Origin of the sequence: Candidatus Nitrososphaera evergladensis SR1 (assembly GCF_000730285.1) — an archaeon.
Taxonomy (GTDB): Archaea; Thermoproteota; Nitrososphaeria; order Nitrososphaerales; family Nitrososphaeraceae; genus Nitrososphaera; species Nitrososphaera evergladensis.
In genome coordinates, this window is sequence record NZ_CP007174.1 from 1,688,620 (window position 1) to 1,744,273 (window position 55,654).

67 protein-coding genes and 2 tRNA genes (2 of these 69 running past the window's edge) are annotated in these 55,654 nt (G+C 48.2%); 31 read left to right on the top strand and 38 right to left on the bottom strand.

What is annotated here, in order from left to right:
• The 3 genes in view from NTE_RS09160 to NTE_RS09170 are tightly spaced (at most 59 nt apart) and all read right to left on the bottom strand, a layout consistent with a single transcriptional unit that may run on beyond the window.
• A protein-coding gene (locus tag NTE_RS09160; protein WP_148700742.1) for a hypothetical protein crosses the window boundary here: on the bottom strand, positions 1-70 show its 5' end (the start). 377 nt of this gene lie to the left of the window's left edge; the window shows 70 of its 447 coding nt (coding positions 1-70); it begins with the start codon at positions 68-70; its stop codon lies off the left edge, out of view.
• A gap of 59 nt (positions 71-129) precedes the next feature.
• Positions 130-1,191, bottom strand: a complete 1,062-nt coding sequence (locus NTE_RS09165) for a galactose-1-phosphate uridylyltransferase (RefSeq protein ID WP_148700743.1) — start codon at positions 1,189-1,191, stop codon at positions 130-132.
• A 47-nt stretch (positions 1,192-1,238) separates the two neighbouring features.
• Entirely contained in the window at positions 1,239-1,379 is a 141-nt protein-coding gene (locus NTE_RS09170; protein WP_158385333.1) for a zinc finger domain-containing protein, read from the bottom strand.
• A 70-nt stretch (positions 1,380-1,449) separates the two neighbouring features.
• On the opposite strand from NTE_RS09170, the gene NTE_RS09175 reads away from it, so the two are divergent.
• The 3 genes from NTE_RS09175 to NTE_RS09185 are packed head-to-tail and all read left to right on the top strand — an operon-like array spanning position 1,450 to position 3,315.
• A complete protein-coding gene (locus tag NTE_RS09175) occupies positions 1,450-1,767 on the top strand; it encodes a hypothetical protein (RefSeq protein ID WP_148700745.1) in 318 nt (105 codons plus the stop codon).
• A gap of 25 nt (positions 1,768-1,792) precedes the next feature.
• The gene (locus NTE_RS09180) at positions 1,793-3,085 is read left to right on the top strand and encodes a BPG-independent phosphoglycerate mutase family protein (protein WP_148702113.1); all 1,293 of its coding nucleotides are present in this window, start codon (positions 1,793-1,795) and stop codon (positions 3,083-3,085) included.
• A gap of 50 nt (positions 3,086-3,135) precedes the next feature.
• Positions 3,136-3,315, top strand: a complete 180-nt coding sequence (locus tag NTE_RS09185) for an LPXTG cell wall anchor domain-containing protein (protein WP_226987266.1) — start codon at positions 3,136-3,138, stop codon at positions 3,313-3,315.
• A gap of 361 nt (positions 3,316-3,676) precedes the next feature.
• On the opposite strand, the gene NTE_RS09190 is transcribed toward NTE_RS09185, so the two are convergent.
• From NTE_RS09190 to NTE_RS09200, 3 genes are all read right to left on the bottom strand, one after another.
• Positions 3,677-4,702, bottom strand: coding sequence for a transcription initiation factor IIB (locus NTE_RS09190; RefSeq protein WP_148700747.1), 1,026 nt, complete (start codon positions 4,700-4,702; stop codon positions 3,677-3,679).
• On the bottom strand, positions 4,699-4,998 hold the full coding sequence (locus NTE_RS09195) for an H/ACA ribonucleoprotein complex subunit GAR1 (protein ID WP_158385334.1): 300 nt from the start codon (positions 4,996-4,998) through the stop codon (positions 4,699-4,701). The genes NTE_RS09190 and NTE_RS09195 overlap by 4 nt, the downstream gene beginning before the upstream one ends.
• Positions 4,999-5,118: 120 nt before the next feature.
• A complete protein-coding gene (locus NTE_RS09200; protein ID WP_148700749.1) occupies positions 5,119-5,439 on the bottom strand; it encodes a signal recognition particle subunit SRP19/SEC65 family protein in 321 nt (106 codons plus the stop codon).
• A 194-nt stretch (positions 5,440-5,633) separates the two neighbouring features.
• Here NTE_RS09200 and NTE_RS09205 point away from each other — a divergent pair, with 194 nt between their 5' ends.
• The gene (locus tag NTE_RS09205) at positions 5,634-7,364 is read left to right on the top strand and encodes an Ig-like domain-containing protein (protein WP_148700750.1); all 1,731 of its coding nucleotides are present in this window, start codon (positions 5,634-5,636) and stop codon (positions 7,362-7,364) included.
• Between the two features lie 82 nt (positions 7,365-7,446).
• Here the strand turns inward: NTE_RS09205 and NTE_RS09210 are convergent, their stop codons facing one another.
• From NTE_RS09210 to NTE_RS09220, 3 genes are all read right to left on the bottom strand, one after another.
• Positions 7,447-7,839 (bottom strand): 30S ribosomal protein S8e, encoded by a 393-nt coding sequence (locus tag NTE_RS09210; RefSeq protein ID WP_148700751.1) that lies wholly within the window; start codon positions 7,837-7,839, stop codon positions 7,447-7,449.
• A 1,415-nt stretch (positions 7,840-9,254) separates the two neighbouring features.
• Positions 9,255-9,842 (bottom strand): SMC-Scp complex subunit ScpB, encoded by a 588-nt coding sequence (gene scpB, locus NTE_RS09215; RefSeq protein ID WP_148700752.1) that lies wholly within the window; start codon positions 9,840-9,842, stop codon positions 9,255-9,257.
• Between the two features lie 30 nt (positions 9,843-9,872).
• Complete coding sequence (locus NTE_RS09220; protein ID WP_148700753.1) at positions 9,873-10,604, bottom strand: chromosome segregation protein ScpA; 732 nt, start codon at positions 10,602-10,604, stop codon at positions 9,873-9,875.
• Positions 10,605-10,885: 281 nt separating this feature from the next.
• Here NTE_RS09220 and NTE_RS09225 point away from each other — a divergent pair, with 281 nt between their 5' ends.
• Together NTE_RS09225 and NTE_RS09230 are read left to right on the top strand one after the other, a co-directional pair.
• Positions 10,886-11,365, top strand: a complete 480-nt coding sequence (locus NTE_RS09225) for a hypothetical protein (RefSeq protein ID WP_148700754.1) — start codon at positions 10,886-10,888, stop codon at positions 11,363-11,365.
• A 42-nt stretch (positions 11,366-11,407) separates the two neighbouring features.
• Positions 11,408-11,482 (top strand) — tRNA-Arg (locus NTE_RS09230).
• A 315-nt stretch (positions 11,483-11,797) separates the two neighbouring features.
• Here NTE_RS09230 and NTE_RS09235 read toward each other — a convergent pair.
• From NTE_RS09235 to NTE_RS09265, 7 genes are all read right to left on the bottom strand, one after another.
• Positions 11,798-13,342, bottom strand: a complete 1,545-nt coding sequence (locus NTE_RS09235; RefSeq protein ID WP_148700755.1) for a patatin-like phospholipase family protein — start codon at positions 13,340-13,342, stop codon at positions 11,798-11,800.
• 32 nt (positions 13,343-13,374) lie between these two features.
• Positions 13,375-13,902 (bottom strand): patatin-like phospholipase family protein, encoded by a 528-nt coding sequence (locus tag NTE_RS09240; protein WP_226986937.1) that lies wholly within the window; start codon positions 13,900-13,902, stop codon positions 13,375-13,377.
• Between the two features lie 736 nt (positions 13,903-14,638).
• Positions 14,639-15,118, bottom strand: coding sequence for a cupredoxin domain-containing protein (locus tag NTE_RS09245; protein WP_148700756.1), 480 nt, complete (start codon positions 15,116-15,118; stop codon positions 14,639-14,641).
• A gap of 636 nt (positions 15,119-15,754) precedes the next feature.
• Positions 15,755-16,075, bottom strand: a complete 321-nt coding sequence (locus NTE_RS09250) for an Sso10a family chromatin protein (protein WP_148700757.1) — start codon at positions 16,073-16,075, stop codon at positions 15,755-15,757.
• A gap of 1,700 nt (positions 16,076-17,775) precedes the next feature.
• Entirely contained in the window at positions 17,776-18,078 is a 303-nt protein-coding gene (locus NTE_RS09255) for an Sso10a family chromatin protein (RefSeq protein WP_158385340.1), read from the bottom strand.
• 350 nt (positions 18,079-18,428) lie between these two features.
• Complete coding sequence (locus NTE_RS09260; protein WP_158385343.1) at positions 18,429-19,031, bottom strand: MEDS domain-containing protein; 603 nt, start codon at positions 19,029-19,031, stop codon at positions 18,429-18,431.
• Complete coding sequence (locus tag NTE_RS09265; RefSeq protein ID WP_158385347.1) at positions 19,021-19,332, bottom strand: winged helix-turn-helix domain-containing protein; 312 nt, start codon at positions 19,330-19,332, stop codon at positions 19,021-19,023. The genes NTE_RS09260 and NTE_RS09265 overlap by 11 nt, the downstream gene beginning before the upstream one ends.
• Positions 19,333-19,414: 82 nt before the next feature.
• On the opposite strand from NTE_RS09265, the gene NTE_RS09270 reads away from it, so the two are divergent.
• The 4 genes from NTE_RS09270 (at position 19,415) to NTE_RS09280 (ending at position 21,317) form a co-directional block, all read left to right on the top strand.
• The gene (locus NTE_RS09270; RefSeq protein WP_148700761.1) at positions 19,415-19,834 is read left to right on the top strand and encodes a DUF1428 family protein; all 420 of its coding nucleotides are present in this window, start codon (positions 19,415-19,417) and stop codon (positions 19,832-19,834) included.
• 134 nt (positions 19,835-19,968) lie between these two features.
• Positions 19,969-20,130, top strand: coding sequence for an SRPBCC family protein (locus tag NTE_RS17610; RefSeq protein WP_420835294.1), 162 nt, complete (start codon positions 19,969-19,971; stop codon positions 20,128-20,130).
• A gap of 29 nt (positions 20,131-20,159) precedes the next feature.
• Positions 20,160-20,399: an SRPBCC family protein gene (locus tag NTE_RS09275; RefSeq protein WP_420835306.1), complete on the top strand. Its 240-nt coding sequence runs from the start codon at positions 20,160-20,162 to the stop codon at positions 20,397-20,399.
• A gap of 129 nt (positions 20,400-20,528) precedes the next feature.
• A complete protein-coding gene (locus NTE_RS09280; protein ID WP_148700762.1) occupies positions 20,529-21,317 on the top strand; it encodes an FkbM family methyltransferase in 789 nt (262 codons plus the stop codon).
• 71 nt (positions 21,318-21,388) lie between these two features.
• Here NTE_RS09280 and NTE_RS09285 read toward each other — a convergent pair whose 3' ends face one another.
• From NTE_RS09285 to NTE_RS09305, 5 genes are all read right to left on the bottom strand, one after another.
• On the bottom strand, positions 21,389-22,162 hold the full coding sequence (locus NTE_RS09285; protein ID WP_148700763.1) for an oxygen-binding di-iron domain-containing protein: 774 nt from the start codon (positions 22,160-22,162) through the stop codon (positions 21,389-21,391).
• Positions 22,163-22,317: 155 nt separating this feature from the next.
• Positions 22,318-23,007: an Lrp/AsnC family transcriptional regulator gene (locus tag NTE_RS09290; RefSeq protein WP_148700764.1), complete on the bottom strand. Its 690-nt coding sequence runs from the start codon at positions 23,005-23,007 to the stop codon at positions 22,318-22,320.
• 83 nt (positions 23,008-23,090) lie between these two features.
• Positions 23,091-23,309: a hypothetical protein gene (locus tag NTE_RS09295; RefSeq protein ID WP_148700765.1), complete on the bottom strand. Its 219-nt coding sequence runs from the start codon at positions 23,307-23,309 to the stop codon at positions 23,091-23,093.
• On the bottom strand, positions 23,306-23,563 hold the full coding sequence (locus NTE_RS09300; RefSeq protein WP_148700766.1) for a hypothetical protein: 258 nt from the start codon (positions 23,561-23,563) through the stop codon (positions 23,306-23,308). The genes NTE_RS09295 and NTE_RS09300 overlap by 4 nt, the downstream gene beginning before the upstream one ends.
• 5 nt (positions 23,564-23,568) lie before the next feature.
• Positions 23,569-23,775 (bottom strand): hypothetical protein, encoded by a 207-nt coding sequence (locus tag NTE_RS09305; protein ID WP_148700767.1) that lies wholly within the window; start codon positions 23,773-23,775, stop codon positions 23,569-23,571.
• A gap of 332 nt (positions 23,776-24,107) precedes the next feature.
• Between NTE_RS09305 and NTE_RS09310 the strand changes: the two genes are divergently transcribed.
• Entirely contained in the window at positions 24,108-24,638 is a 531-nt protein-coding gene (locus NTE_RS09310) for a hypothetical protein (RefSeq protein WP_148700768.1), read from the top strand.
• 43 nt (positions 24,639-24,681) lie between these two features.
• Here NTE_RS09310 and NTE_RS09315 read toward each other — a convergent pair whose 3' ends face one another.
• The 3 genes from NTE_RS09315 to NTE_RS16620 all read right to left on the bottom strand — a co-directional run bounded on the left by NTE_RS09315 (position 24,682) and on the right by NTE_RS16620 (position 27,156).
• Positions 24,682-25,509: a substrate-binding periplasmic protein gene (locus tag NTE_RS09315; protein WP_148700769.1), complete on the bottom strand. Its 828-nt coding sequence runs from the start codon at positions 25,507-25,509 to the stop codon at positions 24,682-24,684.
• A gap of 309 nt (positions 25,510-25,818) precedes the next feature.
• The gene (locus NTE_RS09320) at positions 25,819-26,454 is read right to left on the bottom strand and encodes a hypothetical protein (protein ID WP_148700770.1); all 636 of its coding nucleotides are present in this window, start codon (positions 26,452-26,454) and stop codon (positions 25,819-25,821) included.
• A 267-nt stretch (positions 26,455-26,721) separates the two neighbouring features.
• Positions 26,722-27,156 carry a hypothetical protein gene (locus NTE_RS16620; protein WP_158385356.1) on the bottom strand — a complete coding sequence of 145 codons (435 nt, stop codon included), beginning with the start codon at positions 27,154-27,156 and terminating at the stop codon, positions 26,722-26,724.
• 254 nt (positions 27,157-27,410) lie between these two features.
• Here NTE_RS16620 and NTE_RS09330 point away from each other — a divergent pair, with 254 nt between their 5' ends.
• From NTE_RS09330 to NTE_RS09345, 4 genes are all read left to right on the top strand, one after another.
• Positions 27,411-27,803: a hypothetical protein gene (locus NTE_RS09330; RefSeq protein WP_148700771.1), complete on the top strand. Its 393-nt coding sequence runs from the start codon at positions 27,411-27,413 to the stop codon at positions 27,801-27,803.
• A gap of 12 nt (positions 27,804-27,815) precedes the next feature.
• A complete protein-coding gene (locus NTE_RS09335) occupies positions 27,816-28,037 on the top strand; it encodes a hypothetical protein (protein ID WP_148700772.1) in 222 nt (73 codons plus the stop codon).
• 75 nt (positions 28,038-28,112) lie between these two features.
• Positions 28,113-28,436 (top strand): hypothetical protein, encoded by a 324-nt coding sequence (locus NTE_RS09340; RefSeq protein WP_193354067.1) that lies wholly within the window; start codon positions 28,113-28,115, stop codon positions 28,434-28,436.
• Between the two features lie 122 nt (positions 28,437-28,558).
• Positions 28,559-29,578: a hypothetical protein gene (locus tag NTE_RS09345; protein WP_148700773.1), complete on the top strand. Its 1,020-nt coding sequence runs from the start codon at positions 28,559-28,561 to the stop codon at positions 29,576-29,578.
• Positions 29,579-29,639: 61 nt separating this feature from the next.
• On the opposite strand, the gene NTE_RS09350 is transcribed toward NTE_RS09345, so the two are convergent.
• The 3 genes from NTE_RS09350 to NTE_RS16625 all read right to left on the bottom strand — a co-directional run bounded on the left by NTE_RS09350 (position 29,640) and on the right by NTE_RS16625 (position 31,924).
• Entirely contained in the window at positions 29,640-31,235 is a 1,596-nt protein-coding gene (locus NTE_RS09350; protein WP_148700774.1) for a hypothetical protein, read from the bottom strand.
• Positions 31,236-31,393: 158 nt separating this feature from the next.
• Positions 31,394-31,657: a hypothetical protein gene (locus NTE_RS09355; protein ID WP_148700775.1), complete on the bottom strand. Its 264-nt coding sequence runs from the start codon at positions 31,655-31,657 to the stop codon at positions 31,394-31,396.
• 120 nt (positions 31,658-31,777) lie between these two features.
• Positions 31,778-31,924 (bottom strand): hypothetical protein, encoded by a 147-nt coding sequence (locus NTE_RS16625; RefSeq protein ID WP_158385359.1) that lies wholly within the window; start codon positions 31,922-31,924, stop codon positions 31,778-31,780.
• A gap of 408 nt (positions 31,925-32,332) precedes the next feature.
• Here NTE_RS16625 and NTE_RS09360 point away from each other — a divergent pair, with 408 nt between their 5' ends.
• The 3 genes from NTE_RS09360 (at position 32,333) to NTE_RS09370 (ending at position 34,052) form a co-directional block, all read left to right on the top strand.
• On the top strand, positions 32,333-33,616 hold the full coding sequence (locus NTE_RS09360) for a hypothetical protein (protein ID WP_148700776.1): 1,284 nt from the start codon (positions 32,333-32,335) through the stop codon (positions 33,614-33,616).
• A gap of 74 nt (positions 33,617-33,690) precedes the next feature.
• Entirely contained in the window at positions 33,691-33,888 is a 198-nt protein-coding gene (locus NTE_RS09365; protein ID WP_148700777.1) for a hypothetical protein, read from the top strand.
• A gap of 87 nt (positions 33,889-33,975) precedes the next feature.
• Positions 33,976-34,052, top strand: a tRNA-Pro gene (locus NTE_RS09370).
• Between the two features lie 235 nt (positions 34,053-34,287).
• On the opposite strand, the gene NTE_RS09375 is transcribed toward NTE_RS09370, so the two are convergent.
• Positions 34,288-34,542: a hypothetical protein gene (locus NTE_RS09375; protein WP_148700778.1), complete on the bottom strand. Its 255-nt coding sequence runs from the start codon at positions 34,540-34,542 to the stop codon at positions 34,288-34,290.
• A gap of 103 nt (positions 34,543-34,645) precedes the next feature.
• Here NTE_RS09375 and NTE_RS09380 point away from each other — a divergent pair, with 103 nt between their 5' ends.
• Positions 34,646-35,587, top strand: coding sequence for a hypothetical protein (locus NTE_RS09380; protein ID WP_148700779.1), 942 nt, complete (start codon positions 34,646-34,648; stop codon positions 35,585-35,587).
• Positions 35,588-35,591: 4 nt separating this feature from the next.
• On the opposite strand, the gene NTE_RS09385 is transcribed toward NTE_RS09380, so the two are convergent.
• The 3 genes from NTE_RS09385 to NTE_RS09395 all read right to left on the bottom strand — a co-directional run bounded on the left by NTE_RS09385 (position 35,592) and on the right by NTE_RS09395 (position 38,387).
• Positions 35,592-36,500, bottom strand: coding sequence for a hypothetical protein (locus NTE_RS09385; RefSeq protein WP_148700780.1), 909 nt, complete (start codon positions 36,498-36,500; stop codon positions 35,592-35,594).
• A gap of 517 nt (positions 36,501-37,017) precedes the next feature.
• Complete coding sequence (locus NTE_RS09390; protein ID WP_148700781.1) at positions 37,018-37,719, bottom strand: hypothetical protein; 702 nt, start codon at positions 37,717-37,719, stop codon at positions 37,018-37,020.
• Between the two features lie 254 nt (positions 37,720-37,973).
• Positions 37,974-38,387 (bottom strand): hypothetical protein, encoded by a 414-nt coding sequence (locus tag NTE_RS09395; RefSeq protein WP_148700782.1) that lies wholly within the window; start codon positions 38,385-38,387, stop codon positions 37,974-37,976.
• 164 nt (positions 38,388-38,551) lie between these two features.
• On the opposite strand from NTE_RS09395, the gene NTE_RS09400 reads away from it, so the two are divergent.
• Positions 38,552-39,241: a hypothetical protein gene (locus NTE_RS09400; RefSeq protein ID WP_148700783.1), complete on the top strand. Its 690-nt coding sequence runs from the start codon at positions 38,552-38,554 to the stop codon at positions 39,239-39,241.
• 482 nt (positions 39,242-39,723) lie between these two features.
• Here the strand turns inward: NTE_RS09400 and NTE_RS09405 are convergent, their stop codons facing one another.
• Complete coding sequence (locus NTE_RS09405; RefSeq protein WP_148700784.1) at positions 39,724-40,077, bottom strand: hypothetical protein; 354 nt, start codon at positions 40,075-40,077, stop codon at positions 39,724-39,726.
• 210 nt (positions 40,078-40,287) lie between these two features.
• Positions 40,288-41,085, bottom strand: coding sequence for a hypothetical protein (locus NTE_RS09410; RefSeq protein ID WP_148700785.1), 798 nt, complete (start codon positions 41,083-41,085; stop codon positions 40,288-40,290).
• 182 nt (positions 41,086-41,267) lie between these two features.
• On the opposite strand from NTE_RS09410, the gene NTE_RS09415 reads away from it, so the two are divergent.
• The 7 genes from NTE_RS09415 (at position 41,268) to NTE_RS09440 (ending at position 46,958) form a co-directional block, all read left to right on the top strand.
• A complete protein-coding gene (locus tag NTE_RS09415; protein ID WP_148700786.1) occupies positions 41,268-41,948 on the top strand; it encodes a hypothetical protein in 681 nt (226 codons plus the stop codon).
• 704 nt (positions 41,949-42,652) lie between these two features.
• The gene (locus tag NTE_RS16630) at positions 42,653-42,811 is read left to right on the top strand and encodes a hypothetical protein (RefSeq protein ID WP_158385362.1); all 159 of its coding nucleotides are present in this window, start codon (positions 42,653-42,655) and stop codon (positions 42,809-42,811) included.
• Between the two features lie 281 nt (positions 42,812-43,092).
• Complete coding sequence (locus NTE_RS09420; RefSeq protein WP_148700787.1) at positions 43,093-43,410, top strand: hypothetical protein; 318 nt, start codon at positions 43,093-43,095, stop codon at positions 43,408-43,410.
• Complete coding sequence (locus NTE_RS09425; protein ID WP_148700788.1) at positions 43,407-43,604, top strand: hypothetical protein; 198 nt, start codon at positions 43,407-43,409, stop codon at positions 43,602-43,604. The genes NTE_RS09420 and NTE_RS09425 overlap by 4 nt, the downstream gene beginning before the upstream one ends.
• A 72-nt stretch (positions 43,605-43,676) precedes the next feature.
• The gene (locus tag NTE_RS09430; protein WP_148700789.1) at positions 43,677-44,117 is read left to right on the top strand and encodes a hypothetical protein; all 441 of its coding nucleotides are present in this window, start codon (positions 43,677-43,679) and stop codon (positions 44,115-44,117) included.
• A 208-nt stretch (positions 44,118-44,325) separates the two neighbouring features.
• Positions 44,326-46,536 (top strand): hypothetical protein, encoded by a 2,211-nt coding sequence (locus tag NTE_RS09435; protein ID WP_148700790.1) that lies wholly within the window; start codon positions 44,326-44,328, stop codon positions 46,534-46,536.
• Positions 46,537-46,625: 89 nt separating this feature from the next.
• Positions 46,626-46,958 carry a hypothetical protein gene (locus tag NTE_RS09440; protein WP_148700791.1) on the top strand — a complete coding sequence of 111 codons (333 nt, stop codon included), beginning with the start codon at positions 46,626-46,628 and terminating at the stop codon, positions 46,956-46,958.
• 641 nt (positions 46,959-47,599) lie between these two features.
• Here the strand turns inward: NTE_RS09440 and NTE_RS09445 are convergent.
• The 4 genes from NTE_RS09445 to NTE_RS09460 form a co-directional block, all read right to left on the bottom strand.
• Positions 47,600-47,926, bottom strand: a complete 327-nt coding sequence (locus NTE_RS09445; protein WP_148700792.1) for a hypothetical protein — start codon at positions 47,924-47,926, stop codon at positions 47,600-47,602.
• A 145-nt stretch (positions 47,927-48,071) separates the two neighbouring features.
• Complete coding sequence (locus NTE_RS09450; RefSeq protein WP_148700793.1) at positions 48,072-48,659, bottom strand: DUF5615 family PIN-like protein; 588 nt, start codon at positions 48,657-48,659, stop codon at positions 48,072-48,074.
• Positions 48,656-48,925 carry a ubiquitin family protein gene (locus tag NTE_RS09455; RefSeq protein ID WP_148700794.1) on the bottom strand — a complete coding sequence of 90 codons (270 nt, stop codon included), beginning with the start codon at positions 48,923-48,925 and terminating at the stop codon, positions 48,656-48,658. The genes NTE_RS09450 and NTE_RS09455 overlap by 4 nt, the downstream gene beginning before the upstream one ends.
• On the bottom strand, positions 48,925-49,632 hold the full coding sequence (locus NTE_RS09460) for an integrase (protein WP_158385366.1): 708 nt from the start codon (positions 49,630-49,632) through the stop codon (positions 48,925-48,927). Before NTE_RS09460 ends, NTE_RS09455 begins: the two co-directional genes overlap by 1 nt.
• A 330-nt stretch (positions 49,633-49,962) precedes the next feature.
• Here NTE_RS09460 and NTE_RS09465 point away from each other — a divergent pair, with 330 nt between their 5' ends.
• The gene (locus tag NTE_RS09465) at positions 49,963-50,325 is read left to right on the top strand and encodes a nitroreductase/quinone reductase family protein (protein ID WP_148700796.1); all 363 of its coding nucleotides are present in this window, start codon (positions 49,963-49,965) and stop codon (positions 50,323-50,325) included.
• A 149-nt stretch (positions 50,326-50,474) separates the two neighbouring features.
• On the opposite strand, the gene NTE_RS09470 is transcribed toward NTE_RS09465, so the two are convergent.
• The gene (locus tag NTE_RS09470; RefSeq protein WP_148700797.1) at positions 50,475-50,957 is read right to left on the bottom strand and encodes a hypothetical protein; all 483 of its coding nucleotides are present in this window, start codon (positions 50,955-50,957) and stop codon (positions 50,475-50,477) included.
• Positions 50,958-51,146: 189 nt separating this feature from the next.
• Between NTE_RS09470 and NTE_RS09475 the strand changes: the two genes are divergently transcribed.
• The 3 genes from NTE_RS09475 to NTE_RS09485 form a co-directional block, all read left to right on the top strand.
• Positions 51,147-52,175, top strand: a complete 1,029-nt coding sequence (locus NTE_RS09475) for a hypothetical protein (protein WP_148700798.1) — start codon at positions 51,147-51,149, stop codon at positions 52,173-52,175.
• 1,289 nt (positions 52,176-53,464) lie between these two features.
• The gene (locus tag NTE_RS09480) at positions 53,465-54,532 is read left to right on the top strand and encodes a BMP family lipoprotein (RefSeq protein ID WP_148700799.1); all 1,068 of its coding nucleotides are present in this window, start codon (positions 53,465-53,467) and stop codon (positions 54,530-54,532) included.
• A gap of 300 nt (positions 54,533-54,832) precedes the next feature.
• Positions 54,833-55,654, top strand: the 5' end (the start) of a protein-coding gene (locus NTE_RS09485) for a sensor histidine kinase (protein ID WP_158385369.1). 981 nt of this gene lie beyond the right edge of the window; the window shows 822 of its 1,803 coding nt (coding positions 1-822); it begins with the start codon at positions 54,833-54,835; its stop codon lies beyond the right edge, outside the window.

A 55,654-nucleotide genomic window follows, 5' to 3' on the forward strand; every position in this document is an offset into this window, starting at 1 on the left:
AGAGGATAAGCGCCACAAACATTGCTGACAGCGCGATGGAGCCGACGGAAATCCAAGTCTCCAGCTTCATATACGGCGGTTTATTTTCAGAGGTTGGTAATTAAATGATTGGTTTTTTATTTCGCCAAACTAGGTGATGCCGACGAGGCCGGCAAGCTCTTTTCGGCACGCAGAGCCGAGGATCTCGGCTGCTTTTTCCGGCTTGACGTTGTTGACATAGACGCCAAAGCCCCGCTCAAGACCCGACCACGTCGTTAGCTGCGGGTAGACTTCAATGTGCCAGTGGATCTGGCGGCTGTTCTTTTTCTCTGGCGACAGGTGGAAGACCATGTTAAACGGCGCGTCCTTTAGCGCCTTTGACATGCCGCCGAGGGTTGCGCGCATCATCAGCGCAAGGTCGTTTATCTCCTTCTGCGTTATCTTTGAAAATGACGTGATGTGCCTCTTTGGGTATATCCAGAACTCGTACGGGTACGTCGGCGCCCAGGGGCAGAAGGCAAGAAAGCTGTCCGTGGCAAGCACCTGGCGGGGCCCGCTGGACTCGACGGATATCATGTTGCACGCAGGGCAGCTGCCATTTTCGTTCATGAACCTGTGCGAGCCTTCGGCTTCAAGCTCTATTGCAGGTGGAATAGAGGAAAAGGTGACGATGTTCAGGTGGGGGTGAGGCGACTGCGCGCCAGCGCCGGCCCCGCTGTTGACGTATATCGAGACGTACGTCACGCTTTTTTGCGTGTACAGCCACCTGACGCGGTCCTGGATGACGACAAGGACGTTGCCCCACTGCTCGACTGACATCTGGGGCAGGCTCTGCTTGTGGTCAGGCGTCGCGACTACGACCTGGTGGTAGCCGTAGGCCGGCTCGCTGTACAGGGGCTTGTCGCTATAGCTGGCGGCCGCTGTCGTCGTGACGACAGGGTTCTTGCTTTCAAACACCCTGACCGACCAGTCGTCGATTATGCTGTCCTCGCTGTCTGACAGGCGCTGCAGCATGCCATCCTTTACGACAAGCGCAAGGAGCGCCGGCGAGGTCATTGACTCGTTGCCGGGGCAATAGGGGCACTTGTCGTCGTCATCAACACCATCACGCTTTTCATCTCCTCCCCGTTCTGCGGCAGAAGTAGAAGAAGAAGTGTTATTAGGAACAAGGACAAACCTGTCCAGAACATAGTCTTTGCGCAGCTCCCTCATATGCCCGGAAAATGCTCCCCACACTTTTAATTAAAGGTTCTGCACCGCTAATCTCCCAGCGCGAATTCAAGCGCCTTGGCGCAGCGTGCGCAGATGTACGTTCCGCGCTGTACTAGCCCGAAATCCTCTGTCCTGTTGCCCGCTTCGTCCACGACTATTTTGCCGCAGAACCGGCATGAAAGCTCCAACAAGGGATGTGTGCGCAAAACTTGCTAATAACAGCAACGCTTTTTTTCTGCAGTCGCCCGGCAAAAGGCCATGCCACTTGACGCCGACATCAAGAGCATGGTACAGGCAGTCATAAAAAGCGACCTGCAGGCGCCCAAGGTCCCAAAGGGCAGGGTGCCAAAACTGAAAAAGGTGTGGAAGTGCGTCAGCGCTTACGATTTTCTCTACGGCCAGAGGGTGGGCTATTACACCGGCCTTGCCGAGGGCATCATGCTTGAAAGGCACAGGCGCCAGCTGACGCAAGAAGAGCAGGACGAGATATTTGCGGCAATCGAGCCGTACACGAAGGATCTGCGCAAGTACTTTGCCTACTACAGACCCGCAAAAAGAGAGAAGAAGAAAAAATAAATTGACGCGCCATACACCTGACATCATGAGAAAAGACGGTGTTAAAATTGTCTACGTTCTCCTTGATGGCATCGGCGACCTGCCGCACCCGGCGTTAAACGACCTCACGCCGCTTGAAGCCGCCTACACGCCAAACCTTGACGCCCTTGCAAGGAACGGCGCGATGGGCCGCGTGATAACCGTCGGAAAGGGCATCGCGCCGCAGTCCGACATTGCCGTCTTTAACATGCTCGGCTACAGTTTCCGCGACGGAGGCTACGTCGGCCGCGGAGTTATCGAGTCGATAGGCTGCAACATTGACTTTCAAGACGGCGACCTTGCCCTGCGAGGCAACTTTGCAACCGTCGACGACAAGAACAACAAGATAACCGACAGGCGCGCTGGCAGGGTAATTTCCAAAGAAGAGGCAACGGCCGTCTGCAAGACCCTTGAAAACAGCATCAAGTTCAGCGACAAGGACGCCTCAATCGCGCTTGTCCCGACCGTCGCCCACCGCGTGGTGATCAGGATACACCACAGCAAGATGAAACTATCAGACAAGATAACAAACACGGACCCGGCCTACGACAAGGTCGAGGGCATGGGAGTCGCCAAGGCAACATCCGACGACATTTACGTCCAAGAGGCCAAGGCGCAGGACGACAGCAAGGAGGCCAGGATGGCTGCGATGCTTGTAAACGAGTTTACAGAGCAGACAATCAAGATACTGCGCGACCACCCTGTCAACGTTGCAAGAAAGGCGGCAGGCAGAAACCCGATGAACTGCATACTTGCCCGCGATTCGGGCAACAGGTTCCCACAAGTCCAGCCCATCAACAAGAAATACGGCATATCGATTGGCTGCATCGTAGAGATGCCGGTTGAAGTCGGCATCTCCAAGGTACTTGGCATGAAGATGTACGAGGCCGGTTCACTTGACGATTACGAGTTAAAGGCAAGAGTAGCAGCAAAGAGCCTGAAGACGGTTGACGCCGTATACGTCCATTTGAAGGGCCCCGACGAGTTTGGCCACGACGGCGACGCCAAGGGCAAAAAACGCAACCTCGAAGAAATCGACAAGCGCTTCTTTGGCGTCCTTGCCAAGGAGCTGGCAGGCGTGAAAAACCCTGTAATAGTGGTGTCCGGCGACCACTCTACTCCCTGCATCAAAAAAGCGCACAGCGATGACCCGGTCCCGCTGCTCGTGTCTGGAAACGGCGTCAGGCAGGATGGTAGCGCCCGCTTTACAGAAGGCTATGGCAGAAAGGGAAGCCTCGGCCTCCTGATGGGCGCAGATGTCGTCTCGACAGCGCTAAAACTGGCTACTGACAGACAATAAAATACGCAAATGAATAAAAGGCCAAGGCGGCCAGTCATTTATTGTCACACATGTTTGGAGAAGGAGGGCTTGCAGCTGCTGCAGCGCTTGCAGTACTACCTGCAGGAAGCGTCAAAGACGAGACCACGTTTTTCATACTCATCGGCCTGCTTGCAGCCCTCATTGGAGTCGCACTGTACATGCGCCACAAGAGAAACAGCGAGCCCGATTACGATCCTGCTACAGAGTAAGGGCAACGCTCATGCCCGATACCATGGTAAGTATCGCACCCACAACGGAGGCGGCCCTCGTAGAGGGAGGGGCTTCGCTTTCCACGGGATGAGATGTGTGTATTGACTTGTCATTTTCTCGATCGCAGGATGAGCACTTCCACAGCACTGCCTCGTTGCATTCGGGGCAGAACTCGGCTGCATTCATCTCGCTACCGCAAGCTCGACATAACATGTTTGCCCTTTTATGGAACTCCTTTCTAATAAAGGATGTTCCAATAGGTTTATCTCATGACCGCATCAGTGCGAATTTTAACTGGCAGGTATTGGTGGTAAAACCCTTATTTTTCCAAAAGCTTGAACAACAAAGGCAAAAAAAGGGTCAGGCCAGGCCAGGCCTTGTCTGCGGCTTGACTGTGATTGTCAGCTTGAACCCTGTCAGCATGTCCTTGCAGCGGTTGCGTATCGTCACCTCTGTCACGCCAGAAAGGCTAGACACGTCGCGCTGGAGTATGTTTATGCCAAGCAGTATCGACGAGACATATATGTATGCCGCCGCAAGCCCGTTTGGAGCCTTGCCGTCTGCAAGCATGTGGTCATCGGTCTTGTGCGCAATGTCTATTGCGAGGCGTTCCACCTTGGTGTCTATCTTGGCCATGTTGGAGAGTTTTGAGATATAGTGGTCGATGGCCATGGTGACTGGCACCTGTTGCTGCTGTTGTGGCATTTCCGGCGTCGCCTGTGGTGATGATGATGCCTCCTCTGCAAACGCGCTCATCTCCATCACCATCATGCGATAGTATTTTGACGCAAGTTTCACGCTTGACCGGTCCTGCTCTGTAACGCCCGTTGCCGCCACTATCTCGTCAAGTGAGCGCACCACGCGGCATTTCTTGCACGCAAGGTATATTGTTGCAGCCGCCATGCACGCGATTGATTTCCCTTTTGCCTCCTGCATACTCTCATAGTTGCGGTACAGCATTGCCGCAGTTTCAACCAGCAGTTTTGGCAATGACATTGCCGCGCACGTCTCGTTAATCTTTGTCAGGACGTTTGACAGCCGGCGCTCCTGCGGAGACACTATCCTGCTGCGTATGTGCCACTTGCGGATGTTGTTCATCTGCTCGGCCATCTGGTAGTCGATGGACTTGCCTGCATAGTCCTTTGAGCCCGAGGCAATCTCTGTCCTCAGGCCGTAATCGTGGAGAGCAAAACTCGTCGAGCCTGAAGCCCGGGTGTTCTTGGATTTTTCCTCAAAGTCAGTCGCGTTTGACTCGCGGCCAAAGTCATAGACGCTGTCCATCGCGACGTACCCGCAGCGCTCGCAAATGAACTCGCCCTTGGAATAGTCTTGTATGAGGTTTGCGCTGCATTCTGGGCACTGAGTGCAATATTCACTCGTGGTCAATTCCGGCGACCCCTCCTCCTTTCCTTGTCGTGCTGCTTATGTCCATGCGACGACGGTCTAGTCTTCGTCTGCTGTTGCGGCCGTCCGCCGGCAAACACCTTTGCGCCAGTCAGCCTCGCTGTTCTGTCAGTCATGGGAATGACGGAAGCGTACGGCGCGTTCACCGGCCCTATCAGTTCAGATATCCTTCCTACTCGCCTTCCGGCAGAGTCGATGAGCACCTCACCCGGTCTGATGCCTGTCGCTCCGGCTGCGTTCAGTTTTACGATTAACCTTCCGCTCTTTGCTAGATGCATAACTTCCCCGATCTCCCCCATTTGCACAATCAGCTTTTCCTTGCTATCATAAGCTTCGGTCAAAATTGTTATGTTTGTTGATGAACAATATTATTGCGGCCGCTGTTAAATTTTAGCCTGCTACTTTTTTCCGGATTTTTGCCTCGCGTGCTTTTGCAACAGCTTTTCCGCGACGCTTGCAATGACCTTTGATTTTTTCACACCTTCTTTTTTGGCAAGCATGACATAGCCGGACTTGACAAACGATCTTCTTGGAAACCTTGCGGCGTCGTTTACCGCGTCGTCTTCAACCTGGTAGCCGGCCGTCTTGGCCGCCTCGACAAGTTCCTGCACTGTTGGGTCAAAGACGGCGTGGTCGCGCTTGACCTTCCTTCCCTGGCGGCGCTTTAGGTTCTTGTTAAAGTAGTCCAGCCAGAGTATGACGTGGTCATAGTCCTTCAAGGCTCTATCTCGCATTTAACGGAGGGCGCTTTTTAAAACTATTGCGTAGGATGGGAAGACTCGAACATTTGCGCATTTCGTCATTTGTCTTTTATAGGTAAAAAATATGCAAACTCTTCTACTATGGACGAATTTTATTATAGTATCTCTTTTAGGAATTTTTTTATAGACTCATCTTCTACGGGCAAGGTGCCATGAGAGCATCTCAACAACTCTTGGCCGTAGCCGTAATAGGCGTACTAGTTTTTGCAGCCACGGGCGCAGTACGACCAGCAGCGGCAGCATCGGACAACCAGGTACTGGTGAGCAAGACGGCGTCTCCCGCGGACATATTCGTCCAAGGTGCAGGATCGCCTGATTCCACCCAGGTAACATTGACAGTGCAAGGGTTTGGAGGCACCCTTACAGAGACGGTGCCGATTGACGTGGTGTTTGCCATCGACAGTTCTGGCAGCATGACCATCAACGATCCGTCCAACCTCCGCATCGCGGCAGCAAAATCATTTGTCGACAAGCTCAATTCCACGAGGGACCAGGGAGGAGTGGTCAGCTGGGATGACAATGTCGACTTTGCATTTGGCCTCACGCAGGACTTTGGCGCGCTCAAGACCAACATAAACAGCGTCGACGCGTCAGGCGGCACGAACCTCAACGCGGGCCTCAACGGGGCGATATCCATGCTTGACGGCAACACAAGGTCGGGCAGTTCCACAGAGGTCATCATATTCCTGACAGACGGCGTCGGGACGTACACGCCGGCAGGCTCTGGCGGGCCGGCGGCCAATGCGGCAGGCAAGGGCTACAAGATCTACTCTATTGCACTCGGCGGCGCATCGACGGGCCCGCTGACAGACATGGCGTCTGCCACAGGCGGCCAGTTCTTCAACGCGCCCTCTGCTGCAAACCTCGACGCGATATTCAACGCAATCCTCCAACAAATAGTCATCAACACTGCGCCGTTTAACGTCAACCTTGTCGAAACCACGCAGGACTATATTGTTGACGAAAGCAGCTTCAGCATCGCGCCGGACAGCATAGTCACGCTGCCAGGCGGCCAGACCCAGATCACGTGGAACAACGTTGCACAGCACGTCGGCGACGGCGACAACAAGCTGCTGGCCACAGAGACGTTTGCAGTCACATTCGACGCAAGCTCGACGCTTGCAGGCAACAACCTGCCAGTAGACGACCTCGCAGAGTCGCACGTACAGTACACAAACCCAGACGGAACGCCAGGTACTGCAGACATACCACAGGCATTCATAAACGTCCAGGGGCCGCCGGTGGCAGTTGACGACTCGGCAAATACCCTTGAGGACACGCCTGTCACGATAGGCGTCCTTGCAAACGACTCTGACCCTAACGGCGATGCGCTGACGGTCATTTCGGTCTCGCCACCTGCGCAGGGCACAGCAGTCATCAACGGCGACGGCACCATAACCTATACCCCAGACCCATCTATCTTTGGCGCAAGCGACACCTTTACCTACACCATTGATGACGGCCACGGCCTGACAGACACCGCGACTGTCACGGTGAACGTCCAGGGCCTGACAAGCACTCCGGGCAAGGTCACAGGAGGGCAGGCAAACCTCGACAACAACACCAACGCAGGCTTTAACGTACAGTCAGGCGACGGCACCACTTTCAAGGGCCAGCTCCAGTTCAACGACAAGCTTGAGGATATCAAGCTCCACAGCCAGTCGATGACGGCCCTTGCAATAGACCCTACCGGCACGACGGCGACGTTCAAGGGCACAGCAGAAGTCAACGGCGTCTCGGGCTACACCTTCAAGGCAATAGTCAAGGACAACGGCGAGCCGGGAACAAACGATTCGTTCCTGATTGTCATCAAGGACCTGTCCAACACGACCATCTACATGAGAGGCGGAACCCTTAGTGGCGGAAACATACAGATCCACTGAGCGAGGGAGTGAAAATGGCAGGCAAGTCTGTCTGCCCCTCTTTTTTATTTTAAAATTTTAAAAAATTTCTTGAATGAAAAAATTACTGCTTGGCCTTTATCAGTACGGCGTTTACCACGCCATTCTGGCCCGGCCTTGAGGTAACAAGCGCAGAGCCTGCCTCTGTCTCGATGACTGCGCCCTTGCTCACCACGCCTCTTCTTTCATAGTCGCGGTTTGCGGGGTTCTTTGTCACAGTCAATATCTTGGACTTGGTCGCTTTCTTGGATTCAGGGTCCATGACGTTTGCAAACTCGGCGGTCTTGAAGGCTGCCTTGACGTTTGCGCCCCTTACCCTTCTCGTGACAATGTCGGTCGTGCCGACGGTAGCTTCATTTGGATACCTGTCGATCTCGGATTTCCTCCGGATCCTGTTGGCGAGCTTGCGTCCGCCAGTCAGCTTGCGGCCCGCAAGGTTCTCTATCGACTTGCGCATATTGTGTTTTCTAGTGTATTAAATACTCTAATAAAAAGCGTACGATGCCAAGTACATAGACGACGCAATCGAGCTTTCTAATGAGCTATGCAAGCCTGCTGAGAGCATCGATATCATTGAGCTTGGGGCTGGCAGTATAATAACACAGATCAAAAGAATCCGATCTATCTCATCCTTCAGTCTTCTGACGAGCAAGCAAAACCAAAGCCGATGAAGTAAAGAACGACGAAGGTAGTTAGTAACTATCCCAAGTTGCGGAAAATGATTACCCAGTTGATTATGTTAGTAATCCTAGTTAGTACTCAACCTCTTAACGTCGCTGGCGCAGCTTCAGGAGCACCAGCCTGCGATCAATCGCTGTGGAACCATGTGTATCGCCCGGAAAGACTGAAGGTGGTTAACCCCTGCGTCTCTGTCACGGGTGTGATAAAGGGCATAGCGTCTGAACTAGACGGAGACCTCCATATCCTTGTGAAACTTGATCCCCGATATTCCAATCTGACTAAAAATAACATAGCAAATACGATCTTTCAACAGGGAAATCTGGTAGTCGAGGCTATATGTCGGCATGAAACATTTCTAAGCGGCCCTAAAGCCGCATGCGCTAACTTCCACCAAGATCTTGCCATTCCTCCTGTCAGCACGCATGTGGAGGTCGTAGGTTCGTATGTTTTGGATCAAGGCCATTTCAATTGGGCAGAAATCCACCCAGTCACATCAGTAACCGCTACGAACTGACTGTACCGCCTTATGGCGCACTGTCATTTTTTTCAGAGAAGATTTTTGTACGAGCATCATCTTTAGACCGCGCAGAAAAATGAGGGAATCTCCGGAAAGTCTCATAATACCGTTAGAGACGGAAGAGCTCTACCCGACCATCATCCTAGAACTTTGCGACAATTGCAAGTGGTCTTGTTCCTGTCTCAGTACAACAGACACTATCGAATCATGTCCAGTGTGCAAGGCAGCTATCAGGTCATACGTTCCAATGACATCAGAAGAGGTCAGCCGTATCGAGATTGACGACGAGCGTGGGATGATTCTTCAGTTCAGCAGGCGAATGCTAGTACAATGATTTTCTGGTCTCCCTCGCCGGATCCAACATAAATTCCCATATCTTTCCGGATGTACGGTTTTATCTTTTCCTTTGGCGACATAGACTATTAGGATCGGCTCATCACCTGGTCCTATCCATCCAAATTCTGGAATTATCTCTGGATGACGGTGTGACTATTCATTTTGCCTCTGACAGATTTGTTGGCAGCAGCTTCCCCTGCGCCTCTGTCCCAAAATCCTCTTGGCGGTCGTTGATTTTACTTGAGTTTATGCGAACTAAAGCTGCAGTCATTTATTTATTTCATCACAGATAATTTCAAATTCAATCACATCAAGACAAGACATAATATGTGACAGAACTAACTAGGAAGGTCAGCTTTCGAACTCGCAGTAGTAGTAGTCGCTGGCGGCTGTTGCCTGGGGTTTTCCTTGTTGGTCTCTGCCACCAGCTTGCTCTTCATCGAGTTAAGGTCGGTTATGCCGAAATACTCTTGGAACTTTTTCGTCGTCCGGTACACCTTGAGTCTGCCCAAACTCTCGTGCTCGACAAACTCCATCTGCTCTAGCTCCTTTATGTGTTGGTACACCTGGCTCCCGCGTATCTGCACCAGGCGCTTTGAGGTGACAGGCTGCTCGTACGCGATATAGGTGAGGGTCTTGAGCGCGGCCGCCGGGACGAGTGGATGCTGGGCAAACCGGCGAATCAGGGGAGTGTAGGCAGGCTTTAGCTGAAACACATACGAGCCGTCTTCAAGCTGGACCACCTCAATTGCCTTGAACACAGTCTTGGTCTTTTTGACAAGGTCGTTTACGACGCGCATGGTCTTTTCCTTCGAGTTTGTCCCGGACGCGCGTACCAGCTCGTCGACCGTGAGGGGCCTGCCTGCGGAATAAAGGGCCGCCTCTATCCTTGCAGCAACTTCGTCTTCTGGAAGCGACTCGCGCATCTTGTCTTTTGGAAGAACCGTGGAATTACTTTACTGTTGCTGTTGCGCCTGCGCTGGCTCTGGCTGCCTCAGGGTTATCCTGACATCGTCAGAATCGTCTGGCTGCTCAAGGTCCACCTTGCCCTTCATTGCAAGGTACAGCATGGCGATGAAACAGCGCGCCGTCTCGACCGGCTCCATCTTGGCCACAAGCGTCTTGAACATGGTCGGCCCGTCGGCGCTTACGATGTCAAATATCATGTCCTCGTAGCCCTGGATTATCTGCTCAAATTTCACGAGGTACTGGTCAAAGTTGAACGTCTGGACCGGCTCAAGCTCGACCTGTTTTTTGCGCGGCCGGGGATTTGCCAGTTCCATTATCATGTTCTCAAGCACCTTGAGCAAGTCTTCTACAGACACCGGGTACGTGGACTCGACCCTGAAGGGAAGGTCAAGCGTGTTCAGTTGCGGGATTGGAAGCTGCTGTTGCGGGTCGTCAACGCCTTTTTTCTGCATCGCAATTTTCTCGAGCAGAAAAATGCTTTCCACCTTGAGCCGGTATATCATCGACGACGACACAGCTGCGATGCCGCATATGCGCAGGTCTTTGTTGCCAGTCGCGTTTATCAGCTGCAAAAACAGCTCCAGAAGGCGCACAATGTCGACGTTCCACACGTCCTTGCGTATAACGGCAGAAGGGTTGAACAGTATGTTGAGCGGCGGCTGCGCTATGGTCTTTTTAGTGTCCGGGACCTCTGACGGCGCTTCTCCCGCTTCGGACAATTCTCTCTTCCCCCTCCCTCAAGGTTGAGGGCAAAAAGTTCCTATAATACGTATGGGTGAAGAAACATTTCATCCCGCGTCATCATAGTTATGCGTCGTCACTCAAGCCCAGGGTCTGCCCTGGCTTTTTCCAGATCGTCTTCACACACCCATATAGCCTGTAAGGAGGCTGGAAGAAATCGCAAGACCATCCTGATTGGCCGCTCGACTGCCGGCGCAAGACAGCCGGCGACGCTTAGTTTATCTTCTACTTTGCAGTCTATGCTCTTGCACACACAGGAATGGTCAAGAAAAAGCAGGCGTCGAGGGCTGTCGTGATTGCAGGCTTTGCGGCAATCGCAGTCCTTATCGGCGTCATGGTCATGCTGCAGGTATCAAGCGCCCAGAACGACGAGTTCAAGCAAAAGTGGGATGGTATTGCGGTCGACACTATTGCCCTTACAAGAGAGTACCAGGCAGAGGAGGGCAAGTGGAAGGCAGGCCAGTACGACAACGCCACGATGGCAGCAATCATCGACAAGTACATGCCAAGGTACCAGTCGCTCATCGACAGGGCAAACGCGCTTGAAACACCCGAGCGCTACACCGACGCCCGCAGCCTGCTGGTAAAGGCAATACAGGCAGAAAAGGACAGCAACGAGCATTTCAAGGCGTATCTGCTGACAGGCAACAGGGCCGAGTACGAGAAGACGCTGGACCTGTTCTCGCTTTCGCTAAAGTACAGCGCAGAGGCCGATGCAGCCATGAAGGCGGCCGGCTAATGCCTACGTTTTAATTAAGGTGATCAAGACTTTTCTTACGCTGGGCCCATAGTTCAGCTTGGACAGAATGGCTGCCTGCGGAGCAGTTGGTCGAGGGTTCGAGTCCCTCTGGGCCCGCTCATTTCACATGTTCAGGGGCCCCTCCCAATTTTATAGCGGAGGAATTCCCTGATGCCCGAAAGGCTGTAGACAGTCATTGCAAAGATAATAGATAAACTGCCAAACCCCGTCAACGTCGCGCTAGTAAAGGAATTTCACGACTTCATGAAGAGAAACTAGACAGCTAGGCGCCATCCAAAGAACTCGTTTAGGGCAGCGCGATTGCTTTTGGCCGCCACTTTATTGGCCCACCCACAACTTTGGTCGACCAAATGGAGCTGATCCTTGATTTTCTGGCAACAATAACAATAATAGCAACTATATCGTCTTTTGCTATAGCCCTCCAAACAGATCCAGGTAAACCGTATGGTACCCGGAGGCAACTACAGAGACCATGGGAGCAATAACTTCCGTAATCTTTTGCTTGGTTTCAGGATCAAACTCTGTTTGTGTTTTGGTTGCGAACTTGTATTCAATAAGCTTGCCAGTTGTGCCGATTAATTTGCCATCACTTAATACGTTTGCCACCACCGCGGACCCGTTATATGATGCAGTTACAGTAAACTTGACCGGCTTGTTGACCGCTACTTTTTGCGGGTTAACAGACACGTTCATTGTTTTTAGTGGTACAAAGGGGTTCTGGGCATCCCAAAGTGCGACTATAGGTTTCCACGGATGCTGCTCCCAGCCAAGCCACCACTGTTCGTAACCTTCAGGCACCTTGCCCCCCGACGCGATTCTCTGATCAACAAGTTCCTTTAATTCTCGTTTCCAATGGCGTACGCTTGCCAGGGCTTCTGATCTCTTTTTTCCGCTGTCGGGTCCTGTGAGAGGAGACGGCGTTTCAGGATGTTTTCCTTGGTCCGAGCTGTAAGTGAACCCATTTGCAGCATATTCTAGTTGCCAGATCTTGCGCCTCAGGCGAACTATTAGTGTAGTATTTCTCTCGCTGGAATTCTTTGTGGTTTGTTCTCCATAGGTGGCCGGATCTTTATCCCAGGCGGTTATCACATCATCTGCACGCATGAACCCATGGGCTACACGTATGCGAATTAGTCCCGGATCAATCGTCATTCCATCGTGGATATCGTGTTCTGGACGGATCACCACTACCGGCTTGCCCCAGCTGTTAGGCGGAAATAGAGATGATTCTGATATTTCCGAGGGCATAATATCTGCAGATGCACGCATACCAATGTCAAGTATGTTTGCGGGCGGATCGTAGGAATGAAGTGGCCCTCCACCGCCCAGAATAGGCTTTTGCGGATCAATCTCTGTAGACGAGGCAACTACTGCATAGATAAAATCGGCGCCTGCATCAATGGCCGATTCTATTGGTGTGGTTGCCCTTACGCCCCCATCGATATACCAGTACGAGCCGACCTTGACTGGAGGGAAAACAAATGGTATGGATGATGAAGCAAGAGCACCGCTTACAAGGCTGGTCATAACTGGGAACTGCTTCTTCGGACAATTCTCAAGCTGTTTTCGAAGCTGGGCTTGTTTATTGCGCAGCGCTGCGACACCAGCGAGGGCCCCTTTTTGCGGATCTTTATCATCGAAGGCGGAATCTTGCGCATCCTTTATTTGCGATTCGAGCTCGGCTATCTTTTTGAGGATTGGCCCGGAGCAAGCAGGATCATATTGCGTAACCAATGTCGGCGACCCATCGCGCTCAATTACTGCGCCAGTTTCAGTAACGTAGCGCAGTTTCCCATCTTCAAGGGCCACCATGGCAAGCCGCAACTTGATACCGGATTTCGCAACCAGTTCGGGATGAAAGCTTGCTCTCTTGAGCATGGTGTCATGGATTGGGTCAAGATTGTACAGCGAGCGCGTTGCTAACAAAGACTGGATATCCTTTTTGACCTTGTCCAAGGCGCTGTCTCCTCCCGAGAACAGCCAAGCTATCAATCCAATAGGACCCAAAAGTACAGAGGAGCTGCAGTGGCGGTTACATCCTCCAGCAATTCTTTTGCATCTTTTTCAAATTTGGACGTATCTATTGCGTCTTTGTACATATTGCCATTCTTCTTAAGAAGCAGCCAGATCTCTTCCAGTCCTGCGAGTCCCTGCAAGTGTCCATCGCTATCGCGGTTTGCCATTTTTTCTTTGGGCTCGCCTTCTGCCAGTTTGAGCGCGTTAATCGCACCTACGGACGTACCGCAAATAATCTTGGGAGCTATTTTGCGTAGCCGATAAAGGTAATTGACCACACCAACTTCAAAATCACCGTGAGCTCCACCTCCACTAAGTACAAGTGCAACCTGAGGGACCATCCTTCCCGGATCTATCCTGACGTTTGTAGCTGTTGCTGCCGCTGTTGTCCCTAACGTAGATGCAGAAATGGTACTGCTACGCGGATCTAACCTTAGCTGCCGAACTTCCACGCTTGTCTCGTCTTCTACCGGTAAAGCCTTACTGGTTGCTTGGCTCATGACTACCGTGGATTTGGATATAAGAGAACTATATATCCTTTTTATACCAAAATAGTTTTGTTATCGCCTAAATTGGACCTCCACAAGCATCTTCGCGCCCGCCCAAGCACGCTGTCTCCTGCATCATTCAGCCTTCAATGATTACCATAGACAAAAGCTGCAGTTATCGAAATTCTCTCTTGTATCTGAACCCTGTTTTCGTAATGTTCGAGTCCCTCTGGGCTCGTACTTTTTCGGTTGGAAATCTTTGTCCATTATCCTTATTATTGGATGAAATATGTCGCTGATTGTCTAATATGAGTATGCATGGCCTTTTTCTAAAGTCTTCCATAACTAGTGGCAGCCAATTCTAGATGCTTTAGAATCAGAACAAATCTCACCAAAACTGAAACCGTGCCCAAGAAATTACATCACAACATCAATGGTGGGCACAATCGAGAATATGCGACCTACTGGACGCCGGAGGGCACCATGTGTTTTTTGTGCTCGATAATAATAATATGACTTTCTAAATATGTCTTGTTTGCAAAACGCAAATGACATACCTCGCATTCAAAACCTTCAAGCTTTTCTTTCCTTGATTTTTCCATTACCGAGTACGTCATATCCCTTTCCGAGCCTTGAGTTTAACTTAACTATGTTAGCCCGTTCTGCAACGAACGTGTGCTGTATAGGCATCGTGCTTTAATGTGGTACCTACTACATACGAGGGCAAAGAATACATCACAAGATGCCGCTAATCATGCTCGGCTAAAACCGTAACCGTGCCTTTCATCCAAGGATGCGGTATGCAGTGATAATGATAGACTCCAGCCTCTGTAAAAGTAAAATTGTATGTTTGTCCAGACGGCATCAGTCCGATGGTGGCTGTAGAATCGAATTTTCCGCTTATCTTGTCTACATAGTCATTGTCACTGGTTACGCTGTGATACGTGTTGTCGTTGTTTTTCCATATGACTTTGTTGTTAGCGCCTAGACTAACACGAACATCGCTTGGAAAGAAGTTTTGCGCTTGAGACTCTAGCGAAGAACCCGGCAAAATCCCAACATTAGTAATGCTTGGAGGATTCAAAATGTCTTGAGGGACTCGAGGCTTCCTGTTTATCGTGGGTACGTAGTAGAATTGATAGTACACCAAGCTGATGGCTACTGCTACCAAAAATGTCATGACGGATATGCCTGCCGCCGTCTTTTGGTTTTTCTTCAACAGGACCATAGGCAATCACCAGAATCGGCAATAATGCAGGTTAGCCAGTTTCCTTCACAATTTCTCGCAGATGGTCGTAGTAATTGTTGTGGATTTGGTTGAAACGAAAGACATTCTTTTTTCTGTCCTTCACCTTTCCAATATGATGATGATAAGGATGAGAAGTGGTAGAAGAAGGGCATCGATACCATATTCTTCTTACTGAAAGAATGCTAGGCTTCTAAGTGAAAGTGTCGAAGAGAAGAAGCCATCAATTTGATATCAGCTCGTCATGTACTATAAAGATCGATTTCATTGCAAATAAGACTTGCTTAACAAGAGATCGGTGCATTACTTTATCTTAAGATGAAAAAGAAAGTCAATTACCGTCTTTGAGAGGTACATAAAATTTCCTGTAATGTGTCTTTAGAACTTTCTCCAGCAAGACACAGGAACCAGTTTAAGGCTATCTGGCCTGTAACAAGAACCATGCACCCACTAATGCCCTATCCAACCCGTGACGGTTTCTGCCTTTTTGTAGAAAAGGTGCCAGGATCCACTGAGGGACCTGAAACTTCTGGGCCCGTCTTCTCTCGTACGACAATATAACTCGCCGTGCGGAGACTCCAAAGACTCGTTTTCGAGCGCTAATCACTGTTACATCCTCTACGCCATTGCCTGCAATTTAGTAGTTAGTCTGGTCGCAAAAATCGAGTCAGTCGCTTCGATTGTGCTGGCCAATGCTTGCAACACCTTGCGGCCTTTCTCTGTGGTATTTGCGTACTGTTTGTGCCGCAAGTCAGATACGCCCTCGCGCCTGCCATTTTCCAGCAGCCCGTTTTCAATCAAGACAGCCAGGTAGTAATTTGTCTGTTCGTAACTCAGGTTTGCCCTGCTCATGATATGGGTCTTTTTCTGCGGCACCAAACACAAATCCAGAATATCGCGTATGATTTCGAATCGGGTGCGGTTATTCGTTCTCTTCATCGTACCCTGCCTCTCTTTATTGCCAGAGCGAACAATAATTCGATCATGTCGCTCTTAATAACGTCATACTAATAATCAAGAGTCGCGGCCTTTTCTCATCTGCTGCCAAACACGACCCCGACCTGAATGTGCACTTTGCTGTCATGGCGCGCCAACCGTCTGACGACGTTACTGAATGACACAAGAAAAGCAATATCTACAGAAATGAGCAAGGGCGGCCTCTACTATTCGTCGACCGTTATTCGTTAAATCACCCCTACCAGTCAGACACAGCACTGCCCTGATAGGGGTCTCGGTGCATATTGGGTTATGCTAGGTTGTTTCTTGCTCAGGCGCACGCTATATGCCGATAAACGGGCCTGACAGCATATTATGTTTTCACGATCTTACAGTTATGACTTGCTGATCTTTGTTTGAAATGTCGTTATACGGTTTGGTGCGAGCAAAACCTTCTTGCACAATTCTCCAGGCGGCTTTTTGAGCGAGCCCACAAATGCATGTTTTGATGACGAATATTGTTGGCTCTGATGGTTGTGTTACATGACTTGCCCGGGCACGGCGCCGGCTCGCATTATTTTTAATGCAAAATTTTTAATGCAAAATCAGGTCGTATGGATTATGTTAGTCAGCCCCTACCCTCGAGATTAGACGGCGCGGGCAGGGGCATGGCTTTTCAGTAGTTTTTTGGGTACTGTCTTAGACTTGCTCAGGCACGAATGAGAGAACATGCCTGATAGTAGACAATCAACGTAGCGATGTGTTTAAGGCTTGCTTACCAACCAAAAAGTAATCTTGTTACCTAAGTTGACTTTACTTACTTGCGAATAAGTATACGATATAATCGAAAACTATCATTATTCGCTGATAATTGGCATTATTATTATTATATAAATTCAAAATACACTATCAACGCTATTTTTTGCACCAAACACAAAACTTGTTTATGGTTTGGCGCTATAAGGTATTTTTGGCTTGTCTTTTGCTGTCAAGGGGTTCTGTTCGATAAAGAGACAGGGTCAGGCCTTCCCGTGCGGACAAATCACAAATGGTCCTCACGCGGATTTGCTACACTCAAATGACTGCAAAACTCGGCTTGTTTTTCTATTTTTTTTATAATATCTAAAAATAGCAGATTCGCTTATCGACGTCCATAAATCAAGCTGAAACAAGCCAGCGACCCATCAGCCCAATCGTTCTAGCCATTCTGACTTTTATTGCAAGCAGGTTTGGCGGTTCGCCAGGGTCTTACGCATCTATCGCGACTAGTCCGGTCGGTTTTTATTTGCTGGTTAGAAAAGATGTAAAACGTTATTTGTTGCACTAGTGGGCAGTGTGACAATGCTTTTCAAGATATTGCAAAATCCGCAGGAATGCGAGCAAACAGCTGCATGCCCTTGCATACTAGGTCACATGTTCGGTAAAACATAAACTGCATAATGCGGCAAATTTACCTCTCAGTCTTAGATAACAAAAAATACTATTTCGCCAATAAGCAAGTCTTAAAAGTGATATTACTTTGATCGATACTATCAGACATGATAGCAACCATGTCTGAGCCAACGGTGTTGCCAAAAAAAAGACTGCAATCTGCAACCAAGCCCCTACCTACCGCTAGGTGTGTCTGTTCTCGGTAGGGGCAATTAATCTAATAAAGCAAAAATTTCCTCTTGCTTTTGAAGCATACGTCGTTGTCGTCATCATCAGTTTGCTTGCGGCTTGTTGAAGAGCGAGTTTACGTGCCGTACGGCTTTTGCCAAGTCTTGCAATACCTGTCTGCCCATCTCGGTCGTAATATAGTAGGCGTGTCCACCTACTTTATCACAGTCTGTTGGCTCCCGATGTCCGTGCCGCTTTGCCAGGAGACCCCTTGACAGCAGCGGCGACACATAGTCGTTTAGCTGTTCGTACGTCAAGTTTGCCTTGTACATGATGTGCGTGCGCTTTTTCGGCTCGTTGGCGCAGAGCTGTAGAATGTCGTGTGTTATCTCTACCTTGCCGCGCATTGTTCGGCTTGCCTTACTCGCGCTTTTGCGTGTGTGAGGCTTGTTCGTACTATTTACCAACAAAACCACGGTTTGTCGATTGCGTTGCAACGACTTATAACACTTGTTCATTTTTCTGCAAGAATTTTGTTTGCCAGCGAGGGTCGTTTTACCTAATTATGAGAGTATCAGACATGTTTGGCAAAACACAGAGTTTTTTGTTTCGACAAATCAGAGATATCACACAGAATATAGAGTATGATACAGTAGCAACCATTTTTGATAATTGCAGGCACCCGGGATGCGGATCAGAAACGTGTGCAATGAATTGGATTGTAAGGGTGCCCTTGAATATTGCTATCCATACTATACTATTCTACATCTTCAAGCAGCATGGTTTCAAATGCTACGGCCTTGTCAGGCTCTGACGCATAAATCACGTGGTGGTGGTTTTTCAAAAGTCCCCTGATCCATTCATCCCTGCGGGATTGCTCTATCCCGGAAATGTCATAATAGCACATCTGCGAGCAATCAAATTCCTCAAAATGCTCGTGGCCTGATTTTTCAACGGCCAGTCCCAGCGTCATCCCTTCTTTTGTTTCCGTGTCCGTTATCGTCCTGCCGACAAACCTGTAGGGCGGCCTCATGCCTTTGGTGGATTCTTCTCTTATGCGTCTGAGAGTGCTGAGCATGTCAAGCTTGCCGGCATCAGACCTTTCAGTGCGATAAATGCGCAAAGAGTTTGCCTGCTTGTACGAATCGACATCAATGCCCTTGGCAGACAGCCGCTCTTCAATCGTCTTGGGCTCGTCGGGGCTAAAGAAAATGCACGACTCGCCTTTCTGCAGCCCATTCAAAAGATACCGGGCTATGACTACATCTGCATACTTTGGATTGTCGTACAGCAGGACGATGTGGTTGTTTCCCTCCATCCGGTCAAGGAACTTTATCGGCCGGTAATTTTTAGCGCTCATAAACCCCCATCTCTCCCCCAGAAGGAACATCCAGATACTTTACCCCCATTGCAATGACAAAGTCCTTTATACGATCATAATCTTGCAAAAAGTCCCGGCCCTTCTCGGTTATACCAAGCGGATCTTGTATTATCATCTTTTTGCTTTCCAGTTCATCTAGGTACCTTGCAAGCTTGTCGTAAGCAAGGTTGCTAAGGGTCTGCACCCGGGTAGGTTTTGCCTCGCCGTTTGTCAATTCCTGCGCGATTGCACTGAGGATGTCGTTATATATCTCCATCTTGTTTCGCTTCGGCTTTGGCAAAACTATCATGGTTGACCCTTCCTAATTAATAAGCCTCCCCTTGGGGCGGAATCCATTATATGTTATCTGAAAACATACACCTATGAACAACAACAATAAAACCGAGTCCGCCGCGCAAAAAACGACGGCAACAACTTCATCATCAAGTCACCTGGAGGCATTCCTTTACAGGGTGCCAAAAAAGAACCACGACGCCGTCGCGCAGAACCTGAAGCAATTCGTGCCGTGGTTTGAGAAACAGGGAGTAAGAATCGAGTACTACCAACTTGGCAACTACAAGATCATGGAGGGCATAGACGGCATTGCCAAGACCCTTTCCGCCGGCGAAGATGAAGACATCTGGATGGAGCTGCAATACTTTAGGGACTACAAGCACTGCGAAGACGCCTATGCAAAGATGATGCAGGACAAAAGCATCGAACAACTTGGAAAAGAGTTCTTTGGCCTTATCACCCAGGGGACAAGCCTTGTCAACGGCAGGTTCAACAGGCTGCGTGTGTAAAAAGGCCACGAGCCAATAAGTGAGAAGAGTGAAACGATATACATGGCGGCAAAGGATAACGATACAAAAATTACTTCAGAGCCGGAAAAGCAGGAACTAGTGATAACGCGGAGTTTGACGCGCCGCGCGAGCTTGTGTTCAACGCATACGCCAATCCAGAACTTTATGTACAATGGCTTGGACCGCGAAGGCTGAAAATGACGCTTGAAAGGTTCGAGCCAACAAGCGGCGGTTCATGGCGATACATCCACCAAGATGAAAAAGATGGAAGCAAGTATATGCATTTCATGGAGTAAATCATGAAGTTGCACGGCCAGAGAGGATCATCAGCACGTTTGAATTTGAGGGCCTGCCAGAACCGGGACACGTGGCCCTTGAAACGGCCACGTTTAAAGAGCTGCAGGGTGGCAGGACAACAAGGGTAACGGCCAAGACGATTTTCCAGTCAGTCGCGGATCGTGATGCCGCGCTCCACAGCGGCATGGAAAAAGGAGTCGCAGAGTCGCACGAACGGCTCGACGAGCTTTTGGCAAAAGTGCGAAAAAATGACACAGTTCGTTTGTAGCTCATGAACATGTTGCTGACATAGATTTTTTTCTCCGGATCCGTCAGTCACACACACATGCCACAAAAAAGCCGGACAAAGCTACTAGAACCTGGCAAAGCGCTCTTTAAATAACATGTCCAGCCTAACATGGGCATTGTTGTAAGATTCAGGCCTCTGGCAGGAAAGGTGCTGAGATCAATAAAAGGGCCAAAATTCAAGCCTCCGGCCAGAGACGGCGACAAATACGACATCCAAGGAAGCTGGATGTACGTCGACGACAAGGATTCGATGCAGCTGACGCAGCATGGCATCTACGGCCCGGAGCAGACCAGCCTTATCAAGAGGCTGGTAAAGGGCGACTACACGTGTCTGGACATTGGCGCAAACATTGGCTATTTCACCCTCATAATGGCCAGGCAGGCCAGGCAGGTATACGCATTTGAGCCGGAGCCCAGAAACTTTGAGATTTTGCAAAAGAACGTGGCGCTGAACAACATGCAGGACATCGTCAAACTCTATGATTTTGCAGTGGCAGAGACAAGCGACAGGGCAACCCTGCATTTATGCGAGATGAACAGGGGGATGCACCGGCTTTACCAGTCGCACTGGTGCAACGACGGCACTGTCGAGGTCAGGACGGCCAGAATAGACGACCTTGTCTCGCAGGCAGACTTTGTCAAGATGGACATTGAAGGCGCCGAGCTTGGAGCGTTAAAGGGGATGAAAAAACTGCTGGAAAGAGGCACGGTTCTTTGGATGGAGTTCCATCCACCCAGCATCGTAGAATACGGGGCAAGTCCCCGCGATGTTTACGACTATATGGAATCGCTCGGCTATTCGGTAGAGATACCGGGGCTGGGCAAAGTGTCGTTTGATGAGCTAGAGAAAATATCCAACGAGAAAGCCGGCACAAATGTCCTGTGCAGACGAGGATAACGTCGCGTGCCATCAGAGAGAGTATTATTGGAAAGACGCTTTCAGATCTTTTGTTGGCACCGTCATTGCCGTCAGCTGACTTCAAGCTTTTGTCCAAGCAGCATGCCGGAATACGCAAATTCATTGTTCATCAGGGCATCCACGTATCGCGTAAATGAACCCTGGTCGATGCACGAGCCGTGCATTGGAAAAGTCATTTTAGGACCCATCTTCAATAAGCGCTGGGCGGTCTGCCTGACGGGAATTTCGCTTGCAAAGATGCCCGCTCCCCTGTAGAGCTGGATCATTTCTTTTGAAAGATCATCAGAGATAACAGGCTTGTTGTCGCCCGGCTGGATAAAGAGGTCCGAAGGGAAAAGCGACTTTGTCGTGTCTTCAAATATCATCATGCTGTCCCAGTGGTGGACGTGTGGCGTCATGAGGAATCGCAGGCTGCGCCTCCCCGTCTTTAGGACTTCACTATCCCAAAACGAGATGTGATGCACCGGCACTCCATCCCAGCCCATAAGGTTCAGCCTTGAACTCAGATCGCTGCACAGCAATTTTACGTCGGGGGATTTCAAGAATTCCATTCCGCCCCACTCGTCGCTTTCAAAATGCAGGAATGCGACGTAGGCCAGCTTTTCAAGCGGGATAACCTCTTTTACCTTCTCTGCAACCCCCTCGTACATCCCAACAGGGCCGGTGTGGATCAAGGTGGGTTTTTCGTCATTTATCAAAAACTGGTTGAAAGTGATTCCATATTCGTTTACGAACCCGGATATCCGGTAGATGCCATCCGTTATTTCAGAGATGCTTGCAGTGGTGTCTTTGGCAACGCGAAACGTCTTGCTGACTTCGGGCACGCATCAAGTATGGGTGCAGATAATTAATAACCTTGATCTTGCAAGAATATAGAACTTTAAAATTATCTTGCATGACCTACTGACGTTAGAGAAGAATATACGCGCTCTACTTTTTAAATGGGTTCTTGGCATCTTTTTATTACTATCATTATAGGCTATAGCTTGTCAAGGATAAATTCAAAGCACTGGTTATTCTTGCCAAGCGTGTCAATCACCTCGACCCAGAACAAGTTTCTGACGCCCGTTATTGCCCTGACGCGCTCTATTATATTCAAGAGATCTTCATTTTCATAAAATATGACTTCTGCTGCAATGTCTGTCGTCTCTAATCCTGTTGCCCTGCTAACGCGGATAACTGCTTTCTTCCACGACAAGAGCTCTTTTCCAACCTCGATTGCAGTCCCGCCTTGCGTGCTGACGAAAACCATTGCAACGCGCCATCCAAGGCTTTTCACTCTTGGAAGGTAGGATGTCTCTAAAAAGTTGGCTTCAAGCCTCTTGCGCCTTCTTTGCACGGTGCTGAGGGGTGCGCCTGTCTCTTTTGAGAGCGTTATGGAGGATACCTTGCCCTTGGAAGATAGCAATCCCCGCAGGATCTTCTTGTCCAGAGATGAAAGAGCCAGATTCTTGCGGCCGCCGCTGTGACTCGAGATTTGCCTTTTTTTGCCCGGTCCATTGGCGATGATAATGCGTGTTATGGCCCTAAGCATGTCTCCAAGCTGGTCGATAGACAATTCGCCAAACAAAGATGCATTGATGCCGCGTCTTTCAAGTTCTACAACAATCTCCTGCCGCGATATAGAAGAAGAACTGGCTTCCAGCTTATTTGCAGGATCCCCTATCATGTTTAGCCTGTTACCTTTATTCATCAACATGCTTGATATATTTGCAGATGCCTCAGAGGATGAGGAAGAGGGCATGTTGTTTGCTAGCATTGCGTAGCGGCGCTACTACTACTATCAACATGCAAAGAAGTCTGCCTGAAGCGGGGTGTAGCAATCATCTTGACAAAATTCTCGACGCTTCCACGCCAGCTTTCATATTGCAGGTCATGTGTTTTGCAGAGGATAACTTCGCCTTCTTTTTTGCTCCAATTCAGCACACAGCCGCACGGAAGCACCAGCCTATTGTTGCTGCTGTCGTTCAAGCGGTAGTCGCACTCCCCGGGCGGGTTGAAAACTGGAGGTTCAGACCCTGCGTTTCTGACAGCGCATACCTGTAGGACTCGTCGCCACAGAGAGGGATAAACGCGACGCGGTCGTTGCGGCATGACGGACAGGTGCAAAGGCAGCACTTGGACCCAAGCACAGAAGCGGCCCAGTAACAGGATTCGCAGAGCGCAAAATAGAGATTATCACCTTCTTCTTTTTCTCTACTAAAAGTTGCTGTTGTCTCTTGCATCGGGGCTAACCTGCCTTTGTTGCTGTTGTCATTGCGGCCATGACAAGCGAAGAGACACCGTTGTCGTCGTCGGGTTTATCGTCTCTTTCATCTCCCGGATAGACCGTGTTTGTTATTATTTCATCCCAACATTTTCTGCAAAAGTCCTTGTCATTGACGAGACGTTGCTCAAAGCTCAAAGACGCAGGGCTGATGGCGTCGTGGCACATCACGCAGACCCGGTGTCCCGTTTTCGTCTTTGTACTGTTGGAGTTACCAAGATGGCGGTTTGTTTCATTGATAGTGACGTATTTTGGGGGCAGAGAGAAATGAGATAGCATCGAGTATAAAGAAAATTCTAGGTGAGCCATAAGCGCTGTGTGTACACTGCACCCAAGCATGTACTACCATTCATACCAGTAGTTAGCATCTACTATACGGTCATTATATCCAAATCCTAGAAGGTACAGCTATATTCTTGCCGTCACTAAATCTGGGCAAACGACTGTTTGATACACTTGTACGGGCTCTGATCCTTTAAGTCAATCTTCCACGGTTAGTACTCATGGCAGATTCCGGGAGCATGAGTATCACGTTCAGGTTCCCAAAGTCGATACTGCAAGAGCTCAAGGAGGATGCCGAGCACAAAAATATCAGCATCAACGCACTGTTAAATCAGATCGTGGCTTCGTACGTCGAATGGCACGCACGTGCGACCAAGGCAGGATTCATAACCGTCAGCCGCGTCATGATAAAGACGATGTTTGACAGCCTGACCGAGGAAGAAATAGACAGGCTGGCAAAATCCTCGGCAGAAGAAATGAAAGACATGTGTTTGTTGATGGTAAGGAAGCACACGCAAAGATCAATACTAGAGTTCATGGAAAGATGGGTCAGGATGTCAGACTTTGGTTACCGCCACATGATAGACGAGAGCAGCAGCCTTCATACCTACATAATCCAGCACGATATGGGATACAAATGGTCGCACTACTTGAGCAAGTTGTTCAGCTACACGGCCGAGGAAGTTGTCTTATTCAAGCCGGAAATCAGCATTGGCAAGGACATGGTCGTCTTGAAAATCAGAGAAAAATAGAAACACCGTACGCTATGCGCTTGTTCCCTCTCACCCTCTCTCGCTAGTCTGAGGTTCCGCGGAACCACTTGTCGTTGATGGCCTGCAGGGTGCCGTCATCGCGCATACTGTCAAGCCCAGTGTCAAACGCTTTTGTCAGCTCTGAGCCTCTTGGGAAGATGAATCCAAGTTCTTCTTTGGGAGTCAGCGGCTTGCCTGCCACCATTACCTTCTCGGCATCTTTTCCTACATAGCCCTGTCCTGCCACGTCATCTATTACCACAGCGTCTACGTCTCCTGCGACGAGTGCTTGCACGGTTTCAGGAAATGTCCTGTACGTAACGAGCCGGCCGCCATTATCGCCGCTATTACTGCCACCTTTTACAAGGCCGGCCGCAACGTCATAGTTGGTCGTTTCTGCCTGCACGCCCACCTTCAGGCCGGCGCCAGAGGCTAGCTCTTTTGCGTTGTGGAAGCGGTCTTCTCCGGCCCGGACCAGAAGCACCTGCTGCAAGGTAAGGTAGCCCTGTGAAAAGTCCACCAGCTGGGCGCGGTCGGGCTTGATGGTGATGCCATCGGCGGCCACATCGTACTCGCCTCTTGCGACCGCGGTTATCATGCTGTCCCAGCCAGCCTGCACGAATTCCGGCTTGCAATTGAGCCTCTTGCAGATTTCGCCCACGGTGTCATAGTCCCACCCTGCTGCCTGGCCGGTCTTGTTGTCTACAAAGTTAAACGGCACGTAGGCGTTTTCAACTGCCACTCTGATCGTTTGGCCGCCAAGATCGGGCAGGCGCTCTTGCGTGGATATACCTCCTGGCAGAATGGCAAGCAACGCTGCGGACAAGAGCCCCAATCCCATAAAGATCCAGAGTTTTGTATCACTCTTCATACAGACACGCCACCGTCTTAATTCAAGACGACTGCGTCATCGCCTATATACATTTTTACTCTAGAATTTATGTACGTGTGTTTTTTTTGTCATCATGTGCATCCTATTATATTATTTGCAGAAAAGCAATTGCTGGCAAGAAATGCATTAGTGTAAAAAAACCAGACACGTGTATGCATACATTTGAGGAATATTTGTTTTAGAAAAAGAAAGAAGAGGTGGCGAGTTGTATCCCGCCATTCTTCCAGAGTATGTTGTTTTTTGTATTTTTTATACGCGCTGTGTCAGCTACTACTACTTGTCAGCGGATTAGGATAGCGACAAGCGAACTCCGGGCAACTTGATAGAGAGCGCTGCAGAGTCCTTGAATCCTGACCAGTAGTGGTCGTGGCCATTGTCATCACCGTTGTCATCGTCATCGCAGTTGTCATCGCCGTTGTCGTCCTTGCTGTTGTACGACGTGTATTTGTAATAGTCGTGGCCATTGTCATCACCGTTGTCATCGTCATTGTTGCACGTGCAGTCATTCTTGTCGTCGTCATCTTCATCGCTGTTGTTGTAGCTTGACCAGTAGTGGCCGTTGTCGTTATCATCATCGTCATTGTTGTCGTCGTTGCAATAGCAACTGTTGTTGCCGTTGTCGTCCTCATCATCATTCTTGTCGTCGTCCTTGCCATAGCTTGACCACTTGTAGTCCTTGTCGTCATCTTCGTCATCGTCGCACTTGCAGTTGTTGTTCTTATCGTCGTCTTTACTGTAGCTTGACCACTTGTAGTCGTGGCCGTTGTCGTCATCGCACTTGTCGTCACCATTCTTGTCGTCGTCATAGCCAGAGCTTGCAAACGCGGCAGTCGGCATTGTTACTGCCGATGACGCGACTGCAAATCCTACGGCCAACAGGGCAAGAATGAAGAACATCTTACCGTTTCCTGTTGCATTTGACATTAAACCGGTCGCACAGTCATGCTTTTAAAAGGTTGAGCAGAATCTGTTCATAACAATATAATCTTGGAAATTTAAGGTACGACCGACGCATTCCTCCATAATTAGAAGTCAATCTATAAAATTCTACATTCGATCAAAAAACCTTGCTTGCAGCAGGGTCACAGATTCCAGAATTCAAGTATGCAAGAAAAAAGAAGAAAGTAGGCTGTCATTGTGACAGCCTGATTTTCTCACATTGTTCGACTACTTGCAGTAGTCTTGGTTGGTTTAGTCCTTCTTCCAGTAGTGGTCGTGGCCGTTGTCGTCGTCGTCGTCATCGTCGTCATCGCAGTTGTCGTCATCATCATCGTCGTCGTTGTAGGATATGTTCTTGTAGTCGGCCCAGTTGCCATTGCTGTTGGAGCTTGACCAGTAGTCCTTGCCGTTGTCGTCATCGTCATCATCATCATCGTCGTCATCGCATCCACAGTTGTCATCGTCGTCGTCATTGTTGTAGCTTGACCAGTGATAGTCGTTCTTGTCGTCATCGTCGTCATCGCAGTTGTCGTCATCGTCGTCATCGTAGCTTGTCCACTTGTAGCTGTTGTTGTAGCCACTTGCAAACGCGGCAGTCGGCATTGTTACTGCCGATGACGCGACTGCAAATCCTACGGCCAGCAACGCAAGAAGGAACGCGGTTTTTTTTGCTGTTAGACTTGACATCAATAGAGTCTCGTAGTCGGGGTTTTAAAGTCTTGAGCAAAAATGATAGATAATGTGTTTATCTTGAAAATCGAAGCTGGACTATATATGTTATTTGACAATTCTATATCGCCAAAGTACATAATTTCTGTATCTGTATACGATGCTAGTCGCCAGCCTGAATCTTGGCAAGAACCATTTTTACACAACATTGCGGTTGCAATTGCAACTTTTAAAGATATTCTTATGAACAAGTGTAAATATATCCATCATTAATGGCGGACGCAAAACAATTTTGCGCTGATGTCCTTGCCCTTGATGCTTCCATAAGGTTTGCAGGCGTGGCCGATTCTATGGGCATGTCTGTACACTATGTGTATAGAAAGGATCTCGTGCCCCTGCTTTCCCAAGAAGAGACCATCAAGTCAATGCTCCAGGCGGTCCTCAGAAGCGGCACGCGGCTCACGCTTGAGAGCAAGCTTGGCGAATGCGTCTACACCCTGTCGCTGTACAAAAAGGTCAAGCGGATAACAATCCCGCTCAGGCCGCCCACCACAAACGGGCAAAACGCCATTCTAATGGTTTCACTTGACGCAAGTGTGGACCATGACGCGGTAATCGACGGCAAAATCATGCCATTTTTGCGGCAAGCAAGGCTAGAGTTCTGAGAGCACGATGATATGAGTTCCGATTCTGAAACCATGACGCGCATCCTAAAGGAATCCATGAACATACTTGGCGAGAACACGTACGAGGCGCTCAAGTTTCACATGAAGGAAAAGTACGGAATCGACCTTGCGCACAATCCCCGGCTTGAAAACGTAGAGTCCGCGTTGCGCGACCTGTTTGGCCCCGGCGCCGAGATAATCATGATCCAGATAAGGCGTCGCCTTGCCGCCTGAAATCGACGCTTGTTATCAATTTTGACAAACTTCAATGACACTGCATAATATGGATGCAAGACGCCCGGTACGCCAATGGTTTTAAACGACTATTTGCTGCCGTCTGAAAACATCCGGCTGGCCAGCGACGATGAGGTCGAGTATGGCGACAAAAAATACCGGATCGTTATCACCGACAAGAGGTTCATACTTTATGCAAGGAGGGGCACCGTTTTCAAGTCTGACGACGTCGTAAGCGAAAGGCTGCAGGCAATACACGGGTTCAAGTACAGCGAAAAGGGCACCCTTTTCCGCACTGCGACCATTTCCATAATAACAAACGCCAAGATGGAAATACGCGGCTCGCCGGACCGCATGAAACCTCTTTTCCACACCCTGCAGTCGACTATCGGCGCGTGACGGCGATTTTTTTCTAAAATACTGGGATTCGGTCTGGATACCGCGCGCCGGAGGTGCTGGAAACATCTATCCGCAGAGTCCCTTAACTTGGCTGCATGTGTAAAAACCGCTCGAACATACATATGTTCGGCGAAAAAAAATACACAATACTGGCCACCATAGTCGGCCTCGCAATATTAAGCGCGGTTGTGGTGCCAGCGTTGATAGCAAGCGGCAATACAGCGACAGCTCAAGTCACTACTACCACCACCCAGCCAGAACAACAAGGTACTGACCAAGCACAGACAACAATCGATCAACAGCAGACGCAGAACCAGACTTTGACAAATGAAACATCGACAGGCGGCAACAACAGCTTTACATCTTCCGTGAACATATCACCGACGGCAGACTCTAACGCCAAAGTCACCATAGAAGGCACAGGGCTGACTGCCAAGGAGATGAACGTCAACCAGGAGAGACAGGACGACGGCACGGTCAAGATCACGATAGAGGGAGTGTTTGCGGTCAAAGAAGGCGGAGTCACGCCAGAGCAGACAGGCGGCAACGAGACAACGCCGGCAGCTCCTTCTTCAGAAAATGAGACATCGTCGTCAACAACAACCATCACGCCGTCCGGAAACGAGACGTCTACCAATAATACCGCCGCCGGAGCAGGATCTATTAATTTGACGCCGACCTCTGGCAGTGCAGGAAGCAACATCGACATCAATGGGACAGGATTCTCGCCCAATCAGACATTCTCATTCACGTTTGACGGACAGCAACTTTTCACAAATGACATGACCCAGTTTGCAACAGGTGACTTTTCCACGGCAGCAACCGTACCTGCCAACGCGACAAGCGGAGAGCACGAGATCGTTGCAACAGGCGATTCTGGAGAAAGCGCAAGGGCAACATTCACCGTCATGGGAGAAGAATCAGGTAATGCGACATCACAGTCAAGTGGCAATGTGACATCTCCAACAACGCCGCCGTCCGGAAATGAGACTTCTTTAACGCCTCCACCAGGCAACACAACGTCACCAACAATTCCCTCTGGAAACGAAACAACAACATCATCACCGCCGCCGGCGACTCCAATGCCTTCAGGTAACGAGACGTCTGGCAACATGACGGCAAGCGGTGCGGCAAGTCCGTAAAAGGAGCAACCTGCCCCCTAAGGAGGGGCGCAACCAACTTTTTTTCAGCCTGACATGATGATTATCTTGGCCGGCACCGGATCAGGTTCTGGTTGCCAAACTTGATTATTTCTATCAGCTCCTCGCGCTCTAGTCGCTTGACAAGCCGCCACGCAGAGCTCTTTGGAAGCAGAAACCTGTTTCGTATGTCAGCAAGGAGCACCTCGCCGTGGTTCTGCTCCATCACGTACTTCAGCACGTCCCTGTCGCTGCTTCGGATGTGCGGCTTTTGCGCAAACACGCGGTCAAGGTCCATGACAGTAATGGCAGTGGTGGCGATCTGAGGGGCAAGCTGTTGCTGCATCTCAACAGGCGCAGAGCCGCCTTTTACATCGATGGAGACAGGCCCTGTCTCTTCGTTGGCTGCTTTTGCCCTTGCAATGCCCTTGTGCCTCAGGCGCATGTACACGACCACCCACCCGGCAGAGACGCTGGCTATGCCGGCTGCCATGTAAAACTGGTTGGCAGGGTCGGCCGCTGCCATCTTTGCCTGCACGGCCATCGAAAGGGCGTCGTCATAGCCTCCGTGCAGGTACATCTCTTTTGTGCGCTGGAGCATCTCCTCTGCTTCCGGGACAGGGATGCCAAGGGCCTTTGTATTCTTTATCGACACTTCTGCGACATTCGTGGCCTGCTTGGCAGCCTGCGCAGTCCTGTTTATGCTTGAGGCAAGGTCCGTTGCCTCGTCTGCAAGCGATTTGGCAAAGCGATACTTGCCACCGGCAAAGGCATCGTGTGCGTTTAAGAGCATACCTTCCGCATCTGATACCACCACCCCGTTGCCCCGGAATTCCGCGATGGCCTTTTCGGCGCGCTCTAGCGCGGCCTGGGCTTCGCTGTAGCCAAGCATGTCCACGGACATCTGCCGGCCCACGATGGTCACGCTTTTTGTGCCTTCTGCAACAGGCACGACAAGCGTCCTTTGAGCCGGCGTTGCCGGCAGAATTTCCTTATAGTTTGCAGGCTTGTCGTCATCGCTGTTGCTGTTGCCAGCCACAAGCACTTCAAAGGGCGTATCTGCGCCCATAGCCTGCGAGTCCAAAAGCCTCCGGTCAACAGTCACCTTTAGCATACCCGGTCCGGGTGCATCGCCTATCCAGATCGTCATCCTGTGAAGTTGCGGAATGGCAGTGGCGGCAGTCACGTTGCCCTGAGCCATCTCGATCTTTAGCCCTGAACTTGGGTCTGCAAAGTCAATGCTAACCTGTTTGACGGGATCTTCAAGAGCGCGGGGCGCAACTACGATCTCGCCGGCCACGTTATTGCGGCTCTGGTCAAGGTACGTGAATTTTCCGTCCAGCCCTCCGTTGAATACAAACGCATAGTCCCTCCCGCTTGACAGGAGCGAGGAGTTGAAAAGCGCAGGGTTTTCCGCCGGGCCTCCGGCTATCATGTGTGCGCTGGAATCAACGTTTTTCCATATGACGGTGCTTCCGTCGCGCACGACCAGCCTTGATGGCGAAAACCCGTCGCCAGTAATCTTGATGTAGCAAATATCGGCATTGCACATTTCCGCTTTTGGAGTCTCTTGGGCAAAAACCAGAGAACTGCCAGCCAAAAAGAAGAGCACGGCAAGCGGCGGCAGCCAATATTCCCGGCGCAGGAATTTTGTCTGCATGGTTACAGAGGTTTTATGATGATATATATCCGATCTGAAAAAGGATTCTGTAAGGTTTCCAAGCGCGACAATGCAAGTATAATTTGCATATGCAACTTTTCAATAGCTTTTAGCTGCGATGTCTGCAGCAAAAGAAGAGGGCGGAGAGAGTTTTTGGCTTACTCTGTAAACGCAATGCTCCTTTCGCTTTGGAACCTGAGCCAGCCGCTCATGGTGAGCCCGTCAAACACGTCGAGGTATCGCTCGTCCTGTATGTTTTCTTCAAGGTCAAAGTCAAAGCCACCACTCTTTTTGTGTCTCACGTAGTTAAAGTGGGCGTCAAGGTTTCTGCTCTGGAGGCTTGCATTGAGATAGTCGCAAAAAGCGGCTTCGTCGGGCGTCATTATGCCGTGGCTTTGCACGTGTTCCAGTGTTGCGGTCATGGCAACTTCCGTCAAACTTGTCATTTAGTAAGGCGTGTCAAGAAATCTTTACAGGCAACAGCAGCAAAGTAGCATTTTGCTTGCCGCTGTCGTCATCGTCGTTGTTGTTGCTATTGACGCCTAGTGTGCCATGGCAGTTATTGCGCGCTTTTTCTCTGCGGCGATAGCCTTGCCTGCAGGTGCAAAGAGGTCAAGCTCTTGCAGGATGCTGTACGTGTCTCTGCATTCGTCGCAGTTGCATCTGCGAGGCGATCCGTTTACACTCATGCGCAAGATATGGATCGATTGCGATAAAAGGCAGCCCAATATAGATCCACATCGAGAGCTAGCTGAATATGAGATAAATGATCCGCAGCGATCACATAGATCACGTTTGCCTGTGGCTCCTCATTACTTCAGGGCTGTCTCACAGGCCATTTATGCAGCTTGCCGCACGGAAAATTTTAGGCATGTATTTTTGCAATGATGTTATAGTAAAAATCAGGCCCTACTTATCCATCGACTTTCGGGCCCGAATGCACGTGACGTACAGTAGGGGTTGGCTGTGCCTTATATCCCGAATACTTATTATAAAAAGTTTCTTGTTATGGACATTGGATAGACAATTATCCATTTATAGTTATAGTAAAAATGTCTGCAAGCAACATATAGCCGTCGAATAAACCTTCATGCGCCTTGGCTGGCCTTGAACTCGGGGCAAACAACAACAGCACAGTCAGCAGGCCGTTCGTGGTCTCGGCAGTAGTGCTTGCGTTTGCCGGCTCGCTTGTGGGCTCTGTCTGGACGATGTCGCTCTTTGGGATGCAGGCAGAAAGTGGCACATATTATCACCAGGTGTTTCCGCTGCACAGGGCGCTGCAGATAGACGGCTTTCTTACGGTGCTCATCATGGGCATCGGCTACATGATAGTCCCGCGCTTTAGAAATTCCACGCTGCCGTCCACAAAGCTTGCATACGTTTCGCTCGCCCTTGCGCTTGCATCAATCGCCCTGTCCACCGCGTCCATGGCGTCGCCAGAAAAAGGCGGTATGCAGCAGCTGCTTTCAAGCGCCGCAAGGCTTGCAGGGATTGCCGTCTTTGCAGGCATGATGTTCTGGATGCTGCGCATCCGGCCCCGTCTGCTGGGCCTTGCAGACTATTTCATTGGCCTCTCGGTGGCGATGCTTGTTGCGCTCGGCGTCATCAGGCTGCTGGGAATAGGACCGGCAAGCGCGCTGTCAGAAGTCGAAGTGCTTTTGCTCTTTCCACTCTTGATGATCTTTGGAGTCGAGTACAAGACCATGCCTTCTTTTCTTGGATTCATCAGGCCCCGGAAAAGTGCGGCCACCGCGTCGCTTGCCCTTGCGATTGTGTCTGTGACACTTGGCGTATCCTCCGCGCTTTTGGATTCTATCCTCCTTTCGATAGCGTTTAACGTAACGTTGCTTGGCTGCGCTACGGCTTTTGCCCATTCGCTTTACCTCTTTGGCGGGTTTGACAACAGCCAGATCCTGAAACTGATAAGCGGCGAGAAAAAAGCGCGCTACTTGTACACTATGGCGTACTCTAGGCTGTCGTTTCTGTTCCTGTATGCAGGCATTGCCTTTGCGATGCTTTTCAGCGCGTTGTCATCGTCGTCAGACCTTTCCTACCTTTCGTACGACCTTGCAATCCACCTGACCGCAATAGGCTTTATCGGGACCACTATTGCGCTCTACCTTCCTCTGATGCTCCCGGCAATAACTGGCAAGCAGGTCTATTTTGCAAGATTCAATCATGCGCCGGTTCTCTTGCTTGTAGCTGCCCTTGCAGTCCGGGCGGCAGGCGATGTTGTGCTCACCTACGGCTTGCTGCAACCGCCGCTTTCGTACCTGCTGATGGCATCTGGCTGGATGGTGGTGCTTGCGCTTGCAGCATTTGTAGTCATGGTGCACAGGTCGATGAAGGGTACAACCAACACTGGCACAAATATCATGTAAAAAAATAGAGGTCTTTTCTGTACGATGTCATCTTCCTAGTTTTTATGTCACGGAGAAAAAAGAAGACGCGTCGTATGAGTAGCATCAAGTACAAAGTTAACCATAACCCAATAACATACGACCACCGGACAAAGATGTACCAGGTGGGCAACAGAGTTTTTGAAACCTACCAAGACGCAAGGGCCAATCAATGGCAATGCGACAAGTGCAGCGACGCATTCTTTTCTTTCAAAGAACTTCGTTTACACAAGAACAAGGCCCACGCCTACTAGCCTTTTTTAGATGTTTGTTGAAAACTATGTGTGTGCGACTCGTCCATAATTTATAATACGGAAGCCGGCCACTGAATCTGAATTTCAGGGGCCGTTGTCTAGCTTGGCAGGATGCCAGCCTCGGGCGCTGGAGGTCGCTGGTTCGAATCCGGCCGGCCCCACCACTTTTACACTCATCTCAGGCGGTGACGCAAGACCGCTACTTACCAGCAGGTTAACCTTTTGTTCAAGCGCGGTTAACCTTTGCGGCAGTTCACTTTCGCCTATGCTGATTTTCTTTCTTGCAAGGTCGCGCAAAAACTCGCCGAGCGTAACGTAACCGTTCTGCTCAAGCAGGCGATTCAAAGCTACTAGGTCGTCTTCGGTCAATTTAGCACCGATTGTTGGCATTCATGTCACCTATTTCGTCATGTTAACGTAGTTATCGGTAAGCCCTTCTGCATCAAGGTTGATCTGTTGATCATCTAAGAAGTCTTTAATGGCCTGCCAATCGTCTTTTTTGAGATAACGAGAACCAAGTATGCCACCAAGCAAGACCATGTTCACTACGGTAGTGAAACTAATGTCTTGCTTGCGACCTTTGATCAAGTCGCCTTGTATGCCGCGCAATTTTTCTTCTAAGAAGTCATTCAAGGTTATGCTTAGCCTATTCATCTATACATCACTGGTGCACAGGTGTACTGGTGTATTTAAAGTTTGTTGAAATCTCAAGCCGGCCACAATCTTTTCAAGTAAGTGATTTTGCAATAACTAGCCGTTGCCAGAAACCGAATATGAAGAAGGCTTGCGTAACAGCATGCCTGCTATTGCAGAAGTAATGTCAAAGCTTTCTGGTCGACGCATAAGTAAACGTCAGCAGCAAGAATTACTGACAGTTCTTTTAGAAATAACAAAACGTATTATGTCAATGCCTCAAATTGACTATTCGACGGCATCTATTCAAGAGAGAAAACGCAGGGCGAATGAACTTCTAAGCAACCTCTTTCAGATACTCGAACCTAAACAAAAAATCGATAACCCTTTAGATTTTCTGGCGAATGAACTTTGCAAGAAGATATTTGACCCCGGCGAAGAATCTTATTTGAAGAACACAAAGTTTGCCGATTATAGAGACGCACTTCTTGAAATTGTAAAGATAACCTACCGCGAGAATAGGCAAAAAGCCCTTACAGAGAGCTTAGCTGATATGCCAGAAGACGACATTTTTGCGATTTTTCAGAACATGCAGAAGTTAAATCAAAGACTAACATATCTTGATAAGAACCATAAGACGATTAACAAGAAGGTTATCGATAGCTATTTTTCACTATACCCTGAGATTTCAAACTTCTTTGAGAGAGTGACCCTTCAATTGTTCGGCCTAAAGAGAATACTCGATGGCGAAAGCATCACCTATTCACAGCTAAAATTAAGCAAGCTAAGCGATTACGTCAACTCATTGAAAACTCGACCATTTTTTTCAGAACTTGTACAGCCGATGAACATAACCGTTAGAAACGCGATAGTACACGGCGGCAACGCAGTCAACCCAATTACAAGAACGATCAAATTTACCGACAAGCGAGCGTCGGTAACGATGAGTTATGAAGATTTTATACAAGCCACTCGAGAATTGGCTTCAGCCACCTACGTCATATCACATCTAGATAGCGCTATAAAGTGCATATTCATCAATTTCATTAGAAGTCTGCCAAATTGAAATATCACTTTATCTTACTAGCGACTTTGTCGATCGCACTGTTAATGTTGTAAAGTTTGTCGCTAACGCCTTTGATAGCATCATAAAGGGTTAGAAAATAGTTATTTTGATAGGCTATTGTAATGCCCGAACCTTGAATCTTATTGAAATCGAGCAACACCTCTGCCGTATAGTCTTGGCCGCTAGAATCTTTACACTCAAGCATGATCTTCAATATTTCACCGTTTAATTTGATCTGGTCAATCGGCACATCTAGCCCTGCATAACCACCCTTTGCCAAAGAAAGAATGTATGTCGATTTAGAATTAGTGAGTGTGTACAAGTCTTTACCCCAATTACATCTAGCCATGATACCGCTTGCACCTTGACCATTGTTCACGAGATTCAAGCGAAGCATACGGTCGCCGAACTGTTGCGCGGGCTCGACTGCAAAATTTGGTAGCTGGGCCTCAATACGTAGTTTTTTTGATTCGCGCAAAGAGAAGAATGCGACGATCGCAAGCACAAAAGTGCCAACTGCGAGACCAACAGTAGCCCATGTCAGAGGGTCTATTGCAATTTGTGGCTGACCCGAATCTACAATTGAAGTCATATTAGAATCGACCTTTACCGGGGCGGTTACACCTCTTACATCATCGAAAAGTACAAGAAATGCCAGCGCAGCAAGACCGATTATTAATACCCCAAAGCCACCCTGTGTCAGTTTTTTGGCTGCATCTAGCTCTTTTTCGTCGAATGCCCTAATCGAAGAACCCGCAAATGGTATGATTATCGCCAGAGCGGTTAATGTGACAGCATACCTATTGAAAGCACTGTGCGTTATGTCAATCGCGGCATTGATGGTAAGCAATACAATCGCACCAGCGATAATAGTCGCGTTAATTTGAATTAGCGTCGATTGATCAATAGCCACGTGCAGGCATAGATAAGACTATACTATTATCTTTTTGTACGATTCTTTTACTGCGACGCTACCTAGAAGCCCCTGAGTTGCATCTTTGCCTCATCTCAACGGTAACTTTCTGAACATGAAAATTGCATGTTATTTTGGGCCAGCACGCTAATTTTGACTTGACGTTTTCAAGGGTAGAGGGGTCATGCCTGCGGCATATTTTCGGTATATTCACAGTACTCTTAGAGTATACTTTAATTACGTGCTTTTACCACGTGTTACCTGTCACTATTACAGGTAACCACGACTTGTAGTAAAATGGCAAGGCGGGTTGTTGGTCAGTCACCCTGACTGAACGGGGTTACCCAACTGTGCACCCCCGCCCTGCCATCTATTCAGGCAGCCCATACCGATTTTAAACATTGCTCTTTTTTTACGCGCAATATCGATCATTAAACATGATATTACCTGCTTTAAAGAAGGTAATTTTTGTTCTGGCCTCGAAAGCGCAAATGTAGGTGCGGCGGGCGAAAAGCTGCTAGGGTTTGTAATCTTGAATCTCTTTGTCGAGTTGGTCTATTTTGTCAATCGTTTCTTTAGCAAATCTAAGCCACTGCATAACTGTGCCTTGCGATTCTACTGCAAAGGGGCGGCCGTCATTGCTTTCGTCTCCACTAGCGAGACCTGTGTACCTTATGTGTTTTGTAACTGATTCTATTTTATTCGCAAACTCGCCTCGAATATAGGGTCGTAGAATAGCCAATTGCTGCAAAGTACTATCAACCGGCGGTTTTAGCGAATGATAGATTACCAAGAGATGATCTAGATACTCTGCCGTAGCAATCAAGTCATTAGTATTAGATTGCTTTTTTACAACTTCTTTCATGATATGCTCAATTGTCGTGCCCGTGTATGCTAAACTCACTTTGATGCCATTGAGCGAGTTAAGCCTGATAGAGTCTTGAATCTGTCGTTGCTGCTCAATATGCTCTCGAATTTCGTTGGCAACTTTTTGCAACTTATCACCGTCTTGCTTTTGAAGATACCAAAAATAGAAACCGAGTGATACCGCGACGAGTATGTTAAAGTCGAACGCATAGACATCAAACCCACTTGCTGATTTGATGTCGCCAAAGTACGTGTATGTTAGACCCACTAACGCGGCGGTAAGCAAGATTGCTATAATGCCAAAATTCTTGTGTTTTGAGACGGCCATCTCTGCTTGTTTGTCAGTAATCATGTAATAACAAAAGTAACTCGATTATGTAAAACTTCTCAGGTATTGCTGGGTCAAGACACGAATTTGTCGTTTTGTCATCGTAGGTGCGCTTTACGTCAGACGTTTTGTGCGTACCGTATGACGAAATGACAAAATCATCTCAACCTTAACTTAATGGCATTGGCATTGCTGAGGTCGTGGGTTCGACCTCGTGCAGTCATTTCTTATGATATAGAGATTCTACGCTTGATTGCCGGCTTGAGTACCGATGAAATTTATAGGCTTGGCAGTATGTTATATTGTAGCTCAAGAACAGAGAATGCGAGTAAAAAGTAAACGATCGGGGCTAGTGCCATGCAGCCCATTACAAAGACATACTTAAACCACATTCGCCACATTCTTGGCCTTATGGTTCTTAGGTCTTCTTTGAAGTGCCGCCAGTAATAAACACCGAATAACGCCAATGGGCCGAGCATGAATATCGTAGGCGCGCCTGACTGATGTATGATACTTGATACTTCTGCGATGCTATACGCGACTGTCATAAAGGTTGCAAGAAAATTAACAAACTTGGGCACGCTCTTGTATTTGCCTTTCATGCGCTTTGATAGCTTCTTGGCGAGGTGACTTACACCCCACGCACCGGCAACAGACATGCCGCCATATAGAAGCACGCCATAGTCAATCAACGAATAGCAATGAACGACCATATCTTTATGATTTACTGTGTCTCACCGCTCACAGCGTGTTTGGTTTTTTGGTGTTTCTGTTGGTTTGAAACAGCCAACGAGCGATAACTTGCTCGAAATAAGCTACTTTAAGAGGGCGCATAACTTGAGCTAATTGGCCGAATTTGACCCTAACCGACGACCTTGCAGAGAAGCATGAGAAAGACATTGAACTAATGCAAAGAATGTATCTTGAGGCCGAAAGGCAGTTTGTAGAATTCAACTTTATTGTACCTTATGTTGATAACGACGATCAGGTGTATTCGCCAAGGCTTGTAAGTCTCCTACAGGTCATAGGTTCGCAGATTGATGGTATTTTGAAGATTCTCGCTGGCTTGCTATCGATTGACGTAAAGCGCGTGACCAAGAAGAAGCAACCTGCATTCACCGATTACACGCAAGTAATAGATAGGCACGGCCTGCTGTCGGTACAACAGATACGATTTAAAGAAAATGGCAAAGTACTAACACCTTTCAAGTTTGATTCAAGTCATACAACAGACTGGCGAAAGGCTCTCAATGATACGAAACATGAGTTGCCAAAAGGTGCATACTCTGGGCAATATGGGCATGTGGTAAATTCGATAGCTGCATTGGCAATTCTGCACGAATTAGTTAATACTGCAACGCATGATGATTTCAGACCATATATCTTGAACTCTAAGAATTGGTTCGATAATGGCGTATCTATGCGATCATTGGGTTTGCAAAAGAGTCATGATTTTTGTCGTAAGAAGTCGCAAGTGTTTGAGTATGCCATGTGGTTCACATTGTCAGAACTAACGCCGACTCTGCCAGAACCATCAGGTCATTAGAAACTCGATTTTGTCAAAGTCGAGTAAATTTGAATTGCGACTATATTCTCGCTCGAAATAACGGTTATGGCTATGCCGTGATCGGTTCAACGGTCAATTTTGCTCGATGTAGTGGTCTCTTATTGGCTGAGGTATCGCCTTAACTTCTGACGAACTTAGTATCTTTTCTAATACTTCGAAAGTGGCTGCTAAAGCAACGATGATGTGCGACCAGCTAGCCGATTGCACCTTTTGCCCGTTTCTAAAATCAAACTCGCAGCCATTTATTGAAATCGACATAGTTGCATTGTTGTGCACGCCGTTCGAATGAAGGCTATTTCTTATGTGTTGTAAGACCTTGAGAATGTTCAAACATTCGGTTTTGTCTTGTACCGTAATCAGGCTCAACAAGGTTTCTGCATTCTTGAGATATGATCTGGTGACCTTCTTGCCATCTAGGCAATCTAGAATGTTCACGATTAGGTTTTCGATGCGAAATTGAATCATAGTAACGAGAGAGAGAGAGAGAGAGAGAGACGAAGGTATTGTGAAAGGTTGCGTTCTAGAAATTCTAACTGAATTGTATCGTCAGCCAGACCGATTAAAGCGCGCCAAGTTTTTTCATGTATTTTGCCTTCTTTTACACTCGCCAAAAGGTTTAGAATCATAATATTATTAATTATGTCTGCCTTGCAAGTCATTAGCGTAGCCGCACGTACATCTTCGATCTTTACATTGCCCTTAGATTCTTCGTAAAGCTCAATGCCTTGATTGTCATAGATTCTTTGTAATTGGTTTTGCAATGGGTCTAGTCTTGTTGAAACTTCACGAGCCGAGACAATAGGCGTAAATTGCATATAGTGCAGTTAGATTATCATATTAAAAAGCTCTTGAGATTTTTCAAAGTAATATGGTCGTAGTAATCTCAATAAGAAAATGAGAGCTAGAACGGCTTGTTATCTAATTCTTATTCATCATTGATTCTAGCAAGGTTATGGTCTTTGTCGAGTTCGCCGAAATGACCTGACCATCAACGCAGCCATTTCGCCTTATTGCAGAGATAATTATTAAATCGGGTTTTTTTCGAGGTGGCCTATGAGTCTATAAATGCACTTGCAATAAGGCACAAATACACTCAAGTTCACCAGCACGTCTTCACGCCTAACTTTCTTGCCGGTGGGGTGGCCCGCATCGTTGCGCGTGATTCGTATCAAATTAAACACGCCGTCTAAGTTAGATTCTAAGTTTTCGTCTATTTCATTGCGCCTCTGAACCGGCAGTTGCATAACGACTTTCTTTACTTCATCGAATTTGTATTTAGTTCTCGTATCGTTCTTTAGCTTTTCAAATTTTTCTGGCTGGCCGTTGCCGGTTACAGCGTTTGAAACTGCGTCTAATAATAATTCAAAAGCACGTTCTGACGCAACGCCGGTCATTACGGCGGCAGAGAATAGATTATTTCGTCTTAGAGTCTGCAGCGCCTCTGTGATGTAGATCATAATCGTTTCGTCTATACCAGGTATCTCTGTTTTTAGATTGGCGAGATAGCCGTCGGGGTCATAGGGCTGCGGCTTCTGACTAAGAACGACAGCACGCCCATATTCGCTAATGTGCATAAACGGCGGTTCTGGGTTATCATAGTTCAAACCCCAGCCAATCAGACCCTCTGTCATGAACTCACTGATAAGGTATAACACCTTGTCTTTGTCTTGCCTTTGAAATGCATAACCCTTCTTAACAGCAAGCTCTTCGACATCATGAATAATTGATCGAGTTTGCAGACCTGCTCTGTATCTATCGGCTTCTTGTCTAATGTGAAGACTCAAGAGTTCTAGCATCAACGGTCGTAATTCTTCATAGTTCAAGGGGTGGGCAGTTTCGGTTATTTGGGCTTGCAAATAAGCACTTCGGGTTACGATCAACAACTGACCGTTGACAAAACACAAAAAATTTACTCTATTTTGTCAAAAATGGCCTACTTGAACAAAGCAAACAACCGAATTTGCTAGATTGTTGATCATCATACCATTTTAGGTAAGCTATATCTATGCGTTTAGAAAACAAGCCGATTGTGAGCCTAGGGGCGGCAGACAAACGAGAAATAGCGCACTGCAATCGGGTAATAATTCGTACCTTCGTTGAACTGAAAGCCAAAGGCAAGATCAACCCAACTTACGCAGAAGAGCTAGGTCGAATTGAAATATTTTTGCGATATGCAAAAGTCTGTGCTATTGGCATGAACGCAATAGACCGCGTTATCGACCCAGATAATGTGCAGAGGTTTCAAGAGTTTAAAAATGACATCTCGCAGTATGGCATCACTGCAGAAAATTTCATGAATGTTCATACCAGCCTACTTCTTTACAATTTCTTGCAATTCTACTCGCAGGCAGAAAACATCATGATCGCATTACTAAAAGGTGCGACTTATGGCAAAAATAACAATCAGACAGTTACTGGTAAAGAAGAACTAGGCCGGTTAATCAATGACGTAATAGGTTCAGTATACAAAAATAATGGGCTGAGCGAATTTGTAGATACCAAGTTTAGAAATGCTTTGGCCCATGGTTGGTGTTTTGTAAACGACGATCGGCTGCACTACTATACCGACGGCACGCTAAAGAATTTGCAAAGTTTGAGCATTTATGAATTACTGTTGAAGTTTCGTAAGATGAATCTCTTTACCTTAGCGCTAATGCAAACGGTAACGCATACGAGCTGGGTTTAGCATGAGTGGCAGACTATTTGTCGTTTTGTCATCGAGAGTGCGGTATACTTCAGACGCTTTAGGCACTCGCCCTGACGAAATGACAAAATCAAGGGCGAGTAGTTTCTCTCTAGAATAATCTTCTATCTAGACATGATCTAGGCATATAATTCGACACCAGCAAGGTAAAAACGGCCCTCGATTTTCTAGGTAGGGGGGTATATAAAGCGCTGGCATGCGGTGCGCAGTATTTAAAGCGAGCCTGCACTTTTGTTCGACAGTTGCCTAGCAGTGCAATAACGCCGTATTTCGCAATAAGGTTACACCATGTCTAGCCTTATTGTTGCGCTTTTCGTCGTTGCACTATATAAGCAGGCTCTAGGGCCAAGTTACTATATAAAGCCCTGATTACTAAAATGTTAGTTAGTAAGTAAAACTTACCATGAGAACATAGGCGCAGGCGAAGGTCGGCGGCTCACTTCGCTTCGCTTCGTTCGCCGTGCTTTGCTCTAGTCGTGTCGTGGCTGATTGACAACGTAAGCTAGTCTTACGTGCAAAGCACGGCTCTATGTCATAGTGCACGCCTAGTTCGTGGTTTGAAATAAGGTTACATATTGTATTGCTTTTCTACAAAAGAGGGTTATTTATTATTAAACTTGTGGTCAAAGTACTATAGAGTTGTAGGTCTTAGCATTTATTAAGTAGAAATTGTATTTCAGTAACAGATGGCAAGCACTGATACAGAATCGCTTGAAGTCGCAGTTGTCGGCAAGCTCGTGCCTAACGAGGGTCGATACCTCATAAGCATTAGCAAAGACTACGCCGAGGCATTAGCCCGCATTACTACAAAGCGCGTTCTGATCAGAGTTACGCCATTGGTATAGTGAAGAAACATGAAGACACAGCAATTTACACAAATTGCGCATTATGTAACAAAGGGCGTTAATCTCGCCCACACGAAACGACAGAGTTTGAATCTCAGAGTGCCGAGGCTCGTACCTAGGCGGCTGCTTTTGGCTTTCATGTCAAAGAGCAGAAATGTCAAGGTTAGCGGTGAAAAACTACGCTGCGAATCGTGCGGCATGGTTTGGCACCCGACTGATCGGCGGGGTCAGGTACAAGCGCGCTATATGGCGTGCCCGAAAGGCTGCGAGGTGCTAAAAGCATGACGCCAGAACAAGAAGGCGAGATGCTTCAACTTTTGCGGGGCATCTCGACCAAGCTGTCGATATTGACAGACACATCGCCTTTTGCCCGAATGTCAAAGGCTGAGATCGAAAGAGCAGTTGACCTCAAGCTTGAAACCGTGAGTCTAGGTGAGGTGTGCGAGGTAACAGGCAAACAGGCTGACTCAGGCACAAACATAGGCGAGGTCGCGCGGGCAATAGAAGACAAAAAACGCGATGACTTTGAGCGCAACTACGAGGCGCGTGCAGAGGCGATTGCAAAGGCAGCGAAAGAAATAGGTGTCATAATTCGATGAGCGACAAATTCGAATTAGTAAACGTCAAGATCAATGATAAGCCTGCGCAGGTCGTGCGCAGACGACCCGGGCTTGTCGATCTCGAAGACGATGTGCTTGACCTAGCGAAGATTAGTCTTGCCATAAATACAAAAGGCGCATCGCTAGACAAAAACGGCGAAATCGTGGTCGCGCTAAGGTTTAGGCCCGAATAGGCGGGCCGAAGCCTACTTTTTTTAGTGCAGATGATGAGAATGAACAACGAAAGAGAGCAGCACTTTTGCGCTTTGTCTAGGCCCAAGACTGCAAAATGGCTAAAATTCGAACCAGCGACAGGCAAGCCCGTAGCGTCTAAGTTTGCTGGTGGCAGCTACGACGCTTTGCAACATAGGCCCGTTTCAATAAAGCGGCCAGACTCTAACTACAGGCGCATCTTGGCAGTACTCGCCGAGATTAGAGCTAGCGGTAGAGCGTGGCTAAGTGGTGCAGAGATAACCACACTGTACAATCAGAAATACGGCACAACCAAAAAGACCGCAGACATTGAAAAACCACTTTCGCGCTTTTACGTTTGGCAATGGGTCGATTATCGCGAAACAAAAAGCAGATACGCGCTTGGCTTGTGGTCACTCAAACCAGACGTAAACGTGCAAGATATAGACGATCTCTTTGCTAGAGCCGAATCGCATGAGCAGATTTTCAACGGCAAAAAAGGTTATGAGAAATGATCAACAAAAAAGGCGACATAAAATTTAGCAAAATCGACGACTATACTGTAGAAGGCTTGCTAAGCACACTGACAAGAGAGTTTGGGCTATTCTCATGCAAGAAATGCGGCGCTATGGTCATACTGCCAGACACCGAGAACAAAGGCGACACTAGAAGCCTACAAGCGCATTCGGCGTGGCATGATATGCAGACTAAGGTGAAACGAGAATGAGTTCAAACCCGGCTATAGTAATCGGCGTATCGGCTGTCAATACAGCCGACGCAGAGCTAAAAAAATTAGACGATAAGGTACGCGAAACCACCGGCATAGTCGAAACTGAAGGCAACAAAATGGCAAGTGTTACGTCTTCGACTACTGAAAAGGTAAAGAAAAACTATCTCAATATTGCAGGCAGCGTCGCTAGTCTAGGCGCCGGTCTCGTAGGCTTTGCAACTTCATTTAGCACACTCGAAAGAGCGCAGACGCGCAGCGACCAAGCGACCCTGACTTATCAGCGCAGCTTGTCGAGGCTTAACGACATGATCGCCGAAGGTGGTCATAGTGCAGATGAGCTAGCGCAACAGCAAGAAAAAGTACGCATTAATGCAGACAAGGCAAAGCAGTCTCAAGACAATCTCAACGACACTTATACGAATTTTCTGGCGAACATACCTAGCCAGTTTATCAACTTCGGCTATTCAGCCAGTAATATCTACGATATGGTAAAGAAGAATCAGCAAGAAAGCGGCGAAACTGTCAAAGAATCGTCAAAGGTATATTCGGGCGCACTGACGTTAATGAAAGAAGCCAATATCAAGACCGCAGCATCGACCTCATTTCTTGATAGTACGGTGAAAAAGGTGTTTTTGTCAAACCCTTACATACTGCCAATTATCGCTACGTCGGCCGTAGTCACGGCACTCGCATTCAACGTCGGCGGCCTGCGAGATCGTACAAATGAGTTTGGCAAGGCCATAGGCGACGCAATACCTGCACTGCGACCATTACTCGACGCAATAGGCTCGCTGCAAAACGTGTTCGGCGGTGCAACTGAGAAGAGCAAAGACCTTACAGACACGACCTACGATCTCGGCGATGCTGCCGACGCTACGAAAAAGCACATTCAAACATACAGCGAATACCTCGCAGACGTTGCCGACAAGACCGGCGATGCATCGAGGCAAAACTTGTATTTCTTGCAGGCTAGCGGTCAGCTTGCAAGCGGCCTAACGCTGACGAACGACCAGCTTGCACTAGCTGCGACTTATCTCAAAGACCATGCAGATGACACTAACAAGACAACGCAGGCTAACTTTGACCTAGTAGCGTCTGTCTATGGGCTAAACACTGCATTACAACTAAACAACGGCGAGCTAGGCAACCTTGCCGACGCGCTGACAAAGGCAAAGAAAGCGCAAGACGCAGCCAAGAACGCAGCCGACGACGAGAAAGAAGCACAGCGCAAGGCTACCGAGGCAATACAAGAACGAGTAAAAGCAAACGTAGAGCTAGCGAGGTCTATGGGCGTGCAGATTAATTTGCACACTACGACCGTAGACCAAACAGACCGCATAAGCGAGCACTTGCAAAGTCTGCAAAGTGACTACGAGACAGCACGCAAGAACGCAGAAGACTTTGCCATTGCAAACGGCGTTAATGTTGTCACGGCTGTAAAGGCTACAGACGGCCAGCTTGTCAACATTATCGGCACACTTGCACAAACCAAAGCAGGCAGCGCCGATACAGCGCGATCGGTAGTACAAGACTTTCTAATGAGCAAAAAGGCTGTCGATCAATACAGCAAGTCGGCGGGCGACAGTGGCCTAGCCATAACAGCACTCGGCAATACCTCTCATGATACTTCGGCACAAATCAAAGACGCGACTGCATTTATCGACGAGCAATCAAGCAAGACGTTTAACAATTTTGTAATTGGCGCGCAGGCTAGTTTGCTAGCAATCGCTGCACTGCAAGATCGTGCGCTAGTGTCGCAGTTTGGTCAAGTAGGGGGCATTGCAGGCACAGTAAGCACAGACGCACTAACGGCCGCAGGCTTTGGCAATAACGCGAGCCTTATGCAAAGTGCTGCAAGCGGTAGACTTGGCGGTGTCTTTACGCCGGGTGGAAGAGTGCTCGACACAGGCGGCACACTGTACGAAGACGTTATTGGCATAGGCAAAGACACAGGCACGCCGCATTATTTGCACAAAAACGAGCTAGTAATACCACCTAGCAAGTTGGGCCGTTTGAGTGCTGTACGCAATGACGTAGCGGGGCATAGTAAACCAAAACGCGGGGTAATCTTTAGTTTCAAGATCGGCGACGATGTGATTGCTACAGCTAAGATACCAGACATGTACGCTGTGTTAGAAGGCGAATACGGTAACGATATCGTAATAAATGCCGGCGACAAAGGCTGGCGACGCCGCTATTTCTAAAGACGAGGCTATCAAAAATGACCAAATATTGCGCACAAATGTTACGTAAGACTATTCAGCTCGTTTTGCCTATACAAATACAGGTTAGCATGACTACTGAAGATGAACGCAGAGAGATTTACTATCTCAGACTATTGGTAATAGTGAAAGAAGGTGCTAAAGGCAAGTATTTCGAAGTTCGCGGTGAGAAAAAATGGTCATACTCGGCAGATATTGCTAGTCAATTCGAGAAGAAATACAACGAATACACAAGCGCAAGAACGGTAGCAATGAACATGCGGTACCTTCAGAGCAAGGGGCTTGTCGTGAGCACGAAGAGCAGAGACGGCAAACGCACGCTTTGGGCGATAGAACAAAAGGCAGATTTTGAGTTGAATCATTCGGGTAATCTAGATGACCATAGAGAGAGTATCGAGTGCTAGAGGCAGAAATGACAAGCCAGACTTTAGGGTAAAAGTATCGTACCGAAAGGGCAAGACTCGCGGTACAATCGCTTGGCCGGCGACAATTCTAGATGCATGGGGCTACCCTGAATACCTAGTATTCGCGGGCAACGGCGACGGTTCTGCGATTGTTCGGCCAGTAGCGAAAGAGAAGGTTGGCGTTACCGAGTGACGAAGTAACAGCCAAGAGAGGCAGAATCGTGCTCAAATCGTATTTTGTCATTTCGTCACGGCACATGCGCAAAACGTCAGACGCTGTTACAAGCTGCGTCAGACGAAATAGGCTCTCTCGATGACAAAACGACAAATTCGAGAATGAGCACGAAATACGTTACTTGACGAAGGTATTTTGTCTTTGAATAGGTGATGAATAAGAAGAATCTTCACAATTTCTCTTTCATAAACTATTTTACAAATTATGCGGCAGATTTTTTTTGAGCAAGTCTTGAGCATATTCGACCACGTGTGTAACAAGACGCGATTTCTTGAATAACCGCGATTGCAGAAACATGATCACAAGCGACACAATGATACCACTTGCGATCTGAACAAGCAATTCAGTAACGGCATCGCCCAATATTCTAGAGATATCGAACGGCGGTCTTAAACATTTTCTTTGACTATGATCTTGCGCCTACTCTATTTTTTCGACTGCTCTTTGGCTTGGGCTTTGGTTTGGCAATTATGCGATCAATCTCTCTAAAACGTTTTACAGCAACTTCTAAGACTTCGATTGATTCATCTTGAGTTAGGCCCGCAGGCCTACTTTTTGCAGCTTCAAACAGAAGCAATGTCAAAAAGCCGCCGATTACGAAATCGCGCTCGTTTGAAATCTTAAAGCCTTCTTTGGCGATTTGACTATCTGCAAACTCTACAAAATCTGGCACAAATTTGCTCTGTAATAGATCAGCCGTTTTCTCTAATCTGCCACGCAACTCGTAGTTCATACTCATGCACCTCTTTGTGAAATGCATTCACTTAAGCAACATTGCTGTTCTCGTCAAGCGACTTGGCTATTTTGCCTTCTACTGCCACTTGGTAAGCTTGGGCAGTTTGAAATTTGTTCATAAAAGAAAGAAAAGATGACCCGCGCTAGCAGGTCTTACTTTTACGCGCAGTGTTAGTTCGACCACATTTCGTGTTTCGAAGGTGGTTTTGCAAGCGTTGAGGGCTACGGTGCTGTATGCCGCAGACTTTGCACTTACTGCGCCGGCCTTGCGGTGTCATCGCCTTCAATTTTCGGTAAAGTAGAATGACGGGCCTGATGTGTTTTCGAATGTGTCGGCGCGAGCCATAGACGCAATTTCGCACGTTGCCCATCAGGGTCTTTTTCTCGGCTTCTATTAATCGCACGCTGACTTTGCGGTATTCGTAGTGCTTGCCAAGCCACAGCGATTCGCCCGAGCCATGAAAACGCGCCGTGCCTTTATCATAGGTCGCCACAGGCACTTTTTTGATTAGACATTCTCGAATAAACTTACGGTCAATCGTAACGATTGTACGATTCGTCTTGATCGCGTATGCGAGAATATCGTCATCACTTGCAGCCATGCCTAAACCCGCAACGTCTAGGCTATGTTCTATGTCGATGTTCGCACTTTTAGGCAGCCTCAAAACTAGCCTGCGAGTTACACACTCGTCGAGCAATAGCCTTTTACATGGTGTTTCTACCTTGATCATTGCTCGCACACCTGACCCTCGATGACTTCGAATTGCTCGGCGCAGTCTTTGCAAAGTCTGCGAATCGTCGTATCGCTCTTGTCACCTTTCGTCTTGTGAGTCTGAAAGTCTTTAATGCCGCACACGGTCTCGGTTTTGCCTGTCGAGTCTTCGCGCTGTGCGTAATGTACGACGCCGCCATAGACCACCCACACGCAAGTGCAAAAGCTAAGCCCTTCGTTCAAGTCGAACTCGATCGTAATGTCGTCGTCTTTATTTTCGCGCATTATGCAGCACCTACCTTTTCTTGTAGCTCATCAACCAGCTTGCGCACCTTCGCTGCATTTACGGCAAAGTCTGGCCGGTAGTAGTGCCTTGCAAACACGCTCTTTGGCGTTCGCCCTTGTAGCAAGTCTACAAACTCGCTCTCAATGCCATTTTGCCTAAGCCAAGTGCCGAAAATCTTGCGGCCATAGTTTAATTGCATAGGGTGGTCTCGGCGCTTTAGATATGATCTAATTGCTTGGTAGCTGTCGCACGACTGCCTTGCAAGCTCTAGCATTTCAGTGTCTACGAGCGAGATGTACGCCTTTTTTGTTCGCCTGATAAACAGTTCTTTGAATTTGTAGTGCTCTAGAATGCCTTTGTCTTCGTCGTAATAGTCTTGCGCGCCTTGCTTTAGCAAGCCTGCAGCCTTGCAAACCTCATCGGCCCGCAAGCCAAGTACGGTCGCAAGAATGAACGTGTTTGCTTGGTCTTTGGGCAGTATCTTGATTGTCTGCTTGATGTATTCGATCATTTCAGTTATGCTTTCTTTTTCGAAAAAGTCGAACTTGTCTTCGGTCTTGCGCCAGCGCAGGCCGTGCTGTTGAATTATCATGCGCCATTGCTGATAGACGCCGTTGTAACGAGCGAGGTGCGAAAGAGCACGCATACTCTGTCGCCTAACGTCTGCACTCACAGTCAGCAATTTGCCGGCTTCACCAGTCGTCAATACGTATTGGTACTTTTTGGCCGCAGCTAGAATGTATGTAACGTCTTTGTCGCTCGTCAAGGCTTTGCGCAAATAATCGTCGAACCCGTCTAATCTCATGTTACTCGTGCTTACAGAGCCTCGGGCGCTGGAGGTCGCTGGTTCGAATCCGGCCGGCCCCACCACTTTCTCGGGGATATATACAGACCTGCAGATTTTCGTGCGTAAACAGAGGTATCCCTATTTTTACTCGCTGTCAATAAAAAGGGAATCCCCCTCTTTGTGGTGAACTTTGTGCCACTTTTTCAGGGCACGCGAAACCCTTTTCTGACATACGCGGCTTAGTATGTCATGGTAAAAGAAGAAGCCGATCTTCGCCAGAAACTGAATATAGCCTCCGAGATAACACTCAGCGTCAAAGGAAGAAAATCAGGCAGGGATATCTCCCGGCCAGTCTGGTTTGTGCATGAAGGCAGCACTCTGTATCTGCTTCCAGTGCAGGGTTCGAACACCAACTGGTACAAGAACTTTCAAGCAGATCCAACGTTGAAGATTTCTGTAAATAATGGCTCAGAAACGACCGTCAAAGGCAAACCAATAACTGACAGTAGCAGGGTTGACGATGTCGTGAAGAAATTCAAGTCCAAGTATGGCGAAGGGGATGTGAAAAAGTATTATCCAAAAACAGATGTAGCCGTTGAAGTCCCGCTCTGACAAACCTTCCTAGGAACTATCATCATGATGGGATGGCGACTTGATATTGAATATAACAAACATGCTGGAAGCGGGAGAGCCGCGACGCCGTGTTACTGTGACTCAAGGGACGCCACATCAATAGAGAAATGTGTACTGTACTTCCAGATTCATTCATTTTGCATTGTTTTTTTCTTGTCGATAATTTCGTTGTTGATAAAATCCTCAAAGTCTGGATCGAACCAATTCCTTGGATCTATGTCCCTGTTCCAGTATTCCCTTATTGTTCCCTGCGCAAATGTGGTTCTCATCCACCGAAGCCAGCCGTTCCATTCGTTGTCGCTGAGCACCTTTCTCTGGCGCATGTGAAACGCATGGGAGCACATGTACAAAATGGCGTACGAAAACACCATTTCATCCGACTGGTTTGCCTTGTTCTCCTTATCAACCACCCTGCCGAGGGCCGGCTTGTGGACAAGCGTCTCGATTATCCCGTGCAGTTTGTCGTCCAGATCGTTTAGCACCTTTGTTTCAAGGTCTACTCGGAGGTTGCGTATTTCCCTTCTTGAATAATAGAGGGTTATGAAAAAAGTGGCCATTATTCCGACCGCCTCTCCAATCCCAAAGTATTCAGCTATGCCAAGTTCAGACATTGATCATAAACAACAGGAGAAACTTTAAAGACAATTTATCCTTTCATGAATAGATCTCCGGCCAGTCAAAACGGCGTGTTCCATCAACGGAAAGTCAGAAAAGCCCTGGATAAAGAGAAAGATGATTCATTTAGATTCCATTAAGGTTATACCCTAGATAGCCGCTCTGCAATTGCAGCGGGACAAATAATGAGGGTTGCTATGATTGCCATAGTGGTCAGCGCAGCCCTTGTAGCTTCGCTATTATTTGCCATGCCATACTTCTCGCTTGGTGCTCTAAAATCAGACGTGCCAGTTAGGATATTTGCGCTTGATCCAAGAAAGTACGGGGCCGGCACAGGTGATGATGGCGAACCCATAACCATGAACGCAGTAAAAGTGGACGACCTTAAACCAAATTCCTTTGTCTGGTTCTTGGACCCATATGGAAAGACGATGAAGACACTTCTCGCCAATAGTGCGGCTGGAAATAACAAGACTTCAATCACCTTGGACAGCAAGCAGATGGAGCAGTTTCAAAACCGCGATCCGTATGAATACTATATGCTCATCAGGCTCCCAGAGTGGCTCGGTGGCGGCAGCGGCTACCACGACGGTACTGGCAACGGCGGCAACGCATCTAGCAATGAAAACAACAACAGCAGCAGTGGCGTTGCCACACTGCGCGCGTACCACTCTATCTCGTTATCTGACAAGTGTACGGCCAAATACTTCCCGGACGAAGGAAGAACAAGGATAGAGAATCCTTGCGCTGGCGACATGTACCGGCCGTGGGACGGATTTGCCATTGCCGGCCCTGCTCATCAAGGGTTTGTGGGGATGGTGCCGTCAAAAGGTTACTATCCTGCACTTCAAATGCTTAGGCTATCTGTAGACGGTGGGGGATACGTTGTGGCTTTTAGACCAGACAATAATCCGCGCGGTGATGGAGTCCAGGGAGAAGGCAGGCTAATGTCTCCGGACGAACTTGCAGAGAGCAACACAAAGATGGTTTTGGCGGCAAGCCAGTATTCTGGCTTTGCGCTACCGTTTCCCGCAACCATGCCTCCAGATTACGTTCTGGGCTGGATAGAGCCTAATTATAACTCTGGCAGGCCCGCAATGTCACCGGGGCTGCCGGAGGCAGGAGACGTTAATCGATTGCCTCTTCAAGCGACATATATCTCGGCTGGAGGAAATCAGGCTACAACCACGATAGATGCATTTCCCCAAAAATAGATTTCAAGCAAAAACACCGCTCGCGGGGACCACAGCTGCATTTTCAATCTTGCGTTATTGTTACATTTTATGCTCCACAGAAATTATGGTTCAAAAAGGCCAGTGTCGTATGTCTAGACTTGAAGACGAGTAAAAAGGGAAAAGCAAGAGGGAGGGGTGCATACGCATATACCCTCTTCTACCACATATGTGATCTAGTACGCGCCGTTGTCCGAGTTCTTATTGCTACTGGGGGTTATGATATTGGAGAGGCACGACGCATCCACGATGCTGCAGTTCTTGACGATTCTTCAACAAGAGAATCTCCTAAGTGATATTTCTAAAGCTGCCTGATGACCTTTAATATCACGGTCTCGGATTTATTCTTGAGATACTCTATATGTCGATAGACCCGTTCGTAAGAGGAGACAATAAAGGAATTCTCATCTTTGGTCTCGTCGCGACAATATTTCCCATAGTGTTCGTCATTTTTGCAGTACTGCCGGACTTGCCGAGACTTTTGCGTTGAAACTTTTTTTACAGTCTCGCCCCAGCTGTACACTGTGTTTGCGCAGCAATGGCAACGTATATGCGCACAAATCCATTTGGGGTTTTATTTTGTGTAATGGATTTCTTTTTGCATCATAAAGCAAGTTTACGCTATAACGCCAAGCAAGCCCAGCCGCTTGCCCGAAAAGCGGCTAGGGCACTTGGCACTTGTGTGTATATGAGTCAGGTCCGAATAGCCGGGCTCGCACCTGACAGAATATCATAGAAAAATTCAGCTATGATAACATTCTAACCAAATTAAGCATTATTTTTGCCCTTGATAGCACGAACGCGGAAGTGAAAAACCTTCAGACAGGGAGCAGAATCTGAGATTTTGACGTAACAGTAGCGATGCGAAAAACCCCCGCCGCTTCGTTGGTTAAAGCGGCCGGGGCATTGGGGTTACGCACTTGCTCAGGCACGTTTGCTTGCGTGCCTGATAAAGGTATTATCATAATTGCATGTAATTATTGCTTTCTAACTTACATTATCGTAATTTGATGTACTATTTTGCACTATCAGCATGTTTTAGGTGATTTTTAATCTGGATGGCTCAAGCCACAAAGACATCTGAATTTTATGGCTCAGCTCCCAAGCCTGCGCCAGTAAAAGATGATAGCACTCTCCAAATCCTCCCCTGCTCAAGCATCACTTGTTATTGGTTTCAGCCCAAGGTCTGACATAGGAGAGCGCAAACAACAGTTTTTTGTTGTTGCTGGATTCTTAAATATATCTGCCTCAGAGAATTAGGCAGGCGGCTAATGCCCAGATCGGCCAAAACCTACTCGGCAATAATTGGAATAGCAGCAGTAGCGGCTGTCACTGCAATCGTTTTCGTCATGCCGATGATTCCTGCGTTATCGCAACAATCCCATTTACAACAAAAATCATCGCTAAAGGTAGCCGTCGTAACTGATGCTTTGTTCAGCGACATGGGCTGGGGAGAATCTTCCCTGAACGCGGCTAAACAAATAGAGCGCAAGTATGGCTTTGACGTTGCAATGCAAGACAACGTCGAAATACCGGACATCGAACTTACGCTGAAAAAATACGCGGACGCAGGGTACGACTTGATCATTGCGCACGGCGTACAGTGGGGAGAGCCAGCATTGAGCGTCGGCAAGCAGTACCCAAACGTCAAGATAGTAGTTTTTACTGGACTTGTTAAATCAGAAAATGTAGCCTCAATATTTCCCATGCAGCAGGAGGGCTCTTTTTTGCTTGGAGCAATCGCAGGCATGATGACAAAGACCAATGTCATAGGCTACGTAGGGGGAGAAGAATACCCAAACGTAATCAATATTTTTGAAGGGTACAAGCAAGGCGCCAAAACGGTAAGCCCAGACATCCAGGTTATCGGAACGTACCTCAATGATTGGGACAATCCAGCCAAAGGCAAAGAAGCCGCCACATCCATAATCAGGCAAAAAGCAGACTTTGTGTTTCATGTCGCAGATACTTCAGGCCAAGGAGTGATACAAGCTGCCAAAGACGGCGGAGTATATGCCCTTGGCGCGGTGCAAGACCAGAATTCGCTGGCACCAAACACCGTGCTTTCGTCCTTTATACTTGATGTAGACAAGGCATACGATCAGGCAGTCGATTCTGTTATGAAAGGCACGTTCAAGGGTGAAATACACAAAGCAGGAATTGAAACCGGGAAAGGAGCGCCGGGGGACGGCATAGTCTATCTGGCGCCGTTTCATGGATTGAAAGATAAAGTGCCCGAAAACGTGAATGCAAGATTGAAGCAATTGCTTGCAGACATACTTGAAAAAAGGCTGGCTGTCCCAGAAAGGCTCGAAGAAAGTGTTTCTATAACAAGCTAGAGAAAAATTGCACAGGGCTTTTTGTTACGATATATAGCATGTACGGTCAAATCCGCTTCGCTGAAGAATAGCGGCGATTGAGAACAGAGAGCATGTCATACATGCGCAGCTTTTTAGAATCTGTAATAGAACACTTTGCAGCGAACCTTATGTATTTGAGGTAGCCTAACGAACATGGCCTTGAATAAAATATTTTCAAGGAAAAACGTATTTTTGGTTGTTCTGATTGTTGTTGTTGCCTTTTCCCTCTCTGCCTTGTCATATCAACAGTCATCGCATATTTCACAGCAGATAGAACAGATGTCTACCAGCGACATCAGGTCAAATGCAGACATTCAGACACACGACCTTGCAAACCTGGTTTCAAATGAAATAAGCCATGTTCAAAGCGTCTCGCAAATGCTTTCCAAGTCTCCGCCTATACAGGGCGGTGATTTTGAAAAAGCAAAAGAAACGCTCAACCAGGCAGAGGATTCCAGCGGCCGCATCGTCGACTTTTACATGTGGCTTGACAAGGACGGCAGGCTGGTATGGCTAAGCAAAATGAACCAGACTGCCTACCAACAGTACAAGGACTTTGATCTCAGTTACAGGTTATACTTTATTCATCCAAGGGATACGCACGAGGTCTATTACAGCAGTGTAATCGATTCTAACGACCGCATTCACAGGCTGTACATATCGTATCCGATATTGAAAGAAGAAGCAGGAGGGACAATACTAACGCCCGCCTCTCCCCCAGGTACATCAAGCTCCACCAGCGTTAATAGCAGCAGTGGCGAAAACAATGCCACGCAGGGACAATTTGAAGGGATAATCGTTGCGGGAATCAGGACGGACATTTTTGGCAAGCTGCTGGAAGGACAGATCTCGCCAAATCTCCAAAGCCAAGTGGGATTGCTGGACAATAGAGGGATCATCCTGTATTCCAACCATACAGAATACATGGGCAAAAACGTCTTTGGTTACAAGTTCCAGTCGTTCCTTGGCGGATTTGATGCAGAGACTGGAAGGGCGATGAATGAAGGGTTCAAAGCTGCGCTTGCAGGAAACTCGGGTTCAAGGGACATCGCCATGGGCGGTGACGGCAATAAGGCGACGTTTGTGTACAAGCCCATCATC

Bases quoted from the DNA above. Each gene is read 5' to 3' on its own strand.
- NTE_RS09165 (WP_148700743.1), bottom strand. From the start codon at position 1,191: ATGAGGGAGCTGCGCAAAGACTATGTTCTGGACAGGTTTGTCCTTGTT.
- NTE_RS09175 (WP_148700745.1), top strand. From the start codon at position 1,450: ATGCCACTTGACGCCGACATCAAGAGCATGGTACAGGCAGTCATAAAA.
- NTE_RS09180 (WP_148702113.1), top strand. From the start codon at position 1,793: ATGAGAAAAGACGGTGTTAAAATTGTCTACGTTCTCCTTGATGGCATC.
- NTE_RS09185 (WP_226987266.1), top strand. From the start codon at position 3,136: ATGTTTGGAGAAGGAGGGCTTGCAGCTGCTGCAGCGCTTGCAGTACTA.
- NTE_RS09195 (WP_158385334.1), bottom strand. From the start codon at position 4,998: ATGCATCTAGCAAAGAGCGGAAGGTTAATCGTAAAACTGAACGCAGCC.
- NTE_RS09205 (WP_148700750.1), top strand. From the start codon at position 5,634: ATGAGAGCATCTCAACAACTCTTGGCCGTAGCCGTAATAGGCGTACTA.
- NTE_RS09210 (WP_148700751.1), bottom strand. From the start codon at position 7,839: ATGCGCAAGTCGATAGAGAACCTTGCGGGCCGCAAGCTGACTGGCGGA.
- scpB (WP_148700752.1), bottom strand. From the start codon at position 9,842: ATGCGCGAGTCGCTTCCAGAAGACGAAGTTGCTGCAAGGATAGAGGCG.
- NTE_RS09225 (WP_148700754.1), top strand. From the start codon at position 10,886: ATGGTCAAGAAAAAGCAGGCGTCGAGGGCTGTCGTGATTGCAGGCTTT.
- NTE_RS09240 (WP_226986937.1), bottom strand. From the start codon at position 13,902: ATGAGCCAAGCAACCAGTAAGGCTTTACCGGTAGAAGACGAGACAAGC.
- NTE_RS09245 (WP_148700756.1), bottom strand. From the start codon at position 15,118: ATGGTCCTGTTGAAGAAAAACCAAAAGACGGCGGCAGGCATATCCGTC.
- NTE_RS09250 (WP_148700757.1), bottom strand. From the start codon at position 16,075: ATGAAGAGAACGAATAACCGCACCCGATTCGAAATCATACGCGATATT.
- NTE_RS09255 (WP_158385340.1), bottom strand. From the start codon at position 18,078: ATGCGCGGCAAGGTAGAGATAACACACGACATTCTACAGCTCTGCGCC.
- NTE_RS09260 (WP_158385343.1), bottom strand. From the start codon at position 19,031: ATGAGCGCTAAAAATTACCGGCCGATAAAGTTCCTTGACCGGATGGAG.
- NTE_RS09270 (WP_148700761.1), top strand. From the start codon at position 19,415: ATGAACAACAACAATAAAACCGAGTCCGCCGCGCAAAAAACGACGGCA.
- NTE_RS09280 (WP_148700762.1), top strand. From the start codon at position 20,529: ATGGGCATTGTTGTAAGATTCAGGCCTCTGGCAGGAAAGGTGCTGAGA.
- NTE_RS09290 (WP_148700764.1), bottom strand. From the start codon at position 23,007: ATGATAGGGGATCCTGCAAATAAGCTGGAAGCCAGTTCTTCTTCTATA.
- NTE_RS09300 (WP_148700766.1), bottom strand. From the start codon at position 23,563: ATGCAAGAGACAACAGCAACTTTTAGTAGAGAAAAAGAAGAAGGTGAT.
- NTE_RS09310 (WP_148700768.1), top strand. From the start codon at position 24,108: ATGGCAGATTCCGGGAGCATGAGTATCACGTTCAGGTTCCCAAAGTCG.
- NTE_RS09315 (WP_148700769.1), bottom strand. From the start codon at position 25,509: ATGAAGAGTGATACAAAACTCTGGATCTTTATGGGATTGGGGCTCTTG.
- NTE_RS09320 (WP_148700770.1), bottom strand. From the start codon at position 26,454: ATGTCAAATGCAACAGGAAACGGTAAGATGTTCTTCATTCTTGCCCTG.
- NTE_RS16620 (WP_158385356.1), bottom strand. From the start codon at position 27,156: ATGTCAAGTCTAACAGCAAAAAAAACCGCGTTCCTTCTTGCGTTGCTG.
- NTE_RS09330 (WP_148700771.1), top strand. From the start codon at position 27,411: ATGGCGGACGCAAAACAATTTTGCGCTGATGTCCTTGCCCTTGATGCT.
- NTE_RS09335 (WP_148700772.1), top strand. From the start codon at position 27,816: ATGAGTTCCGATTCTGAAACCATGACGCGCATCCTAAAGGAATCCATG.
- NTE_RS09340 (WP_193354067.1), top strand. From the start codon at position 28,113: ATGGTTTTAAACGACTATTTGCTGCCGTCTGAAAACATCCGGCTGGCC.
- NTE_RS09345 (WP_148700773.1), top strand. From the start codon at position 28,559: ATGTTCGGCGAAAAAAAATACACAATACTGGCCACCATAGTCGGCCTC.
- NTE_RS09350 (WP_148700774.1), bottom strand. From the start codon at position 31,235: ATGCAGACAAAATTCCTGCGCCGGGAATATTGGCTGCCGCCGCTTGCC.
- NTE_RS09355 (WP_148700775.1), bottom strand. From the start codon at position 31,657: ATGACCGCAACACTGGAACACGTGCAAAGCCACGGCATAATGACGCCC.
- NTE_RS16625 (WP_158385359.1), bottom strand. From the start codon at position 31,924: ATGAGTGTAAACGGATCGCCTCGCAGATGCAACTGCGACGAATGCAGA.
- NTE_RS09365 (WP_148700777.1), top strand. From the start codon at position 33,691: ATGAGTAGCATCAAGTACAAAGTTAACCATAACCCAATAACATACGAC.
- NTE_RS09375 (WP_148700778.1), bottom strand. From the start codon at position 34,542: ATGAATAGGCTAAGCATAACCTTGAATGACTTCTTAGAAGAAAAATTG.
- NTE_RS09390 (WP_148700781.1), bottom strand. From the start codon at position 37,719: ATGATTACTGACAAACAAGCAGAGATGGCCGTCTCAAAACACAAGAAT.
- NTE_RS09405 (WP_148700784.1), bottom strand. From the start codon at position 40,077: ATGCAATTTACGCCTATTGTCTCGGCTCGTGAAGTTTCAACAAGACTA.
- NTE_RS09415 (WP_148700786.1), top strand. From the start codon at position 41,268: ATGCGTTTAGAAAACAAGCCGATTGTGAGCCTAGGGGCGGCAGACAAA.
- NTE_RS16630 (WP_158385362.1), top strand. From the start codon at position 42,653: ATGGCAAGCACTGATACAGAATCGCTTGAAGTCGCAGTTGTCGGCAAG.
- NTE_RS09420 (WP_148700787.1), top strand. From the start codon at position 43,093: ATGACGCCAGAACAAGAAGGCGAGATGCTTCAACTTTTGCGGGGCATC.
- NTE_RS09425 (WP_148700788.1), top strand. From the start codon at position 43,407: ATGAGCGACAAATTCGAATTAGTAAACGTCAAGATCAATGATAAGCCT.
- NTE_RS09435 (WP_148700790.1), top strand. From the start codon at position 44,326: ATGAGTTCAAACCCGGCTATAGTAATCGGCGTATCGGCTGTCAATACA.
- NTE_RS09440 (WP_148700791.1), top strand. From the start codon at position 46,626: ATGACTACTGAAGATGAACGCAGAGAGATTTACTATCTCAGACTATTG.
- NTE_RS09445 (WP_148700792.1), bottom strand. From the start codon at position 47,926: ATGAACTACGAGTTGCGTGGCAGATTAGAGAAAACGGCTGATCTATTA.
- NTE_RS09450 (WP_148700793.1), bottom strand. From the start codon at position 48,659: ATGATCAAGGTAGAAACACCATGTAAAAGGCTATTGCTCGACGAGTGT.
- NTE_RS09455 (WP_148700794.1), bottom strand. From the start codon at position 48,925: ATGCGCGAAAATAAAGACGACGACATTACGATCGAGTTCGACTTGAAC.
- NTE_RS09465 (WP_148700796.1), top strand. From the start codon at position 49,963: ATGGTAAAAGAAGAAGCCGATCTTCGCCAGAAACTGAATATAGCCTCC.
- NTE_RS09470 (WP_148700797.1), bottom strand. From the start codon at position 50,957: ATGTCTGAACTTGGCATAGCTGAATACTTTGGGATTGGAGAGGCGGTC.
- NTE_RS09475 (WP_148700798.1), top strand. From the start codon at position 51,147: ATGAGGGTTGCTATGATTGCCATAGTGGTCAGCGCAGCCCTTGTAGCT.
- NTE_RS09480 (WP_148700799.1), top strand. From the start codon at position 53,465: ATGCCCAGATCGGCCAAAACCTACTCGGCAATAATTGGAATAGCAGCA.